Origin of the sequence: uncultured Chitinibacter sp. (assembly GCF_945957625.1) — a bacterium.
GTDB classification, from domain to species: Bacteria; Pseudomonadota; Gammaproteobacteria; order Burkholderiales; family Chitinibacteraceae; genus Chitinibacter; species Chitinibacter tainanensis.
The window spans coordinates 57,672-113,432 of the sequence record NZ_CAMFLP010000012.1; the positions used below are offsets into that span (position 1 = coordinate 57,672).

General features: G+C 56.8%; 55 protein-coding genes and 4 tRNA genes (1 of these 59 cut by a window edge). 34 read left to right on the forward strand and 25 right to left on the reverse strand.

The features are described 5' to 3' along the window. Together aceF and lpdA are read left to right on the forward strand one after the other, a co-directional pair. Positions 1-805, forward strand: partial view of a dihydrolipoyllysine-residue acetyltransferase gene (gene aceF, locus QV747_RS13270; RefSeq protein ID WP_273431604.1) — the final stretch only. Its footprint begins 848 nt before the window's first position; 805 of the gene's 1,653 nt are visible here — the last part of the coding sequence; the start codon falls outside the window, past its left edge; its stop codon occupies positions 803-805. Between the two features lie 90 nt (positions 806-895). Continuing rightward, on the forward strand, positions 896-2,689 hold the full coding sequence (lpdA, locus tag QV747_RS13275) for a dihydrolipoyl dehydrogenase (protein WP_273431606.1): 1,794 nt from the start codon (positions 896-898) through the stop codon (positions 2,687-2,689). Between the two features lie 113 nt (positions 2,690-2,802). Here lpdA and QV747_RS13280 read toward each other — a convergent pair whose 3' ends face one another. After that, positions 2,803-3,792 (reverse strand): M48 family metallopeptidase, encoded by a 990-nt coding sequence (locus QV747_RS13280; protein ID WP_273431607.1) that lies wholly within the window; start codon positions 3,790-3,792, stop codon positions 2,803-2,805. After that, the gene (locus QV747_RS13285; protein ID WP_273431609.1) at positions 3,792-4,862 is read right to left on the reverse strand and encodes a YjgN family protein; all 1,071 of its coding nucleotides are present in this window, start codon (positions 4,860-4,862) and stop codon (positions 3,792-3,794) included. Before QV747_RS13285 ends, QV747_RS13280 begins: the two co-directional genes overlap by 1 nt. A 405-nt stretch (positions 4,863-5,267) precedes the next feature. On the opposite strand from QV747_RS13285, the gene QV747_RS13290 reads away from it, so the two are divergent. Continuing rightward, entirely contained in the window at positions 5,268-5,450 is a 183-nt protein-coding gene (locus QV747_RS13290) for a hypothetical protein (protein ID WP_028449568.1), read from the forward strand. 66 nt (positions 5,451-5,516) lie between these two features. Here QV747_RS13290 and QV747_RS13295 read toward each other — a convergent pair. The 4 genes from QV747_RS13295 to QV747_RS13310 all read right to left on the reverse strand — a co-directional run bounded on the left by QV747_RS13295 (position 5,517) and on the right by QV747_RS13310 (position 6,723). Continuing rightward, positions 5,517-5,591: transfer RNA gene (locus QV747_RS13295), tRNA-Glu, on the reverse strand. A 36-nt stretch (positions 5,592-5,627) separates the two neighbouring features. Beyond that, positions 5,628-5,703 (reverse strand) — tRNA-Glu (locus tag QV747_RS13300). 49 nt (positions 5,704-5,752) lie between these two features. Then, positions 5,753-5,828, reverse strand: a tRNA-Ala gene (locus QV747_RS13305). Between the two features lie 94 nt (positions 5,829-5,922). Then, positions 5,923-6,723: an outer membrane protein assembly factor BamD gene (locus QV747_RS13310; protein WP_081986337.1), complete on the reverse strand. Its 801-nt coding sequence runs from the start codon at positions 6,721-6,723 to the stop codon at positions 5,923-5,925. On the opposite strand from QV747_RS13310, the gene rluD reads away from it, so the two are divergent. Next, positions 6,722-7,777, forward strand: a complete 1,056-nt coding sequence (gene rluD / locus QV747_RS13315) for a 23S rRNA pseudouridine(1911/1915/1917) synthase RluD (RefSeq protein WP_273431613.1) — start codon at positions 6,722-6,724, stop codon at positions 7,775-7,777. The two genes, QV747_RS13310 and rluD, sit on opposite strands and share 2 nt — an antisense overlap. Further along, entirely contained in the window at positions 7,770-8,507 is a 738-nt protein-coding gene (pgeF, locus tag QV747_RS13320) for a peptidoglycan editing factor PgeF (protein WP_273431615.1), read from the forward strand. Before rluD ends, pgeF begins: the two co-directional genes overlap by 8 nt. Before the next feature lie 52 nt (positions 8,508-8,559). On the opposite strand, the gene QV747_RS13325 is transcribed toward pgeF, so the two are convergent. The 3 genes from QV747_RS13325 to QV747_RS13335 form a co-directional block, all read right to left on the reverse strand. Beyond that, positions 8,560-9,312, reverse strand: a complete 753-nt coding sequence (locus tag QV747_RS13325) for a Hint domain-containing protein (RefSeq protein ID WP_273431617.1) — start codon at positions 9,310-9,312, stop codon at positions 8,560-8,562. Positions 9,313-9,401: 89 nt separating this feature from the next. Beyond that, positions 9,402-9,809, reverse strand: coding sequence for a hypothetical protein (locus QV747_RS13330; protein ID WP_273431620.1), 408 nt, complete (start codon positions 9,807-9,809; stop codon positions 9,402-9,404). A gap of 78 nt (positions 9,810-9,887) precedes the next feature. Next, positions 9,888-10,100 (reverse strand): polymorphic toxin-type HINT domain-containing protein, encoded by a 213-nt coding sequence (locus QV747_RS13335; protein WP_273431622.1) that lies wholly within the window; start codon positions 10,098-10,100, stop codon positions 9,888-9,890. A 191-nt stretch (positions 10,101-10,291) separates the two neighbouring features. On the opposite strand from QV747_RS13335, the gene QV747_RS13340 reads away from it, so the two are divergent. Beyond that, a complete protein-coding gene (locus tag QV747_RS13340) occupies positions 10,292-11,230 on the forward strand; it encodes a ZIP family metal transporter (protein ID WP_273431624.1) in 939 nt (312 codons plus the stop codon). Positions 11,231-11,293: 63 nt separating this feature from the next. Here QV747_RS13340 and QV747_RS13345 read toward each other — a convergent pair whose 3' ends face one another. The 11 genes from QV747_RS13345 to QV747_RS13395 all read right to left on the reverse strand — a co-directional run bounded on the left by QV747_RS13345 (position 11,294) and on the right by QV747_RS13395 (position 18,966). After that, on the reverse strand, positions 11,294-11,860 hold the full coding sequence (locus QV747_RS13345; RefSeq protein WP_273431625.1) for a GNAT family N-acetyltransferase: 567 nt from the start codon (positions 11,858-11,860) through the stop codon (positions 11,294-11,296). 1 nt (position 11,861) lies between these two features. After that, positions 11,862-12,122, reverse strand: coding sequence for a hypothetical protein (locus QV747_RS13350; RefSeq protein WP_273431626.1), 261 nt, complete (start codon positions 12,120-12,122; stop codon positions 11,862-11,864). Positions 12,123-12,331: 209 nt separating this feature from the next. Beyond that, positions 12,332-13,120 (reverse strand): GTP cyclohydrolase FolE2, encoded by a 789-nt coding sequence (gene folE2 / locus QV747_RS13355; RefSeq protein ID WP_273431627.1) that lies wholly within the window; start codon positions 13,118-13,120, stop codon positions 12,332-12,334. A gap of 114 nt (positions 13,121-13,234) precedes the next feature. Further along, complete coding sequence (gene fliR, locus QV747_RS13360; RefSeq protein ID WP_047390836.1) at positions 13,235-14,026, reverse strand: flagellar biosynthetic protein FliR; 792 nt, start codon at positions 14,024-14,026, stop codon at positions 13,235-13,237. Continuing rightward, complete coding sequence (gene fliQ, locus QV747_RS13365) at positions 14,027-14,296, reverse strand: flagellar biosynthesis protein FliQ (RefSeq protein WP_028449576.1); 270 nt, start codon at positions 14,294-14,296, stop codon at positions 14,027-14,029. Between the two features lie 3 nt (positions 14,297-14,299). After that, the gene (fliP, locus tag QV747_RS13370) at positions 14,300-15,058 is read right to left on the reverse strand and encodes a flagellar type III secretion system pore protein FliP (protein WP_273431628.1); all 759 of its coding nucleotides are present in this window, start codon (positions 15,056-15,058) and stop codon (positions 14,300-14,302) included. Then, positions 15,048-15,509, reverse strand: coding sequence for a flagellar biosynthetic protein FliO (gene fliO, locus QV747_RS13375; RefSeq protein WP_273431630.1), 462 nt, complete (start codon positions 15,507-15,509; stop codon positions 15,048-15,050). Before fliO ends, fliP begins: the two co-directional genes overlap by 11 nt. 4 nt (positions 15,510-15,513) lie before the next feature. Further along, on the reverse strand, positions 15,514-15,954 hold the full coding sequence (fliN, locus tag QV747_RS13380) for a flagellar motor switch protein FliN (protein WP_273431631.1): 441 nt from the start codon (positions 15,952-15,954) through the stop codon (positions 15,514-15,516). After that, a complete protein-coding gene (gene fliM / locus QV747_RS13385) occupies positions 15,947-16,963 on the reverse strand; it encodes a flagellar motor switch protein FliM (protein ID WP_028449580.1) in 1,017 nt (338 codons plus the stop codon). Before fliM ends, fliN begins: the two co-directional genes overlap by 8 nt. A gap of 45 nt (positions 16,964-17,008) precedes the next feature. Continuing rightward, the gene (locus QV747_RS13390) at positions 17,009-17,581 is read right to left on the reverse strand and encodes a flagellar basal body-associated FliL family protein (RefSeq protein WP_051258836.1); all 573 of its coding nucleotides are present in this window, start codon (positions 17,579-17,581) and stop codon (positions 17,009-17,011) included. A 152-nt stretch (positions 17,582-17,733) separates the two neighbouring features. Continuing rightward, positions 17,734-18,966 carry a flagellar hook-length control protein FliK gene (locus QV747_RS13395; RefSeq protein ID WP_273431633.1) on the reverse strand — a complete coding sequence of 411 codons (1,233 nt, stop codon included), beginning with the start codon at positions 18,964-18,966 and terminating at the stop codon, positions 17,734-17,736. Between the two features lie 86 nt (positions 18,967-19,052). Between QV747_RS13395 and flhB the strand changes: the two genes are divergently transcribed. The 14 genes from flhB (at position 19,053) to rpmG (ending at position 34,038) form a co-directional block, all read left to right on the forward strand. Next, complete coding sequence (flhB, locus tag QV747_RS13400; protein ID WP_047390845.1) at positions 19,053-20,204, forward strand: flagellar biosynthesis protein FlhB; 1,152 nt, start codon at positions 19,053-19,055, stop codon at positions 20,202-20,204. A gap of 49 nt (positions 20,205-20,253) precedes the next feature. Continuing rightward, positions 20,254-22,338, forward strand: coding sequence for a flagellar biosynthesis protein FlhA (gene flhA / locus QV747_RS13405; RefSeq protein ID WP_273431635.1), 2,085 nt, complete (start codon positions 20,254-20,256; stop codon positions 22,336-22,338). Between the two features lie 115 nt (positions 22,339-22,453). Then, the gene (gene flhF / locus QV747_RS13410) at positions 22,454-24,073 is read left to right on the forward strand and encodes a flagellar biosynthesis protein FlhF (RefSeq protein ID WP_273431636.1); all 1,620 of its coding nucleotides are present in this window, start codon (positions 22,454-22,456) and stop codon (positions 24,071-24,073) included. Then, entirely contained in the window at positions 24,066-24,956 is an 891-nt protein-coding gene (locus QV747_RS13415) for an AAA family ATPase (RefSeq protein WP_028449585.1), read from the forward strand. The genes flhF and QV747_RS13415 overlap by 8 nt, the downstream gene beginning before the upstream one ends. Next, on the forward strand, positions 24,949-26,052 hold the full coding sequence (locus tag QV747_RS13420; protein ID WP_273431637.1) for an ABC transporter permease: 1,104 nt from the start codon (positions 24,949-24,951) through the stop codon (positions 26,050-26,052). Before QV747_RS13415 ends, QV747_RS13420 begins: the two co-directional genes overlap by 8 nt. A gap of 2 nt (positions 26,053-26,054) precedes the next feature. Next, entirely contained in the window at positions 26,055-26,825 is a 771-nt protein-coding gene (locus QV747_RS13425) for an ABC transporter ATP-binding protein (protein WP_273431639.1), read from the forward strand. Then, positions 26,822-27,868, forward strand: a complete 1,047-nt coding sequence (locus QV747_RS13430; protein WP_273431642.1) for an MlaD family protein — start codon at positions 26,822-26,824, stop codon at positions 27,866-27,868. The genes QV747_RS13425 and QV747_RS13430 overlap by 4 nt, the downstream gene beginning before the upstream one ends. Beyond that, positions 27,865-28,440: an ABC-type transport auxiliary lipoprotein family protein gene (locus QV747_RS13435; protein ID WP_273431645.1), complete on the forward strand. Its 576-nt coding sequence runs from the start codon at positions 27,865-27,867 to the stop codon at positions 28,438-28,440. The genes QV747_RS13430 and QV747_RS13435 overlap by 4 nt, the downstream gene beginning before the upstream one ends. 38 nt (positions 28,441-28,478) lie before the next feature. Then, entirely contained in the window at positions 28,479-29,219 is a 741-nt protein-coding gene (locus tag QV747_RS13440; protein WP_028449589.1) for an RNA polymerase sigma factor FliA, read from the forward strand. Further along, positions 29,220-29,963 (forward strand): flagellar motor protein, encoded by a 744-nt coding sequence (locus QV747_RS13445; RefSeq protein WP_028449590.1) that lies wholly within the window; start codon positions 29,220-29,222, stop codon positions 29,961-29,963. A 147-nt stretch (positions 29,964-30,110) separates the two neighbouring features. Next, on the forward strand, positions 30,111-30,857 hold the full coding sequence (locus tag QV747_RS13450) for a 1-acyl-sn-glycerol-3-phosphate acyltransferase (RefSeq protein ID WP_273431656.1): 747 nt from the start codon (positions 30,111-30,113) through the stop codon (positions 30,855-30,857). Between the two features lie 124 nt (positions 30,858-30,981). Then, positions 30,982-33,387, forward strand: a complete 2,406-nt coding sequence (locus QV747_RS13455; RefSeq protein ID WP_273431662.1) for a DNA translocase FtsK — start codon at positions 30,982-30,984, stop codon at positions 33,385-33,387. Between the two features lie 244 nt (positions 33,388-33,631). Further along, positions 33,632-33,865, forward strand: coding sequence for a 50S ribosomal protein L28 (rpmB, locus tag QV747_RS13460; protein WP_028449593.1), 234 nt, complete (start codon positions 33,632-33,634; stop codon positions 33,863-33,865). A 17-nt stretch (positions 33,866-33,882) separates the two neighbouring features. Further along, positions 33,883-34,038, forward strand: a complete 156-nt coding sequence (gene rpmG / locus QV747_RS13465; RefSeq protein WP_028449594.1) for a 50S ribosomal protein L33 — start codon at positions 33,883-33,885, stop codon at positions 34,036-34,038. Positions 34,039-34,171: 133 nt separating this feature from the next. Here the strand turns inward: rpmG and QV747_RS13470 are convergent, their stop codons facing one another. Next, entirely contained in the window at positions 34,172-35,107 is a 936-nt protein-coding gene (locus QV747_RS13470) for a LysR family transcriptional regulator (protein WP_273431683.1), read from the reverse strand. A gap of 181 nt (positions 35,108-35,288) precedes the next feature. On the opposite strand from QV747_RS13470, the gene QV747_RS13475 reads away from it, so the two are divergent. The 6 genes from QV747_RS13475 to QV747_RS13500 all read left to right on the forward strand — a co-directional run bounded on the left by QV747_RS13475 (position 35,289) and on the right by QV747_RS13500 (position 42,884). Continuing rightward, on the forward strand, positions 35,289-35,597 hold the full coding sequence (locus tag QV747_RS13475) for a DUF485 domain-containing protein (RefSeq protein ID WP_028449596.1): 309 nt from the start codon (positions 35,289-35,291) through the stop codon (positions 35,595-35,597). Beyond that, positions 35,594-37,399, forward strand: a complete 1,806-nt coding sequence (locus tag QV747_RS13480; RefSeq protein WP_273431692.1) for a cation acetate symporter — start codon at positions 35,594-35,596, stop codon at positions 37,397-37,399. Before QV747_RS13475 ends, QV747_RS13480 begins: the two co-directional genes overlap by 4 nt. Positions 37,400-37,480: 81 nt before the next feature. Then, positions 37,481-39,280, forward strand: coding sequence for a DUF294 nucleotidyltransferase-like domain-containing protein (locus QV747_RS13485; RefSeq protein WP_273431694.1), 1,800 nt, complete (start codon positions 37,481-37,483; stop codon positions 39,278-39,280). Further along, positions 39,277-39,909: a 3'-5' exonuclease gene (locus QV747_RS13490; RefSeq protein ID WP_273431697.1), complete on the forward strand. Its 633-nt coding sequence runs from the start codon at positions 39,277-39,279 to the stop codon at positions 39,907-39,909. The genes QV747_RS13485 and QV747_RS13490 overlap by 4 nt, the downstream gene beginning before the upstream one ends. A gap of 136 nt (positions 39,910-40,045) precedes the next feature. Further along, complete coding sequence (acs, locus tag QV747_RS13495) at positions 40,046-42,016, forward strand: acetate--CoA ligase (RefSeq protein ID WP_047390884.1); 1,971 nt, start codon at positions 40,046-40,048, stop codon at positions 42,014-42,016. Between the two features lie 169 nt (positions 42,017-42,185). Then, positions 42,186-42,884, forward strand: a complete 699-nt coding sequence (locus QV747_RS13500) for a TetR/AcrR family transcriptional regulator (RefSeq protein WP_273431700.1) — start codon at positions 42,186-42,188, stop codon at positions 42,882-42,884. Positions 42,885-42,922: 38 nt separating this feature from the next. Here the strand turns inward: QV747_RS13500 and QV747_RS13505 are convergent, their stop codons facing one another. Beyond that, positions 42,923-44,719: a sulfatase-like hydrolase/transferase gene (locus QV747_RS13505; RefSeq protein WP_273431702.1), complete on the reverse strand. Its 1,797-nt coding sequence runs from the start codon at positions 44,717-44,719 to the stop codon at positions 42,923-42,925. A gap of 341 nt (positions 44,720-45,060) precedes the next feature. On the opposite strand from QV747_RS13505, the gene uvrB reads away from it, so the two are divergent. From uvrB to QV747_RS13545, 8 genes are all read left to right on the forward strand, one after another. Beyond that, entirely contained in the window at positions 45,061-47,079 is a 2,019-nt protein-coding gene (gene uvrB / locus QV747_RS13510; protein WP_273431705.1) for an excinuclease ABC subunit UvrB, read from the forward strand. Between the two features lie 79 nt (positions 47,080-47,158). After that, on the forward strand, positions 47,159-47,722 hold the full coding sequence (locus QV747_RS13515; RefSeq protein ID WP_273431707.1) for a hypothetical protein: 564 nt from the start codon (positions 47,159-47,161) through the stop codon (positions 47,720-47,722). A 298-nt stretch (positions 47,723-48,020) separates the two neighbouring features. Further along, positions 48,021-49,025: a sugar ABC transporter substrate-binding protein gene (locus QV747_RS13520; protein WP_034619272.1), complete on the forward strand. Its 1,005-nt coding sequence runs from the start codon at positions 48,021-48,023 to the stop codon at positions 49,023-49,025. A 95-nt stretch (positions 49,026-49,120) separates the two neighbouring features. Continuing rightward, positions 49,121-50,080, forward strand: a complete 960-nt coding sequence (locus tag QV747_RS13525) for an ABC transporter permease (protein WP_273431710.1) — start codon at positions 49,121-49,123, stop codon at positions 50,078-50,080. Position 50,081: 1 nt separating this feature from the next. After that, positions 50,082-50,918 carry an ATP-binding cassette domain-containing protein gene (locus QV747_RS13530; RefSeq protein ID WP_273431711.1) on the forward strand — a complete coding sequence of 279 codons (837 nt, stop codon included), beginning with the start codon at positions 50,082-50,084 and terminating at the stop codon, positions 50,916-50,918. Between the two features lie 12 nt (positions 50,919-50,930). Further along, entirely contained in the window at positions 50,931-51,386 is a 456-nt protein-coding gene (locus QV747_RS13535; RefSeq protein WP_273431713.1) for an RbsD/FucU family protein, read from the forward strand. Continuing rightward, the gene (locus QV747_RS13540) at positions 51,367-52,602 is read left to right on the forward strand and encodes an ROK family transcriptional regulator (RefSeq protein ID WP_273431715.1); all 1,236 of its coding nucleotides are present in this window, start codon (positions 51,367-51,369) and stop codon (positions 52,600-52,602) included. The genes QV747_RS13535 and QV747_RS13540 overlap by 20 nt, the downstream gene beginning before the upstream one ends. Before the next feature lie 7 nt (positions 52,603-52,609). Then, the gene (locus QV747_RS13545; RefSeq protein ID WP_273431718.1) at positions 52,610-53,521 is read left to right on the forward strand and encodes a carbohydrate kinase; all 912 of its coding nucleotides are present in this window, start codon (positions 52,610-52,612) and stop codon (positions 53,519-53,521) included. Between the two features lie 55 nt (positions 53,522-53,576). Here the strand turns inward: QV747_RS13545 and QV747_RS13550 are convergent, their stop codons facing one another. The 3 genes from QV747_RS13550 to QV747_RS13560 form a co-directional block, all read right to left on the reverse strand. Then, positions 53,577-54,302: a DsbC family protein gene (locus QV747_RS13550; RefSeq protein WP_273431720.1), complete on the reverse strand. Its 726-nt coding sequence runs from the start codon at positions 54,300-54,302 to the stop codon at positions 53,577-53,579. An 8-nt stretch (positions 54,303-54,310) separates the two neighbouring features. Then, positions 54,311-55,483, reverse strand: coding sequence for a UbiH/UbiF family hydroxylase (locus QV747_RS13555; RefSeq protein WP_273431721.1), 1,173 nt, complete (start codon positions 55,481-55,483; stop codon positions 54,311-54,313). A 132-nt stretch (positions 55,484-55,615) separates the two neighbouring features. Continuing rightward, a tRNA-Glu gene (locus tag QV747_RS13560) sits at positions 55,616-55,690 on the reverse strand. Between the last annotated feature and the right edge of the window lie 71 nt (positions 55,691-55,761).

Consider the following 55,761-nt stretch of genomic DNA (forward strand, 5'->3'; position numbering starts at 1 on the left):
GGTGATGACCAGCGCAGTGGCTTCTTCCTTCGCAGCAGGTTCTGCACCAGCAGCTGCCTCACTGGGCGGTGGCCTGGATCTGTTGCCATGGCCAAAAGTCGATTTCGCCAAATTTGGCCCGATCGAAACCAAGCCATTGTCACGCATCAAGAAAATTTCTGGCGCGAACTTGCACCGCAACTGGGTGGTTATCCCGCACGTTACATTCAACGACGAGTGCGATATCACCGAGCTGGAAGAATTCCGCAAGCAAGTGGGCAAAGAGTGGGAAAAATCAGGCCTGAAGATCAGCCCATTGGCCTTCATCATCAAGGCTGCGGCTGAAGCGCTGAAAGCCTTCCCAGAAATGAATTCATCGCTCGATGGCGACAATCTGGTGCTGAAACAGTACTACCACATCGGCTTTGCGGCCGACACGCCAAATGGCTTGGTGGTTCCGGTGATCAAAGACGCCGACAAGAAAGGCCTGAAAGAGATTTGCAAAGAGTTGACCGAATTGTCGCTCGCAGCACGCGAAGGCAAACTCAAGCCAACCGATATGCAAGGCGCGACGTTCACGATTTCAAGCTTGGGCGGCATCGGCGGCACCAGCTTCACCCCAATCGTGAATGCACCAGAAGTCGCGATCTTGGGCGTGTGCAAATCGCAAATCAAACCAGTGTGGAACGGCAAAGAGTTTGCACCACGGCTGATGTGCCCACTGTCGCTGTCGTTCGATCACCGCGTGATCGATGGCGCGCAAGCGGGTCGCTTCACCGTGTATCTGGGCAAATTGCTCAGCGACGTTCGCCGCTTGATTCTCTAATTCTGCGAGGCGTGAGAGCCGGGGTATTGCTCTACAGAGCAATACCCACAATTGCTCCCACCTCATACCCTTGACCTCACAGGACAAAAAATGAGCAATACAATCGAACTGAAAGTACCCGATATCGGCGGCCATAGCGATGTGGCCATCATCGAGGTCTTTGTGAAAGCCGGCGATACCATCGCCGTTGAAGAAAGTCTGATCACCCTGGAAACCGACAAGGCGACCATGGAAGTGCCCGCCACTCACGCCGGCGTGATCAAAGAAATGAAAGTCGCCGTCGGCGACAAAGTGTCAGAAGGCAGCGTGATCGCCATCGTGGAAGTGGCCGCGAGCGCCGCTGCGCCAGCCCCTGCCGCTGCTGCCCCAGCTCCGGCGGCCGCACCTGCCGCTGCGCCTGCAGTTGCCCCAACTGTTGCACCCGCGGCCGGCCAATACGCTGGCGCGGTGGACATGGAAGTGGATATGATGGTCTTGGGCGCAGGCCCTGGCGGCTATTCTGCAGCTTTCCGCTCGGCTGACTTGGGCATGAAAACCGTGATCGTTGAACGTTATGGCTCACTCGGTGGCGTGTGCTTGAACGTGGGTTGTATTCCATCGAAAGCCTTGCTGCACAATGCAGCGGTGATCGATGAAGTAGCCCACTTGGCCTCCAACGGGATCAAATTTGGCAAACCAGAAGTCGATATCGATGGTCTGCGTGGCTACAAAGAAAAAGTCATCAACAAGCTCACTGGCGGTTTGGCGGGTATGGCCAAAATGCGTAAAGTTGAGCACGTGCGCGGTATCGGTACTTTCCTTGATGCCAACCACATCGAAGTGCAACTGACTTCGGGCACGGGCAAAGATCTGACTGGCGAGAAGAAAGTCATCAAGTTTGCCAAAGCGATTATCGCGGCCGGTTCGCAAGCGGTGAAATTGCCGTTCATTCCGAACGATCCACGCATCGTTGATTCAACGGGCGCGCTGGAACTCAAATCTGTTCCAAAACGCATGTTGATCATCGGCGGCGGTATTATCGGTCTGGAAATGGGTACGGTGTATTCAACACTGGGCGCGCGTCTAGACGTGGTTGAATTGTCGGATGGCCTGATGCAAGGCGCGGATCGTGACTTGGTGAAAGTATGGCAAGACTGGAATAAACACCGTTTTGACAACATCATGTTGCAATCGAAAACCACCAGCATTGAGCCAAAAGCAGACGGCATCTGGGTGACGTTTGAAGGCCCGAAAGCCCCTGCCGAAGCACAATGCTACGACTTGGTATTGTATTCAACTGGTCGCTCTCCAAACGGCAAGAAAATCGGCGCCGAAAACGCTGGCGTGATCGTTGACGAGCGTGGCTTTATCGCCGTAGACAAGCAAATGCGCACCAACGTGCCGCACATCTTCGCGATTGGCGATTTGGTGGGCCAACCTATGCTGGCGCACAAAGCCGTACACGAAGCGCACGTGGCAGCGGAAAACGCCGCGGATCACAAAGCGTACTTCGACGCGCGCGTGATTCCAGGCGTAGCCTACACCGATCCAGAAGTGGCTTGGGTGGGTTTGACCGAAGATCAAGCGAAGAAAGAAGGCATCAAGATCACCAAGGGCGTATTCCCATGGGCCGCTTCGGGCCGTGCGATTGCCAATGGTCGTGATGAAGGCTTTACCAAGCTGATTTTCGACGCTGAAAACGGCCAAATCCTCGGCGGCGCGATTGTGGGCCCGCACGCTGGCGACATGATCGGTGAAGTGTGTTTGGGCATCGAAATGGGCGCGGATGCAGTCGACATCGGCAAAACCATTCACCCGCACCCCACCATGGGCGAGTCGATTGGTATGGCCGCCGAAGTGGCCAAAGGCGTGTGTACCGACCTGCCACCACAACGCAAGAAATAAGCGCAGACACTGCGTAAATAAAAAAGCCACGGCATGCCGTGGCTTTTTTGTGGCTGACTTAATTGCAACGATTGAGGCCGCCGCAGTTAGCTCATCGCAGCCTACGCCGAGACTCAAGGCTGCCGCAATGTGCGCAAGCGTTCTGCCGTTGCCGGATGCGTGGCCAGTAGCTCGGGCACTTCAGTATGCGCAGGCTGGCTGCCGACGAGTTTTTCCAGCGCATCGGCCAGCAAAGCTGGCGATTTCCCTTGCGCGCGCAGGCGCTGGGCGGCGAACTCATCCGCTTCGCGTTCAAATTGGCGGGTATAACCCAGTTGCACCACCAGCGCAGCCATGGCCGCAACATTACTCACCGCACTGGGCGCATCCCCCAGCACCACCGCGGCAATCAGGCCCAAACCGGCCGCCTGATAGACATTCCGTAGCCCATGTTGGCGCTCAACATGCCCCATTTCATGCAGCAAGACCGCGATAATTTCATCGTCGCTCAAGAGCGTGGCTAGCTGATCCGTGACCACCACTTGCCCACCCGGCAAGGCAAAGGCATTGGCGCCTACGCTGGACAAATCATAAAAATGCAGCTGATACGGAAAATGGCTCGCTTGCGTTTGTGCCTGCCAGCGCTGCTGCAAAGCCTGCTGGCGTGCCGGCGGCAGCTGGCTGCGTTGCAATCCAATCCCGAACTTAGGCAGCGAAGCCAGGGTGGCCTCACCCAGCATGGCTTCGAGCTTCACTGGGGTGAGCTTGGCCGCCAGATGCGCGGCCAGCGGCATACCTTGCCAATAAAGCAGCACCGCCGCCAGCACAATCCCCAACACCGCCAGTACACTGTAGCGCCAACGCGCCTCCAGTTGCGCCAGTGGCTGCTGACCTTGGCCGAGTAATTCGGCCAAGGCCTGTGCCGCCGGGCACTCCAGCACCGCCCCATCAGGCAGGTTTAGCCGAGCTGGCAGATTGCCCAAGATGGGCTCTAGGGCGCAGGCCGCCAATGGCACTTGCCGTTCCCAACCTTCGCCAAGGATTAGCAGGTGCTCATCCACGCGGCTTAATTGCACCGTAAACAGGTGGCTGCTATGCCCATCCAGATAGCTGGCGCTCAGCATTAGATCGCTAAATCCACATCAAAAAGATCAGTGGCTTCGGCGCCTACCGCCGAGCCGGCATTTTGCACTACGGCATTAAATTGATTGAGCCCTTCTGGCGCTTGCAGGCTCATGCCATTCAGGCGCATGCGACTTTGCGCCACTTTTAACCATGGCAAGGCAAGGCCGAACGTGAGCACCACCAAAGGCAAGCGCCACGCCATCATGCCGCCATATGCCCAGGGGCTGGCCTGACTATCAAAGCTCACCGCCCCCAGTGCGGTTTGCCGCCAGCCAAAATTGGCCTGCGCCAAACGTACGGCTGCTGCGACCACACTAAAACCGACCAGCATCACGATATAGCCAATCACCAACGGCAAAATCGCAGCGATCAGCAGCGCCGGATTGCTTTTATTCAGCTCGCTCAAATTCACGCCCGCGCCAAAAATCGTCGCGCCGGCAGTAAAGGCAAAACCCAGCCCCACCACCAGCATCACGCCCAAGCCGGCCAAGGCCGCGCGATAGTAGCCCCCCACCGCCGAACCCAGCTGGCTAAAGCGCTGATCGCCAAAGCTGGCATGATCCACCACAAAACGGAACTGCTGATGCTGCACATAAGGCAAGGCCAGCCCTAGGGAAGGAATCAGCAACAGCGGTAGCAGCAGGTAATTTTTGACCGCGCCCCACACCGTGCCATGAAAATCAAAAGGCACATTGCGATAACGGGTTTGGCGCAGATTAAACCGGATACTGCGCACGATCATCCATGGCAACACCAGCAGGAATAACAGCCCAAACAGCCCGCCCAGTAACGGATGCAGATTCGAGCCAACGGCATACAAGGCAAAGAAGGCAAAGGCAATCAGGCGACCAATCAAAATCTTCACCGGCTGCGCGGTGTAATCAAAGCGTGAGCCAGCCAGCTCGGTATTGCCATAAAAGTACTTCAAACGCCGCACTTTGGCCCAGGCCGAATATATGCCCAGGGTGAGGACGCTGAGTAACAGATTCACAATCCAGATCCGGAAATACTCGCCACCTTGTCCATGAAACTGGATCGCCCAGCGATTGCTCTGCATCTGCTCGTCCATCCCCTGCCCCTTAATTATGCAAAAACCATCATATTATTTTCACGTAAGGCACTACACAAGCTGGATGACAGGCATGTTGCTTTGCCGGCGGCGCAAAGCTAGGCGGCAAAACTTGCCTGTGCGCGCCAGCATCTGCTCCGCCCGGTTAGCCAGCATGTTGCAAAGCCGCAGCAACACAGCGGCGCAGTAGATTTAGCAATCAGCAGGTATAGCCATCAAAATCAATAGAATAGATAGGCACATAGATATACCCATACCCTGTATGAAATAACCTAAGCCGAAATGACCGACGGCAGCAGCAAGAAATCGTGCAGTGCAATAAATTGGGAAAACGGTTAGCAGTAATCCGTCGATGGCACGTTTTATGCTCTGTAGTGCGCGTCGAACCCGCAAGAGGTAGGCATCATGGCAAGTAGCGACAACAGCAACAGCACCAAACAGCTCACGCATCAGCGTTTGAGCCACGAAATCACGCATGAGTTGGAGCAGTGTTTATCACTCTGCCAGCAATTGCAGATCGATTTCTATGCCTGTTTGGCCCACGCCCGCATCGAATTCGATAAACATCAGCGCGAACCAAGCGCCTGAGGCCGTAGCAGTAGATAAAATCAACGCAGAAATGAAAAAAGACACCCACAGGTGTCTTTTTTATTGTGGCGTCCCCACGGGGAATCGAACCCCGGCCGCCGCCGTGAAAGGGCAGTGTTCTAACCGCTAAACTATGGGGACTTAACTGGTAAGTCAATGTGTGCTGGCCGCCTAAACTGGCGTCCCCACGGGGATTCGAACCCCGGTTATCGCCGTGAAAGGGCGGTGTCCTAGGCCTCTAGACGATGGGGACTGCGTACAACTAACTTCGTCAGGCTGTCACACACTCACTTTGTATTCTTTGGTGGAGGTAAGCGGGATCGAACCGCTGACCTCTTGCATGCCATGCAAGCGCTCTCCCAACTGAGCTATACCCCCAAAAGAGATGCACATAATAGTTACGCATCTCAGTCGCGTCAAGCTTTTGCTGCAATATTTTTGATCTAATTGCACAAAAGCTTGATTCAGCAACTTAAATTGGCGCCCACCAGTAAGCGTCGCTCGCTACTTCCTGCTCATGCGCTTTGCTATTTGGGAAGTTCTTCAGCAGCACGCGTTTAGCATCATCACGATAATCGGTCATGCCCAGCTTATCGTAAGCCTGATACATCAGCCCCAGCGCGCCTTCCACTTGCTTGGTATTGCTGTAGTTATCAATCAACGCTTTGCCGCGATTGGCTGCGGCAAGATACGCGCCGCGCTTGAAATAGTAGCGGCCGACGTGCAATTCGTAATTGGCCAGCGCGCCGATCAGATACCCCATCCGCAGCTGGGCATCGCGGGCATATTTACTTTCAGGAAAGCGGGTGACCAATTCACGGAATGCATTGAATGACTCTTTGGCCGCTTTGGGATCGCGCTCGGACATATCTTGCTTAGACAGTACCGACAAGAAGCCTTGCGACTCATTAAACGTCACCAGCCCTTTCAGGTACATCGCGTAATCCAGGCTTGGATGAGTTGGGTTTTGCTTCATAAAGCGATCAATTGCCGCCAGCGCCAGCGCGGGCTCCTGATCTTTGTAATAGTTGTAGGCGGTTTCCAGCTGGGCTTGCTGGGCATATTTACCATATGGGAAACGCGCTTCCAACCGCTCGAATAATTGATTCGATTTAGTGAAATTGCGGCTGGCCTGCTCGGATTTAGCTTCATTGAACAGCTTGTCCGCCGACCAGTTTTTCGTTTCATCGTTGGTGCTGCCGGTGCTGGCACAACCTGCCACTAAACCGATCAGCAAGGCAGAAACGAGGATTCGAGGTAGAATCTTATTCATGATGCAATCCGATATTGAACTCGACGATTATAACGACTTCGCAGACACCCGTGTGCTGACTGTGCCCGCCGACCTAGCTGGCACCCGGCTCGACGCGGCGCTGGCGAAGATTTTGCCTGATTTCTCCCGCTCACGCATGGCCGGCTGGATTAAAGACGGACAGGTTTTGCTCGATGGCGCCCCCGCCACCACCAAAACCAAGCTCTGGGGCGGTGAAACGCTCACCGTCTCCATTCAGCCCGATCCCAATGAAGTGGCGTATGTGGCCGAAGATCTGCCACTGGAAGTGCTATATGAAGATGCAGCGCTGCTGATCATCAACAAGCCAGCCGGCTTGGTGGTGCACCCCGGCAACGGCAACTGGGAAGGCACACTATTAAATGCCCTGCTGTTTCACTACCCCGAAGTGCGCAGCATTCCACGCGCTGGCATTGTGCACCGGCTGGATAAGGACACCAGCGGCTTGATGGTGGTGGCGCGCACGCTGCAAGCGCAAAACCATCTGGTGAAGCAACTGCAAGAGCGCACGGTAAAACGCCACTATCTGGCGGTGGCCAGTGGCGAAATTCGCCGCGATGGCACTGTGGATGCGCCCATTGGCCGCCACCCGAAAGATCGCACCAAAATGGCCGTGATTCACAGCGGCAAAGAATCGATCACCCATTATCTGGTGCTGGAAAAATTTGCTGGCTACACCCTGATTGAATGCCGCCTGGAAACCGGCCGCACGCACCAGATTCGCGTGCATATGGCGCACCTGAAACACGCCCTAGCGGCCGACCCGGTTTATGGCACCCCGCCACGGCTGGATATCTCGCCCGAGGTGCGACTGGCGCTGGAAGAACTCAATCGGCAAGCCCTGCATGCGCGCAAACTCTCGCTCGTGCATCCGGTGACTGGCAAAACCATGGAATGGAAAGCGCCAACGCCATTCGATCTGGAACAGCTGATCGGCACTTTGCGCGCCGAATTGGCCATGGCCAATGATGCCGACGAAGATGATGATGACGAAGATGACGACCACGACTGCGAAGTGATCTACACCCGTGAATAATCCCACGCCTGCCTTCTACACCCCCAACTGGCCAGCCCCGGCCCGTGTGCGCGCCCTGCAAACCACGCGGCTGGGCGGCCACAGCCTGCCGCCCTATGCCAGCCTGAATTTAGGCCAGCACGTGGGCGATGATCCGCAGCAGGTTGCGGCCAATCGTGCCATCGTGGCCGCCGCCTGCGGCAGCCAGCCCCGCTGGCTCAATCAGGTACACGGGGTGGCGGTAGTCGATGCGGCCGCCATCACCCAGCCGGTGGATGCGGATGCCAGCTACAGCCGCACGCCGGGCGTGGTGAGCGTGGTGATGACCGCCGATTGTCTGCCACTACTGTTTTGCGACCGTGCCGGCACCGTGGTCGCCGCAGCGCACGCGGGTTGGCGCGGTTTGTGTCATGGAGTGATTGAAGCCACAGTCGCCAAAATGGATTGCCCCGCCAGCGAGATCCTCGTCTGGCTCGGCCCCGCCATCGGCCCGAGCGCCTTTGAAGTCGGCGACGAAGTGCGCGCGGCTTTTATGGCCATCGATGCACAAGCCGAGCAAGCTTTTGTGACACAAGGTGGGGGTAAATGGCTGGCGGATATCTATCTATTGGCGCGCCAGCGATTACATACCCTGGGTATTACTGCGATTTATGGTGGTGACCAATGTACGGTGACGCAAGCTGAAACCTACTTCAGCTATCGCCGCGATGGGCAAACAGGGCGTTTGGCAAGTTTGATTTGGCTGGAATAATTCATTCTTACCGAAAAACCAAGGGCACTGATGCGCCCTTTTTCATTACAAACTAGCTCGCCACTTTCACGTATTGCCCCGCCCAAACCCCAGCTTCACCGACACAATAGCCCTGCCCATCTGCAAGCTCCAGATGATAGACCGGCTGTCTCAAGGTACGGTCTAGGCTTCTGTGAATTTCCCACATACCTTCATGATCAAAAATGGATGTATCTTCATTACCAAATCCCGAAAATGGCACTACAGCCTCCCATTGTCGAAACAATGGATAAGACCAAAGATTACATCCATCGCGAAAATCAACGATATGTGCCTCGGTGGCATCGGGCATGCCCAGAATATCCGTTCTGACCCAGCCTAAACCCGCCACAGGCGTGCGCCACACCGGCCAGACTTGTTGCACCGTCCCGATGCCGCCAGTGGGCAATAGCAGATCCAGATCGGCGCTTAACTCAGCCGCTTCCATCCATCCGCGGCCATTGACCCAGAAAGAGTGCTTGGCCGTAACATACAGATGATGAATCGGTTTGTCTTTCTTCAAATGATCTTCGGCCGCCAGCGTGTACTTCACCACCCAGATTGCCTGTGCATCAGTCACAGAAACGGTCTTGACGGGCTGATACGACGGCGCTTGGCTCTGCTCGCTCAACACCAGTACTAACTCACCAACCTGAATCTCGTCGATGTGCTTTAAGCCCTGCGCGGTATGCACCACAGTACCTGCAATTAATCCGCAAGGTTGCAGCGGATCATCTCTGCGCTCGCCCATTCGGGCCTCGATCTCGTTTTCCAAAAGAAACGGCATATGAATTCCTGTACTCGAATCAAATAGCGCGACAAGCCATGCGATACACAACCACCAGGCTTGCCCACCTCAGATCTATGACCGACTGATCAATTTGCACTCACCACCCAAACACCCATCTCGCCGACGTAGTAGCTGTGAAAGTCTTCGACCTCGATGTTGTACGCCGTCGTACGGTACACCGGAAACTCGAATTCGTCGCCCTTACCTTCCAGTGCTTCGTTGTACACCAACTCTGGGAATATCCGCATATCGGTCGTTGGTCCTGCTGGGCCAAACTCAACCAAGCGGCCATCCAGATCATATTGCCAAGCCTCGGGAGCTCCATTTCCTTGGATAAAGCCCACTTGTTCCTTTTCGGTCTGCGCCAGATAAAGCGATTTGGTCACCACAACCAAATCACCATTGGCCAACTCAAGCACCATGCCGGGTTCGAGCAGGTCGGCGCGGCGCCACACATCATGTGGCGTGTATTCATCGAATACAAGCAGCTCCAAACCACCTGCTTGTTGCTCGCAGCGCCCACGAACCCAGAAGGGGTGATTTCGGGTGCAAGTCAGAAAACCTTTCCATGCCTATGGCTGTGGTTTATCGCATGATCGCATCCAGCCAAATTGAAGATACCAAATTTCCTTGTCTTCAAAACGAAGCGTTTTCAGTACCCGCTTATAGGCCGTATCACCCTGACCGGATTCATCCTTCGCCAATACCCAGTCCCCGACTTGCAACGACTCGATCGCTCGCAAACCGTCCTTGGTATGCACCAAGGTGCCCATCACAAAACCCATCTTGCACCCCCGTGCTATCAAACACTGAGGATTAAATATGCCGAGCTAGCTTGTCAAAGCCTAGCGCCCGCATGTCGCTCAAATGCGTAGCCTCGCCCGCATGCAAAGCAAACCTAGCGAAGATGAGAACCTTTCTCATGCCGAGCACAAGCTTTTTATGATACAGTGTTGCATCTGCAGGATTTTTACCGATGTCGACATTAAGCTGGATCATTACCATGAGCCTGCTGGGCAGCGTGCTCAGCGTATTGGCCGCCGCGGCGATGGCGTATTTAGCCAAGCCACACTGGATTCCCAAACTGGTTTCTTTCGCCGTGGGCGCTCTGCTGGCGGCGGTATTTCTAGAGATTTTGCCGCACGCCTTCGGGGCGCATGGCGGACATGAGGGTCACGCGCATGGCGCGAGCGAGCTGTCATTGTTGACTGACGTGCAGCATGCGGCCTCCCAAACCGTACAGGCAGCGGTTGAACATGCGCCACACGCCAGCCCGGAAGCAATTTCGGTCACGATTTTGCTCGGGATTTTTATCTTTTTCATCATGGAAAAGCTGGTGATTTGGCGGCATTGCCATCACGAGGCGTGTGAAGAATTAGCGGGTAGCGCGCACGAACACCAACATAGCGAACATCACGGTCATTCGCACGGGCACGGGCACGGGCACAGCCATGGCAGCGAGCATGGCCGCGCCGGCATGATGATTATGGTCGGCGATACGCTGCATAATTTCTTGGATGGCGCGGTGATTGCGGCGGCGTTTATGGCCGATACCTCGGTTGGCATTGCCACCGCCGTGGCGATTATTGCCCACGAAATCCCGCAAGAAGTCGGCGATTTTATCGTGCTGCTGCATTCGGGCTATAGCAAGGCCAAGGCGCTGCTGTTTAATTTGCTCTCATCGCTGGCGGCGCTGGCTGGTGGTTTGCTGGCGTATTTCTCGCTCAGCGTGGTGGAAACTGCGCAGCCCTATTTGCTGGCGCTCGGTGCGGCTAGCCTGATTTATGTGGCGATTGCCGATTTAATCCCGACCTTGCACAAACGTCCGCACATCAAAGACACCCTACACCAGGTACTGCTGATGGTAGCCGGGGCGATGCCGATTGCGCTGGTGCATCACTTTATGCCGCACTAAGCGCGCGTCGCCGGATACATCGGCAGGTATCAGCATAAAGGCCAATCATTGATTGGCCTTTGTTTATATACCCCTGATAAATTGTTCTTTCTGCAAGCGATACAAGCAATGCCGCCGCAGTGGATGATCGGCCGCTAAGACCGGATGGTCGAACTCGCCCGCCGCATCGAGCTGCATACCAAGGCGCTGCATCAAGGCTTGCGAGCGCTGATTACTCAGCGCGGTAAACGACACGATTTCATCCAGATTCAATTGCGTAAAGCCAAACTCCAGCGCGGCGGTCGCGGCCTCACACGCCAGCCCTTGCCCCCAGTACGGCTTTGCCAGTCGCCAGCCGATTTCCACGCAGGGCATAAACGGCAGCGCTACACGCGGGATATTTAGCCCCGTCATACCGATAAATTCACCGCTGTCGCGCAACTCCAGCGCCCAAAAGCCCCAGCCATGTTCATGCAAACGTTCGCGAAATAATGAGATATAGGCTTCACTTTCACTAGGGCTCAGCAATGCTGGAAAATAACGCATCACGTCTGGATCGGCACTCATGGCCGCAAAGGCCGGCAAATCTCTAGCGCGCCAATCGCGCAAAATCAGCCGCTCGGTCATGAGCGTCACCACGGGCTGGCTCATCTCAAGCCCCTGCGGATTTGTCGCTTGGGGGATTGTCGCTGGCGGCGCCGGTCTCAAGCGCAGCTTGGCGAGCGGCCTCACGCGCGGCGAGGTCGGCCGCGCGGGCCGCTTTGCCTCGTTGCACACTGCGGCGCAAAGCCAAAATACCCCAGGTAGGTAATACCGCCAAGAATATGAAATAAAAGAGCCCGACGGTAATACTCCCCGCCCCGAGCGACATCATAATCACAACAAACAAATACCCAATCAAAATGATATACATATCGCCCACTCCAAAACAAAAGGCTCCTAAGGAGCCTTTGAAGATGTTGATGATACTTCACAATGAATACCAAGCTAAGCTCAATGGGCTAGCGAGCCAGCGCAGTTTGGGATTCACACGGAGTGCAGACACCGGAATGGGCATGACGTCCATGAGGATGTCGAGCACCGGCTGAATCCAAAATGCAATGGCGCAGCAGCCCAGTGAATTTAGCGGCGTTTGTCGTGTTCGATCAGGGCATACGCCGAATGATTGTGAATCGACTCAAAGTTTTCCGCCTCCAGCACATAGGCCACAATCCGCGGCTCGGCATTCAGGCTGGCGGCCACGTCGCGCACCATGTCTTCGACAAACTTCGGATTATCATACGCGCGCTCGGTCACGTATTTTTCATCGGTGCGCTTAAGCAAGCTAAACAGCTCGCACGAGGCTTGCTGCTCAACCAAGGTCACGATTTCTTCGATCCAGATATGCTCGCCCAGCACCGCATCCACGGTGACATGTGAGCGCTGATTGTGCGCGCCATAGGCCGAGATTTTTTTCGAACATGGGCACAGGCTGGTTACCGGCACCAGCACTTTCAGGCGCTGGGTAAAGACGTCATTTTTCAGCTCGCCAATCAGGGCGACTTCATAATCCATCAGGCTTTGCACGCCAGACACCGGCGCGGTTTTGTTGATGAAGAATGGGAAACGCATTTCCAGATAGCCTGAATCGGCCTCTAACTTGTCGCACATCTCGCGCACCATGTCTTCCAGCGCTTCCACCGAGATTTCTTTTTCGCGGCTATTGAGGATTTCCAGAAAGCGCGACATGTGGGTGCCTTTGAAATGCTGCGGCAGGTACACATACATATCAAAGGTGGCCACCGTGTGCTGGACGCCATCGGCCCGGTCTGCGACCTTGATCGGGTGACGGATCGATTTCACGCCCACTTTATTGATGGCGATGTTGCGCACATCGGGGCTGCTTTGCACGTCGGCAATCGTTGCGCTCATGAGGATCTCTCAATGTGTATTCAGGGTGAAATTATATCAGAGGCCAATACCCGATTAAACCACTCGGGTATTGCATTTTTCAATGGGCCTGATTGCCAGAGGATATGAGCGGGTTTATTTGGGCTGACCAAAGGCCTGCAAAATCTGGGCAATCACCTTGCTGCTGGTGGCGAGCAAGGTCTCGATTTGCGGCCCCAACAGGGGCAAAGAATAATATAAGGCCGCAAAGCCAATTCCCAAGGTGAGCGGGAAACCAATCGCAAAAACGTTCAGTTGCGGCGCGGCCTTGGTCATTACCCCGATGGCCAGGTTGGTGATCAGCAAGACTGCCAGCACCGGCAAAGACAGCAAGACTCCGGTGCGAAAAATCACCCCGCCATACAGCGCCAACAGCTCAAAACCCCGCGCATTCAATTGCACCTGCCCCACCGGCAGCTGGATCAGACTTTCCAGCAAGATGCGTAGCATCAGCAAATGGCCGTTTACTGCCAGAAACATCAACAGCATTAATAGACTTAAGAGCTGCGCCACCGCCAGCGTATTGCTGGCATTTTGCGGATCGTAAAATGAGGCAAAACCCAACCCCATCTGCAAACCAGCCAGATGCCCGGCCATTTCCACCGCGGTAAAGGTCAGCCGCATTACAAAGCCCATCGCTACCCCAACCAGCAGCTCGCGCATGGCAATCAGCATGCCATCGGGCGACACCACCGGCACACTGGGCATAGGCGGCAGCGCTGGCGCCACCACAATGGCCAGTGCAATCGCCAAAGGCACCCGCACGCGGATAGGAATACGGCGGCTAGAGAAAAACGGATCGGCCAGCATCAGGCCGAGAATGCGCAGAAATGGCCACCAGAATAGCGCCAGCCAGAGCTCGATTTGCGCCTGTGTAACAACCCACATTTAGCCAATCACTTGCGGAATGCTCTGATACAGGCGAATGGTGTAATCCATGATCAGCTCCAGCATCCATGGCCCGGCCAGCACCAGCACCACAAAGGCCACCAGTAGCTTAGGGATAAACGACAGTGTGGCCTCATTGATCTGGGTGGCGGCCTGAAAAATACTCACCAACAAACCCAGCACCAGCGTGGCCAGCAACACCGGTCCACACAACAGCACCATCACTTCCATGGCTTTTTGCAGCAGGGTGACGACCATTTCCGGGCTCATGCGCTAGCCTCCCACGTAAAAGCTTTGCACCAGCGAGCCCATCAGCAGTGTCCAGCCATCAACCAGCACAAACAACATCAGCTTGAAGGGCAAGGAAATCATCACGGGCGAAACCATCATCATCCCCATCCCCATCAAGATACTGGCCACCACCAGATCAATAATCAGGAAAGGAATAATCACCATAAACCCAATCTGAAACGCGGTTTTCAGCTCGCTAGTCACAAAAGCCGGCACCAACACCCGCAAGCTCACATCTTCCGGCCCTTGCGGCGCTTTGGCCCCCGACACCTCGAGAAAGAAGGCCAGATCTTTTTGCCGGGTTTGCTTGAGCATAAAGTCTTTGAGCGGCACCGCGCCTTTATCCAGCGCTTCGTTAAAGCTGATCTGGTTGGCGCTATAGGGCTGATAAGCCGTGGTGTAGATTTTGTCGAACACCGGCGACATCACAAAAAAAGTCAGGAATAAAGACAGCCCCACAATCACCTGATTGGGCGGGCTTTGCATGGTACCCAGCGCTTGGCGCAGCAGCGATAACACAATCACAATGCGGGTAAAGGCGGTCATCATCAGCAAGATGGCCGGAATAAACCCCAGCGCGGTCATAAACAGCAGGGTTTGAATCGGCAGCGAATAGGCCGTCCCTCCCGCGGTTTGCGTTGAAGTCATAAAGGGTATACCTGCCGGCTCGTTCGCCAACAAGGCGGGGGACAATATACCCAGCAGTAGTATTAGCAATAAGCGAGCACGATCAGCGCGCATCAGAGCCTCCATCCGGCTTGGTATTCAGGCCGCGCTTGGCCAGTGCCGCCTGCAGCCACTGGGCAAAAGCCGGCGCCACCGGCGTTGCGGCGGGCAATTCTGGTGGCTCACTCAGCGTGTGCAGTAGGTTGATTTGCTGGCTAGTCACACCCAGCACCAGCCATTGGCCACCCACCTGCACTACTACTACCCGCTCACGCGGGCCCACCATCACCCCAGACACGACTTTCAATGGCCCCTGCAAACCTTGCGGCAAGAGCGAGAATCGGCGCACCAGCCACGCCGCCCCCACAATCAGCAACAGAATAAAGCCCAGCGCCAGCATCACCTGCAGCAAAGAGCCAACGCCACTCGGCGAGCTGCTGGCTAAGGCAGGGCCGCTGGCGGCGGCCCAAACGGACAACGGCAGCCCGCTAAGGCTGCCGCTCACTAAAATTGGCAAAATACGCATCGGTTTATTTATGCAGGCGGCGAATCCGCTCGGCTGGAGTAATGATATCGGTGAGGCGGATACCGAATTTTTCATTCACCACCACCACCTCGCCCTGGGCAATCAGACAGCCATTCACCAACACATCCATCGGCTCACCCGCCAAGCCATCAAGCTCAACCACCGAGCCCTGTGCCAGCTGCAATAGATTGCGGATCGCGATTTTAGTGCGGCCCAGCTCAACCGTCAGCGCCACCGGAATATCGAGAATCATATCGATATTATTCGGAGCCCCGGCCGGAACGGCGTTAGCGTCAAACGATTGGAAAATATTAGCCGGCTGGGCATCGCTGCCGCCTCCGGTGGCGCCGCTGCTATCGGCAACTTCTTGCTCTGCCAGCGCTGCCGCCCAGTCATCCATGATGTCTTCTGGATTTTCTTCTGCTGGATTGTTTTCGTCAGCCATGGCCTTCCTCGTGCGATTCGTCTTCCTGCCCGCTCAGTGATTCGGCTGTACTCATCAGCTTTTGCACTTTCAGGGCGTATTGCTTGTGAAGAATACCATAGGTGCACTCCAGCACGGGCACACTGTCCACGGTGGCGGTAATGATTTCGGGGATATCCAACGGAATCACATCGCCGGTTTTTAAACTCAGGATGTCGCCGAGGGTGATTTTGGTTTCCCCCAGCGTGGCCACCAGATCGACCTCAGCATGCTGCACCTGCTTGCGCATCAGATTGGTCCAGCGATTGTCAGCCTCGATCCGGTCGGCCTGCATACTGCTGTAGAGCAAATCGCGAATCGGCTCCAACATCGAATACGGGAAGCAAACGTGGAAGTCACCACCGCCCGCACCCAGCTCGATCTTGAAGGTATATGCCACCACCACCTCAGTGGGGGTCGCAATATTGGCAAACTGGGTATTCATCTCCGAGCGCACATAGGCAAACTCGCACTCGAACACCGGCTGCCAGGCCTTCTGGAATTCTTCAAACACCACATCCAACAGTCGCTGAATAATGCGCTGCTCAGTTGGCGTAAAATCACGCCCTTCTACCCGCACATGGTAGCGACCATCCGAGCCGAACAGATTGTCGACCACCAGAAACACGAAATCAGGATCAAAAATAAACAGACCCGTGCCGCGCAGCGGCTTCATGTGGATCATGTTCAGATTGGTGGGCACCACCAGATTGCGGATAAATTCGCTGTATTTCTGTACCCGCACTGGGCCGACGCTAATCTCGGCATTGCGGCGCATGAAATTAAACAAGGCAATGCGCAAATTACGGGCAAAACGCTCGTTGATAATCTCGAGCGTCGGCATCCGGCCACGAACGATCCGTTCCTGCCGGCCAATGTCGTAGTCACGGACCGCATGCGGGTCGATTTCCTCTTCGACCTCGTCCTGCTCGCCCGTTACCCCCCGCAGCAGCGCGTCGACTTCTTCCTGGGAAAGAATATCGTCAGCCATGTTTTCGCTCTATCTGCCTTTGCTTAACTACTTATCGAGCTCTTATCAATTTTCTTGATAAAAGAACTGCGTGAAGTTCACGCTCAACACCCCTTCATCCTTGGCTTCCGCCTCCAGAATGACGTTTAGTTGCTCGCGAATTTCGCGGGCGAGGTCTTCCTGCCCCTTCGCGGTTTTGATTTCTTCCAAGTTTTTCGAGCGCAGCAAACGGCCCACGGCATCGAGCACCTTGGGCTGGAAATCTTTCAGGCGCTGCTTGTCGGCCTCTTCGGCCAGCTCAACCATGATTTGCACTTGCAGTACGGCGCCCGTATCACCCGCCAGATTGACGGTAAAGGGCTGATCTTGCAGCTTGTCAAATACAGGAGCGTGATGACCTTCTTTTTCCTTCTCTTTTTTCTTTTTCTCTTTTTCTTTCTTTTCTGCCTCAGCGGCCGCATTGGCTTCGGCCACCGCTTCATCGGCATGCCCTTCGGCCGGGGTGCGCAGGATGAAGAAGGCCAGCAATCCACCCACGACCAGAATCAACACCAACAGGGCGATCACGATAATCAGCAGGATGTTTTTCTTGGGCTTTGGCGCGGCATCCGCAGGCGCTGCTGCTTTGGCGTCAGACATAGATTACTGCCTCATGAAGCAAAAGGATGAAACTGGTCGTTTGGTCGAATGCAAAAATACCCCAGCGATGCTGAGGCATTTTCGACCACTACTGCAAAAGATACTATAAAACAAGCGCTAAGCAAGCATTTTTCAGGTAACACATTGCAAAACTAGACAAATAGACTCACTCGCGTACTACCGCCAGGTACCCGCACATCGCTTAAATTAATCACCCGATCAAGTACTTGAGTGCCATTCGCGGCGTCCAACTGACCATAAGGCAGCGCAGGCTGTCCGGATGACTGCCGTTGCTGGCTTTGCTGCTGGGCAAAAGCGTTTTGCTGTTGCTGCTGTAAAGATTCCGATGCCACCTGCACATTATTGAGCACAATCCCCTGATCGGCGAGCAGCGCCGTCAGCTTCGGTGTGGCCGCCGCCAAAGCCTCACGCACGGCGGCTTGCTGCGAAGTAAACACCACGCTCGCCTGCTCGCCCCCCAGATTCAGCTGCACTTCCATCGGCCCCAGATTAGGCGGATTAAGCTGCATTTGAATCTGCTGTTCTTGCTTGCCCAGCATCAGACTCACCCGCTGCGCCACCGCATCGCCCCAGCGCGGATCATTCACCGGCGTAGCCACATAATGGCTAGGCACTGGCGTAGCGGTGTTATGGCTCGCCGCTTGTAGATGCTGCGGATTGGCATTCACCGGCGCGGGCGCGGCCTGCAGCGCGGTTTGTAATTGCTGGCTAAACTCGCCCAAACCGGCTTGCTCCCCTTTTGCCGCAGCCCCGTTTAGCGGCAATCCATTGCCCGCCTCAACGGCAATCTTTGCCGCTGCATCACCTTGCTGCGGGCGTTGATTTTGGCCATTGAGTAAGCCATTGACTGCCGCATTCAGGCTAGGTTCCTCAGTCTGCGCGGCTTCAGGGTTGGCGGGCAAACCATTTGCGCCCAGCAGATTCAAAGCGCCGGCTTCGCCAGCCAAATCGTTTGCAGCCTCAGTTTGAGTCGCCGGATTGAGCTGTGGTAGGTTTTTATTCAGCGCTTGCAAATTGGCCGCGGCCAGCAAGGCGGCTACATTCGGATCTACCACCGTATTAGCTGCTGCAACCGCTTGCTCAGCCGGGCTTGACTCATTGGCGGCGACTTGGTTGGCGGCTTTATCCGCCGGCTTGGCCGCCTGGTTTTCTGCCGGTTTTGGCTCGGCTTTAGTTGCGGCCTCGGCCGCTGGCTTTTCACGGCTTTCGCTGGCTTGCGGCTCGCGCTGCTTGCCCAGCTCATTACGTAATTGCGCGCCAAATTCCACCGCGCCGGCTTTGCCGTTATCGCGTGTGGTTTTGCCACCGGTATTGCTCGGTGTAGCGGTGAGCGCTGAAATGGTGTTTGAGGTATTTGCCGCCATGATCGGACACCACAAAAAAGAGTCAGCCCCCTTCAAGCAAAGTTGATGCCAAGCTCGAAATCAGCCCCCAGTGATACACTTCCGGCATGGCAGAAGATTCAGATCTCGAACGCACCGAACCGGCGTCCCAGCGGCGGCTGGATGAAGCCCGCAAAAAGGGCCAGGTGCCGCGCTCGCACGAACTCACCACCTTTGCCACCTTGCTGGTGGGCTTGGTGGCGATCATCTTTACCGGGCCGGATCTTTATGCGGCCATGAAAGAAATCATGGTCACCGCGCTGAGTTTTCAGCGCCAGCAGCTGATTAGCACCGCGGCGATGGGAGAAATGCTGTTTGCCCTGGGCAAAATCGCCATCATCGCCTTGCTACCGATTTTTGGCGCAGTGGTACTGGTCACCATTCTGACCCCCATGCTGATCGGGGGCTGGCTATTTAGCGGCGAGGCGCTCACGCCCAATTTTGGCCGCCTCAACCCGATGAGCGGAATTGGCAGGATGTTTTCGCCGCGCACCATCGTCGAAACCATCAAAACCATCCTTAAATCCGCGCTGATCGGTGGCGTTGCCGCGTGGTTGATGTGGCAAGAGCGCGCCGATTTTATCCAGCTCTTGGTCATGCCCGCCGACTCGGGCTTTGGCATGCTCTGGCAGATGACCCGCCACACGCTTCTGCTGGTGATCGCGGCCATGGCCGTGATTGTGTTGATTGATGTGCCTTATCAGCTGTGGGATTACTACAAAGGCCTGCGCATGACCAAAGAAGAAGTGCGGCAGGAACACAAAGAAGCCGAAGGTGATCCACACGTGAAAGCGCGGATTCGCCAGTTGCAGCGTGAAGCCGCGCGCAAACGGATGATGGCCGAGATTCCGAAAGCCAATGTGGTGGTCACCAACCCCACCCACTATGCCGTGGCCATCCGCTACGACAGCAAAATGCGTGCGCCCATCGTGGTGGCCAAAGGCGCTTTTCTGCTCGCTGAACGCATTATCGAAATTGCCAAAGACAATAAAGTGGCCGTATTGCGTACGCCACCTTTTGCACGCGCGCTGTATCATCATGCCGACTTGGGCGAAGAAATTCCCAGCGCGCTGTATACTGCCACCGCAGAGGTGCTGGCCTACATTTACCAGCTGGATCTCTACCGGCGCGAGGGCGGCTTTGAGCCGGTACTGAATACCGACTTGCCCGTACCACCCGAGCTAGACCCCGAAAACGAAAACCAGGGTATATCGCCCTAAGCTATATTCAATAAGGCGCAGCAAGCCATACAGGTAGCCCGTATTAGAAATGCAGTCCATTAACCTGACTCGTTTGGCCGCACCCGCGCTGGTGCTCATGGTGCTCGGCATGATGATTCTGCCGCTGCCGCCGCTGCTGCTCGATTTCTTTTTCACCTTCAATATTGCGCTGTCGGTCATTGTGCTGATGGTGAGCATGTACACGCACAAGCCGCTGGAATTCTCCAGCTTTCCCACCGTGCTGCTGGTCACCACGCTGCTACGGCTATCGCTGAATGTGGCCTCAACCAAGCTGGTGCTCACCGAGGGCCACGCTGGCGGCGACGCGGCCGGTAAAGTCATCGAAGCCTTTGGCCATGTGCTGATTGGCGATAATGTCGCAGTCGGGATCGTGGCTTTTATTATTCTGACCATCATTAACTTTGTGGTGATCACTAAAGGCGCTGGCCGGATCGCCGAAGTGTCGGCCCGCTTTACGCTGGATGCGATGCCCGGCAAGCAGATGGCGATCGACGCCGATCTGAATGCCGGCCTGATTGGCGAAGAAGAAGCCCGCCGCCGCCGTACCGAGATTTCCGATGAAGCGAATTTCTTCGGCTCAATGGATGGTGCGAGTAAATTCGTCCGCGGCGATGCGATCGCCGGCATTTTGGTGATGGTGATCAATCTGGTGGGAGGGATGCTGGTGGGCATGCTGCAACACGATCTGCCTTTTGCTGAAGCCGCCCGTACCTACACCATGCTGACCATTGGTGATGGCTTGGTGGCGCAAGTGCCTGCACTGGTGATTTCCGTCGCCGCCGGTATCGTGGTGTCACGGGTGGGCACCGAGCAAGATCTGTCGCAACAGATGCTCAACCAGCTGTTTGCCCGCTCGCAGGTACTGTATGTCACGGCGGGTGTGCTGGCGGTATTGGGCATTATTCCTGGCATGCCCCATTTCGCCTTTCTGCTGATGGCCGTCCTGGCCGGTAGCCTCGCCTGGTGGGCCGACCAGCAAAAACAGAAAGACCTCCTCGCGGCCAGTGGCGGCGGCGCGGGTGGCGCGCCTGCGCCTGGCGCTGCCCCCACCTCACCGGCCGAAGCGCCGCTACAGGAAGTCAGCTGGGCCGATGTGCAAGCCGTTGACCCGGTTGGGCTGGAAGTAGGCTACCGGCTTATTCCGCTGGTGGATCGCAATCAGGATGGCGAATTGCTGCGCCGTATTCGCGGCATCCGCAAAAAAATTGCCCAAGAGCTGGGCTTTTTGGTGCCGGCCGTCCATATCCGCGACAACCTTGAGCTGCGCCCCAATCAATACCGCATTCAGCTCAAAGGCGTCGACGTAGGCTTGGGCGAAGCCTTTGTTGGCCAGTGGCTGGCCATCAATCCGGGTAATGCCGCCGGCAATTTGCCCGGCACCGCCACCACCGATCCAACCTTTGGCCTACCCGCCATCTGGGTAGATAGCAGTTATCGCGATCAGGCCCAAGCCATGGGCTACACCGTGGTCGATGCCTCCACCGTGGTTGGCACGCATATCTCGAATATTCTGCAATCACACGCCGCCGAGCTACTGGGACGCGAAGAAGTGCAAGCCCTACTCGATCATTTCAGCAAAGAATCGCCCAAGCTGGTGGAAGAGCTGGTACCCAAAGTGGTGGCAATTGGTACGTTGCAAAAAGTGCTGCAAAACCTGCTGGAAGATGGGCTGCATATCCGCGATATGCGCACCATTCTGGAAACACTGGGCGAGTCGGTCGCCCGCACCCAAGATCTGGACGAGCTTACCTCAATGGTTCGGGTGGCGCTGGGCCGCGCCATCGTGCATCAGCTATTCCCGGGTGAAAACGAGCTGCAGGTGGTGGCGCTGGAGCCGCAGCTAGAAAATATCCTGCTCTCGGCTGCCAGCGGCCGCTCGCCAGGGGGGCTGGAGCCGGGCCTGGCCGAGCGCCTACTGCAACAAGCGGCGCAGCTCTCCGAGCAGCTGGAAATGCAGGGCATTAACCCGGTGATCATCACGCCGGCCCAGTTGCGGCCGATGCTGTCACGCTTTTTAAAGCGCTCAATCCCGAATTTACGGGTGATCGCGCACACCGAAATCCCCGAATCGAAGACCTTGCGCATCATTGGCGTGCTGGGTGCCAATGGCTAAGCGCCGGCTAAGACGCTGTTTTACTGCTGAATTCTTGCAACATTCAGCAGTAAAACTGACGCAGCCACCGCAGATCAATTGTGCAGTTGCGCGGCAACAGCGATAATCTGCCGCTATGGTCGTCAAAAAATTCTTCGGTGCCACCACCCGCGAAGCCCTACGCCAAGTTCGTGATGAACTGGGCCCGGACGCGCTTATCCTGTCCAACCGGCAAGTGGCCGGCGGTGGGATCGAAATCATGGCCGTCGCCGATGCCGATGTCGCCGCGCTCACCAATGTGCAAACGGTCAGCGCGCCGCCTAAGCCCAGCCCGCGTGCGGCGCAAAATGGCGCCCGCCTGATGAGTAGCGCGCAAACCGAAGCGCCACGCCCGGGCATTGCCAAAGCGCTGGCACGCTCGTATGCCATTCCTGACGACGAAACGCCGGAAGAACTGGACGACAGCCCGTACGAGCCGCCCTCGGTACTGCGCAGCAATCGCCAACCGCGCCTTGACCCGGTCGAGTCGCGGCCAGAACCACATCTCAGCCCCCGCAGCGAGGCCCAACTGAGCTCGCGCACTGAGCCAGCGGCGCGGCAGGAAGTGCCCTTTACCGAATTTGCCAGCCAGCGCAGTGAACGCGTGGTGCCACCGCCGCCAGAACGCCCTGCCGGCACCACAGCGCGCCCAGCCCCACCGCCACGGCGCCCGGCGGCCGAGCCAAGCAAACCGCTACCCGTATTTAGTTTTGAAGACGAACCGGCTGCGCCCCAAAATAACATCGACCAAGAAGCCATGCAGGATATCGCGCGCGAAATCCGCATGTTGCGTGGCCTACTGGAAAGCCAGATGGCCGGCATGGCCTGGGGCGAGCTGAGCAAGCATGCGCCGGAAAAACTCGAAATTCTGCGCCTCTTACTCGGCGCGGGCTTTTGTGCCGCTCTCTCGCGGCAATTGATCGACAAAATGCCGGCCGGCATGAGCCTGGATACCGGCATCAAATGGGTGAAAGCCGCGCTGGCGCATAATCTGCCAGCCACCGGGCCAAACGACGATCTGGTTGCGCGCGGCGGGGTGTATGCCCTGATTGGCCCGACCGGTGTGGGCAAAACCACCACGGTCGCCAAACTGGCCGCACGCGCGGCGCTCACCTACGGGCCGCAAGCCGTGGCCCTGCTCACCACCGATAGCTACCGGATCGGCGCGCATGATCAGCTGCGCATTTATGGCCGGATTCTGGGCGTGCCAGTACATGAGGTAAAAGACGAAACCGATCTGCAACTGACCTTGGGCGAGCTTTCCGAGCGCCACTTGGTGCTGATTGATACAGTCGGGATGGGCCAGCGCGACCAGCGCATTGGCGAGCAATTGGCCATGCTGGGGCACGACAATGTCGGCACCATCTTGCTCTTGGCGGCCAATGCCCATGCTGGCACGCTGGATGATGTTGCGCGGCGCTATCGCAACCATCATTTGCTGGGCTGCATTCTGACCAAGCTCGATGAAACCGTGGCGCTGGGTGGCAGCCTGGATGTGGCGATTCGCCATCGCCTGCCGCTGCAGTTTGTGACCAATGGCCAGCGTGTACCGGAAGATCTGCACCGCGCCAATCTCAGCTACCTGCTCGACCGGGCTTTTAAAACCCAGCAGGACAATAGCGTGTTTCAGCTGCAACGGGATGAATACCCGCTCTTTATGAGCACGCAAGATACCCCCACCGATTTCACCCTGAATCTGGGAGCGGGCCGTGCCTAAACGCTGGCAAGATCAGGCCGCCGGGCTCCGGCAACTGGTCAACCCGGTGAGCTGCCGTAGCATCAGCCTGTGTGGCGGCCGCGGCGATGCCGGTACCACCACGCTGGTCATCCATCTGGCCGCCGCACTGGCCGAGCGCCAGCGTGAAGTGATGATTCTGGATGAATTTAGCGGCGCACAAAACGTGGCCAATCGCCTGCACCTGCAGCAGGGTTTTACTCTTGAACATGTCTTGCGCCGTGAAGCCACACTGGCCGATTGCCTGATCGATACGCCGCTGAATGCCCAGCTTTTACCGCTGGCCAGCCGCCCGCACAGCATGAGCCAGCTCAACGAAGCCGAGCAAAGCTGGCTGGCGGCCGAGTTTGAAGCGCTGACCGAGCATGTGGATTATCTGCTGCTCGATACCCGCCCGGCCGGGGGCAGCGGTATCCCTAGTCTGAGCCTGGCGGCCGACGATGTGGTGATTGTGCTCTCGGATCGCGCCGAATCTCTCACCGACGCCTATGCCGCCATCAAACAGCTGGCGCTCGATTATGCGCGGCGCGATTTTCGGGTGCTGGTGAATCGGGTGGATAACCTCACCGAAGCCATGGCGCTGTTTGAGCGCTTGCGCAGCGTATGCCAGCAGTTTCTGGGCAGCCTGCAGCTCAAACTGATCGGCTTTGTGCCGGAAGACGCCAAACTGAACCGCGCCATGCGTTTAGGCCGTAGCGTGCTGGAGGCCTATCCCGATACCGAGGCTAGTATTGCCCTGCGGCAATTGGCAGATGTGATCTTGCGCTGGATACCCCCCACTACCATCAATGCCAGCCCGGGGCATTTTGTGCACCGGCTGGTGGAATCATCGCGCTTGCTCAGCGAAAGGCTGCAACATGGCTAAGCCCAGCGCAGCCGCCACGACTATTGCCGAGTCATTGCAGCTGCGCGCCGGGGGCTATGCCATCAGCGGCGAACTCACTTTACACAGCACCAGCCAGCTCTGGCCTGCCTGCCGCGCGATCGATTGGCAAGGACAAACCCTCGATTTAGCCGCCGTCACTCGCGTGGATGGCGCCGGCGCGGCCTTGCTGTTTGAATTAAGCCAAGCGGGCGCCCAACTGCAACATCTCTCGGCCGATGGCCAGCGCCTCTTGCAGGCGCTCAACCCCAGTCAGCCATTACACATCCCCGCCCCAACCGGTGAACTACCACTGATCAGCCGCCTTGGCCGTGCCATTAGCCTCTGGCTCAATGATTTGGCCGAGCAAATCAGTTTTATTGGCGAAGCGGCTGCCGCTTTCGCCCTCACTTTGCGCCGCCCGCAGCTATTGCGCAGGGCCGAGCTGTGGCGCCAGTGCGAGCAGGTGGGTGCCAATGCCCTGCCCATCATCAGCCTGATTGCGTTTTTGCTCGGGATTATTCTGGCGTTTCAATCAGCGATACCGATGCGGCAATTCGGGGCGGAAGTCTTTGTGGCTAATTTGCTCGGCTTGTCCGTGCTGCGCGAATTGGGGCCGCTAATGACCGCGATTGTGCTCGCCGGGCGCACTGGCGCGGCGTTTGCCGCCGAAATCGGCACCATGAAGGTCAATGAAGAAATCAACGCTTTGGTCACCTTTGGCTACCGGCCCATGAATTTTCTGGTACTGCCACGACTGCTGGCCGGCGCCCTGATGCTACCGTTGCTGGCAATTTGGGCCTCGGTGATTGCCCTCTTGGGGGGGGCCATCGTCTTGCAAGGGTTTGGAATTCCCTTGGCCACCTTCTGGACGCAGCTCAGCGGCCAAGTGGCGCCGCTGGATATCCTTACCGGGCTGATCAAAGCCGTGGCCTTTGGGCTGGTAGTGGCCTCGGTGGGTTGCTTGCGCGGGCTGAGCACCGGCAATGGCGCCAGCGCCGTCGGCGCCTCGACCACCCGCGCAGTGGTGCAGATTCTGGTCTTGCTGGTGGTGACCGACGGCCTCTTTGCGGTGGTGTTCTACCACCTGGGATGGTAAGCATGCAGCCAGCGATTCAGGTGCGCGGATTAAGTTGTGGCTGGGGCGAGCGCCTGATTTTGCGCGAGCTGGATTTTGATATTCAAGTCGGCGAAGTGGTGACCATTCTGGGCGGCTCGGGCTGCGGCAAATCCACCCTGCTTAAACACCTGATCGGCCTCTACCCTCCGCTGGCCGGCAGCATACTCATCCAGGGTAATGAGCTGGTGGGCGCAGATAATCAGGCTCGCGAGCAGATACTGCGCATGATTGGCGTCATGTATCAATCCGGCGCGCTGTTTGGTTCGCTATCGATTTTGGATAATATCAAGCTCCCACTCGGCAGTTTCAGCCCGCTGGATCCAGCCGCCATCGATACCTTGGCGCGCCTGAAACTGCGGCTGGTGGGGCTGGAAGAATTTGCCGATTTTTACCCGGCGGAGCTTTCGGGCGGGATGCAAAAACGCGCGGCCATCGCCCGGGCGATGGCGCTGGACCCGCAGATTTTATTTCTGGATGAGCCCTCCGCTGGCCTTGACCCGGTCACGTCAGCCGAGCTGGATCAGCTGATCCGCCGGCTGGCCGAAACGCAAGGCGTGACCATCGTGGTAGTCACCCACGAGCTGGCCAGCATTGCGGCGATTGCCGATCGGGCCATCATGCTGGATAAATCCATCCAAGGTATTCTGGCCATCGACACCCCGGCTGCGCTGGCGGCAGCTAGCGATCCACGGGTGGCCCACTTTTTCCACGCTGCGCGCCCCGCCCGCGCCGGCACAGCGAGTGTGTTATGAAGCAACCGTCTTACTTTCGCTTAGGATTATTCATCATTTTCGCCATTTTGCTGGGCGCAGCCCTGCTGATTGGCGTGGGCAGCGGCCGCTGGTGGCAACCGCGCAGCACACTGGAAACCTACTTCAATGAATCGGTAAAAGGCCTCGATATTGGCTCGAAAGTGCGTTACCGCGGGGTGGCGATTGGCGAGGTCACCGCCATTACTTTTACCTACAGCCGTTATCAAGGCGAGCTGCCCGCGGCCCAGCGCCAGCAATATGTCCTGGTGGAAGCCCAGCTTGATCATGCCATTCTGGGCGAACCGGCGGCGGGCGAGAGCGCACAAGCGCAGTTAAATCGCGAAATCAGCAAAGGCTTGCGGGTTAAACTTTCACCGCAGGGCCTTACCGGCACCAGCTATCTGGAAATCGATTACGAAAACCCGCGTGATAATCCGCCCCTACCCATTCAGTGGAAACCCGAAAATCTGTATATCCCCTCGGCCAATAGCACGGTGAATCAGCTGGTGAGCAGTGCCCAAGATCTGATGGCCAAAATGCAGCGACTGGATCTGAATGAATCCATCGGGCTCTTTAACCAGACCTTACGCACCCTCAACACCAAACTCGATCAGCTCGATACCGCTAATCTCAGCCGGCAAAGCACCCAGCTCTTGCGCACCGTCAATGGCCTGCCCCTGGCGCAAATTGCCAGTGAAAGCTCTGCCCTGATTCAGGAAGTGCGCACCAGCAATCAGCAGTTGGGCACGATGCTGGCGGATCCGTCTTTGCAACAGGCCGCGCGACATCTGGCCAGTGCCGCCCAATCGGCAGATCGCCTGCTATCGGGGCCGGAGCTAAGCCAAACCGTGGCGCGGCTTGATTCCATTACCGCTAGGCTAGATCGCCTAAGCGGCCAGCGCGAAGGTGATGTGCAGCAAATCATCGATAATCTCAATGCCACCAGTAGCAATCTGAAAGCCCTGAGCGAACAGGCCAAACAACGCCCCAGCTCGCTACTGTTTGATCAATATCCACCGCGTTACACGCCGCCTAAGCCATGAAAAAACTGCTTTGTTTGTTGCTGCTGTGCTGCACCGCCTGCAGCTCTACCCCACCAGCGCGGCAGGATTTTCTGCTGCAAGCCAGTCGCACGGGCAGCGCCCAAAGCGTCCGTTTTGGCGCGCTGCAAGTGCAAGAGCTGCGCGCGGCGCCGCCTTTTCGCGATAGCGCACTGGTTTATCGCGAAACAGCGCAGCGCTTTGTGGCCGACCCCTACCATGGTTTTCTTGCCCCACCGCCAGTACAACTGAGCCAAAATCTGCGCCAATGGCTGCGCAGCAGCGGTTTATTTGCCCAAGTACTGCCCAGCGCCGGCAGCGCTGCCAGCAGCTGGCTGTTGGAGGGTGAATTACTCGCGCTGTATATCGATGTGAGCGATCCGGCCCAGCCCGCTGCGGTGCTGGAGCTGCAATTGCAGCTGCATCGCGGCACGCAAAGCTTTAGCTACCCGCTGGCGATCCGTGAAGCACTGGCCAGCGCCGAGCCTGAGGCCGCCGCCGCCGGTCTGCAGCGGGCGCTGAGCCGCGCACTGACGCAATTAGAGCAACAACTGACTTCGTCAAAAGCGGATTAGTCAGCTACACTAAAAGCCGATTTGAATTCACCCGTCTTATGTCAGCTCACCGCGCCCTCTCCCTTTATCGCAGCACCCAAAGCAGCAGCGAAGAAGATCGCGTGCAGCAGCACGCGCCCTTGGTGCGCAAAATTGCCTATCACATGATGAGCAAGCTGCCGGCTAGCGTGGAAGTAGATGATTTGATTCAAGTTGGCCTGATGGGGCTGATGGAAGCGGCGCGCAATTTTGATCCGGAAGCCGGCGTGCTGTTTGAAACCTTTGCCAGCCAGCGCATTCGGGGCGCCATGCTCGATGAGCTGCGCAACGCCGACTGGCTCCCGCGGCAAGCGCGCAAAAACATGCGCGAGATCGAAAAAGCGATTGTCGCGCTGGAACAACAGCAAGGCCGCGCGCCCACCGAGGGCGAAGTGGCACGCCAGCTGGGCATTGAGCTGGCCGATTATCAAGCCATGCTGGGCGAAGCCCGTGGCCATCAGCTGGTGCATTACGAAGATTTCGAAGAAGATGGCGATAATGATCAGCTCGATCAGTATGCTGCCGATCACAAAGCCAACCCCATCGATATTCTGAGCGACGGCCGTTTTCGCGGTCAGTTGATCGAAGCCATTGGCCTTTTGCCCGAGCGCGAAAAACTGCTGATGGCGCTGTATTACGACGAAGAGCTGAATCTGAAAGAAATCGGCGCCGTACTGGGCGTTTCCGAATCAAGGGTGTGCCAACTGCATGCGCAAGCGGTGGCCCGTTTGCGCAGCAAACTCAAAGACTGGCTGAGTTAAATGGATAAAATCAGTGTATTTGGCATCATCCTCGGCCTGACGGCCATTGTGCTTGGCCACTGGCTGGAAGGCGGGCACATTGGCTCGCTGGTGCAATTTACCGCCTTTCTGATCGTGATCGGTGGCACCACCGGGGCGGTGATGCTGCAAACCGAAATGCGCCATTTCGTCGCCGGCATCAAAATGCTGCGCTGGATTTTTATCCCCCCGAATATGGATTTTCGCAAAATCCTCGCCACCCTGATGAATTGGGGCCAGCAGGCTCGCCGGGGTGGTTTGCTCGCGCTAGAAGCCTACGTCAATAGCGAAAAAGATCCGTTTGTGAAACGCGGCCTCACCATGGTGGTGGATGGCGCCGAGCCCGATACCGTGCGCCGCGCGCTGGAGCTGGATATCGATGCCTACGAAGACCAAGCCCGCGCCGCGATCAAAATCTGGGAGTCTGCCGGCGGCTACAGCCCCACCTTCGGGATTTTGGGCGCGGTATTGGGGCTGATTCATGTGATGGAAAACCTCACCGACCCATCCAAACTGGGCGCCGGGATTGCCGTGGCTTTTGTGGCCACCATCTACGGCGTGGGTGCGGCCAACTTATTGCTGCTACCGATCGCCAATAAGCTCAAGCATTATGTGATGCTGGAAGTGCGCCGACGTGAAATGGTGGCCGAGGGGCTGGTAACCATCGCCAATGGCGAAAATCCGCGCCTGCTCGAAAACAAGCTGGCAGGTTTCCTGCACCACTAATACCCGGGCAGGTATTGATCTAAAAGCATTATCTATCAAGACTTTTAGCGCAATACCCCAACCGATCCTCCCCATCCCCACTGCCTCGCGGCAAAGCGGCCTGCCAGCCGCTATAGTCAGCTTATCCCACCCATCTCGGGGCAAGCCATGCAGACTTTGCTGCTCCTCAGCTGGCGCTTACTCGGCTGGCTTGATCTACTATTCTTTACCCTGCTGATGGTATTGCTCGCAATGCTGCCCCAGCGCTGGCTTAGCCACCTATACCCCGCACTATTTCATCGCTGGTGTCGCTGTTTTGTGCGCGCGCTGGGGGTGCAATTACGTTTGCATCAGCACTACCCCGGGCCACTGCCGGCGCAATTTATCCTGATCGCCAATCACCCCTCCGCATTGGAAGACGTCGGAATTCCGGCACTGTTTCCAGTGCGCAGCTTGGCCAAACACGAGGTGCGCGATTGGTGGCTAGTCGGACGAATTGCCGCCGCGGCCGGCACGTTGTTTGTGGAGCGGGAAAGCAAAGCTTCGCGCCAAGCGGCACAGCAGGCACTGATCGCTGCGGTGCAAGCTGGACACAATATTGCGCTCTACCCAGAAGGCGGCTGCAAAGGCCGCTGGCTGGCGCCGCGCTTTCTACACGGCGCGTTTGTCACCGCACAAGCCACTGGCGTGCCGCTGCTACCCGTATTTTTGCATCACGAGGCGCAGGCCGATTTTGAATGGGGGCCGGGCGAAACCCTGCTGCAAAAAATCTGGCGCATTAGCACTAGTCGCAACCGGGTGGTGCATTATCATGTGTTCCCCCCGATCGATCCGGCCAGCCAGCCGGATAAAGAGCAGCTCAATGCGCAGGTTTACGCGCAATACCAAGCCTGGCAAGCGCGTTTTTTGCAATAAAGCCCCTCGCCGCCGCAGCTGACACGCCCACGACAGATAAATATGCCGCATTAGTCGCTTTTCTGCTGCAGTGCGCAGCCCAGCCGTTATAATCGCGAAAGCGTTTGTCCATCAGCCCCACACCATGCCCCTGTTTCGCAAGAAAAACGTCCCCAATGTCTCGACCCGGCCGGCCCTGCCTGCGCCCGTGGCCAATTTACTGCGCGAGTCTTGGTGGCTGCTGCTGGTGGTACTGCTGGGCTTTGTCTTGCTCGCCCTCACCAGCTACCACCGCTCGGATCCGGGCTGGTCACACAGCGCAACGGAGGCCATGATCCACAATCGCGGCGGCGCGTTTGGCGCCTGGCTGGCCGATGTGTTGCTCTATACCTTTGGCGTCTCAGCCTGGTGGTGGACGCTCTTTCTGGTGGCGGCGATCTTATGGGGCTACCGGCGGATTGACCGAGTCACCGAGTCATCGCGCCCTGTGGTCTTGCTGGCCTGCATTGGCTTTGTGTTTATTCTGCTCTCCAGCAGCAGTCTGGAAGCGCTGCGCCTGCATAGCCTCACACTGGAGCTACCGCACAAGCCGGGCGGTATTCTGGGGCTTAGCTTGGGCGGCTGGCTAATGGCGAATTTTGGCTTTAGTGGCGCCACCATGCTGCTGTTCGCCAGCTTCGGGCTGGGCGTATCGCTGTTTACCGGGCTCTCATGGCTCAATCTCATGGAAAACCTCGGTGCAGCCATCGAATGGGCTGCGCTGAAAGTGGCCGATGGCATCCAGGCCGCCCACGACCGCCGGATCGGTCGCATGACCAAGCGCGCCCGTGAAGAGCAAGTACAAGCCGCGAAAAAGAAACAAGATGACAAAGCCCCGCTGATTATTGCCCAAGCCCCGGCCGAGGTGCCGGTGGCGAAAAAACTCGAACGCGAAAAGAAAGAACAGGAAAAACTGCAGGCCGAACAAGCCCGGCAGGCGGCGCAGCCAATGCTCTTTGCTGAAGATGAGCTGCCTCCACCGCCACCACCCGCCCCACGCAAAGTCGTGCAACCCATCGTCAGCGAAGGTGATTTACCCGCTTTAAGCCTACTCACCCCAGCGCCCCAAGCACAGGAAACCATTAGCAAGGAAACGCTGGAATTCACCTCCCAGCTGATCGAGCGCAAGCTGGCGGACTTCAATGTCGAAGTCAAAGTCGTCGCGGCCTACCCGGGCCCGGTGATTACCCGCTATGAAATCGAGCCGGCAGTGGGGGTGAAAGGCGCGCAGATTGTGAATCTGATGAAAGACCTAGCCCGTGCATTGGGGTTGGTGTCGATCCGCGTGGTAGAGACCATTCCGGGCAAAACCTATATGGGCCTGGAATTACCCAACCCGACCCGGCAAATGATCCGGCTAGCCGAAATAATGTCCAGCGAGCCTTATCAGGCCTCCAATAGCAAATTGACTTTGGTACTGGGTAAAGACATCACCGGCAAACCGATTGTTACGGATCTGGCCAAAGCCCCGCATATGCTGGTGGCCGGTACCACTGGTTCGGGTAAATCGGTGGGCGTGAATGCGATGATTCTGTCGCTGGTGTACAAAGCCACGCCCGAAGATGTGCGCTTTATCATGATCGACCCGAAAATGCTGGAGCTGTCGATTTACGACGGCATTCCGCATTTACTGGCGCCGGTAGTGACCGATATGAAGTTGGCGGCCAACGCTTTGAATTGGTGCGTGGCCGAGATGGAAAAACGCTACCGGCTGATGAGCGCGCTGGGCGTGCGCAATATTTCCGGTTACAACCAGAAAGTGCGCGACGCCGCCAAGGCCGGCCAGAAACTCACCAATCCGTTCACGCTTACGCCAGATAATCCCGAGCCGCTGGAGCACCTGCCCTTTATCGTGGTGGTGGTTGATGAATTCGCCGACTTGATGATGGTAGCGGGCAAGAAAATCGAAGAACTGATCGCGCGGCTGGCGCAAAAAGCCCGCGCCGCCGGTATTCACCTGATCTTGGCCACCCAGCGCCCGTCGGTGGATGTGATTACCGGCCTGATCAAGGCCAATATCCCGACCCGACTGGCGTTTCAGGTCTCGAGTAAAGTCGACAGCCGTACGATTCTCGACCAGATGGGCGCCGAGGCGCTGCTGGGGCAAGGGGATATGCTGTTTCTGCCACCGGGTAGCGGTTACCCCTTGCGGGTACATGGCGCCTTTGTGGCCGATGATGAAGTGCATCGCGTGGTGGATGCCCTCAAAGCGCTGGGCGAGCCTGACTATATCGAAGGCATTTTGAATGGCGGTTTTGAGGCTGAAGCCGCGGGCAATGCGCCGTGGGCGACCGACGGCGGCAGTGCTGGCGATGAGAGCGATCCGCTGTATGACGAAGCCGTCGCCTTTGTGCTGAAAAGTCGCCGTGCGTCGATTTCCTTGGTGCAAAGACAACTCAGAATCGGGTATAATCGCGCCGCGCGTCTGATCGAACAGATGGAAAGCGCCGGCCTGGTTAGCGCGATGGAAAGTAACGGCAACCGGACTGTACTGGCGCCAGCCAGTGAATAACAAATCATTGAAAAGACTGATCTTCCTTGATTTGTCAGCCCTCCAATGACAGGCGGCTACACCTTTCGGGATGGGCAAAACGGCCAGCTGTACCACACGACCCCCGCCGCAGGCGTGGCTGGAATGTGGCAATCTGGCACACTTATTCCGACTAACCCAGCAAATCGCAATTCGGGCTTGAGCTCGAGGTGCTTTTTGTGATATAAACGTGGACTTTTCCAGTTCCGACGTTAGGACAAGAATCATGGCACGAGTATGCAAAGTCACCGGCAAAGGCCCGATGACCGGGAATAACGTTTCCCACGCCAACAACAAAACTAAACGCCGCTTCCTCCCGAACCTGCAATCTCGCCGTTTCTGGGTTGAAAGCGAAAACCGCTTCATCCGTCTGCGTGTTTCTAACGCTGCACTGCGCCTGATCGACAAGAACGGCATCGATGCAGTTTTGGCTGACCTGCGCGCGCGCGGCGAACTCTAATTCTGAGGTAATTGAACATGCGCGATAAGATCAAGCTCGAATCTTCTGCTGGTACCGGTCACTTCTACACGACCACTAAAAACAAACGTACCATGCCAGAAAAGATGGAAATCAAAAAATTCGATCCAGTTGCTCGCAAGCACGTGATCTACAAGGAAACCAAACTGAAATAATTTCAGTGCTGGTGACCATACTCGAAACCCTGCCTCGGCAGGGTTTTAGTTTTTGTAGCGCTGCTTTTGCTCAGCAAAATAAAAGGGGTATTGCCTTGCAGGCCATACCCCTTTTTGCTTTCCAAGCTATACCCTAGACCTCAAGCTGCCAGATGGTTTTGAGTGTAGCGCATAATTTATGCATCATCGGGTCGGTCGCCCGATCACCGGAATAAATAAACTGCAGCGGCGCCCGCGTAACAATCTCGCCACCGCGCCACAACACAATCGAGCCATCGGCCGCATAGCGCTGGGCGGTTCGCTCGGCCAAAATCGCCACCCCCACCCCGGCTTTGATTAATTCCAGCAAGGTCGCTTCTTCATCAAACTCGCCGACGACTTTAGGCGCGATGTTCTGACTACGCCACAGTTCCTGCGAAATATCCGCCAGACTCGTAAATTGCGACAGCCCCAACCACGGAGCAGCCGCGAGTGCTGGCCAGTCGGCTTCCTGCAATTGGCTGGCCATGCTAGGCGGAATCGCGATACAAAAACCGATTTCGCTCAGCGGCAGCGTCATCACATTTTGATAAGGATTGCGCCCAAGATAAAACCCCGCATCGAGGGTTTTTTTGCGCACTTCATTCAGCACACTCACCGAAATCCCATGCGTGGTTTGCACCGTAATCAGCGGATAAGTTTCCCGCAACAGCGATAGCCATTTCCCTAGGCGCAAGCGTGCTGGTACACCAATGGTGCCAATCCGTACCTTGCCTTTGGGCTCGCCTTGCAAGGCCTTGGCCTGATGCAAGAGATCGCGGGCCTGCGCCAGAATTTGCTCGGCTTCCGGCAGCAATAATTTACCGGCTTCAGTGAGCTGCACCCCGCCCGGATAGCGCTCAAACAGCGCCAAACCGAACTGCTCCTCCAGCGCTTTGATCTGGGCAGTCACCGCTGGCTGGGATAAATGCAGCAATTCAGCGGCTTGGGTTAAGTGCCCCTGTTGCGCCACGGTCACAAAAGTACGTAATTGATAGAGTTCCATAGCTGCGATTATCACCCAAAGCTTGCCGCTTGTGGCGTTCAGCATGCCTTTTTCGTAGTCGAAAAACCTTGATTACAAACAACAAAGTAAGCCTCGTGCAACACTACATAACTTTCGGTGATTCTATGTATCAGAAAAAGCGATTGGCGGCCGATCGGGGCAAGGGATTAGAGTGCGTGCAGGAATGGCTCACTCGATAGCCTGGACTACACACAGGAGGCAGCGTATGCATGATTCAATGATTGAACGCGTACAGAATAATCCGAAATTTCACGCCCTAGTGGCCACACGCTCGCGCTTTTCATGGGCGCTCACCGTGGCCATGCTGGTGATTTATTACGGCTTTATTCTGCTCATCGCATTTTCGCCCGCAACACTGGGAACCCCACTCGGCAATGGCGTCACCACGCTGGGTATTCCGCTGGGGATTTTTGTCATCGTTTCGGCTTTCGTGCTGACCGGCATTTATGTGCGCCGCGCCAACTCGGAGTTCGATCAACTGACCCGTGAAGTCGTCGAGGAAGCCAAACAATGAAAACACTACAAAAACTGGGGCTAGCCGGCTTTGCCGCGCTGGCCAGCATGCCAAGCTGGGCCGCAGGGGCGATTGAAGGCGCAGTGCAAAAACGCGAGTTGAATATGCACGCCATCGTGATGTTCCTCGCCTTTGTTGCGTTCACTTTGGGTATCACTTACTGGGCGGCGCGCCGGACGCGTTCGGCCAAAGATTTTTACGCTGCCGGCGGCGGCATTACTGGCTTTCAAAATGGTTTGGCGATTGCCGGTGACTATATGTCGGCTGCGTCTTTCCTGGGTATTTCGGCCATGGTGTTTACCACTGGCTACGACGGCCTGATTTACTCGATTGGTTTTCTGGTCGGCTGGCCAGTGATCACCTTCCTGGTGGCCGAGCGCCTGCGCAATCTGGGTAAATACACCTTTGCCGATGTGGCCTCTTACCGCCTGGCACAAACACCGGTGCGCGTATTTGCCGCAACTGGCACGCTGGTGGTGGTGGCGCTGTATCTGATCGCGCAGATGGTGGGCGCGGGTAAGCTGATTCAACTGCTATTCGGTCTGGATTACACCTACGCCGTCGTGCTGGTGGGGATCTTGATGGTACTGTATGTGATGTTCGGCGGGATGCTGGCCACCACCTGGGTACAGATTATCAAGGCGATCTTGCTGCTTTCAGGCGCCACTTTCATGGCCTTTATGGTGATGAAACACGCCGGTTTCAGCTTTGAAACCATGTTCCAGCAAGCCGTGGCGGTGAAACACGCCGGCGCCGAAGCGCTAGCCCACAAAGCCGCGGTGGCATCCGAAGTAGCAGCCAAAGCCGTAGCCGCCAATGCCTCCGACGCGTCTGCTGCCGTCGCTTCCGCCACGGAAGCCGCCGAGAAAGCCGCTAAAGCCGCGAAAACCAATATCATGGCGCCGGGCGGTCTGGTATCCAACCCGATCGATGCCATTTCACTGGGCTTGGCGCTGATGTTTGGTACCGCCGGTCTGCCACACATTCTGATGCGCTTCTTTACCGTGGCCGATGCCAAAGAAGCCCGTAAATCGGTGTTCTACGCCACCGGCTTTATCGGTTACTTCTATATCCTGACCTTCATCATCGGGTTTGGCGCGATTGTGTTGGTATCCACTAATCCAACCTTTAAAGACGCCACCGGCGCGCTGATTGGCGGCTCGAATATGGCGGCGATTCACCTGGCCGACGCCGTGGGCGGTGATCTGTTCCTCGGCTTTATCTCGGCCGTGGCCTTCGCCACGATTCTGGCGGTGGTCGCGGGTCTGACCCTGTCCGGCGCTTCGGCGGTGTCGCATGATCTGTATGCCTCAGTCATCAAGAAAGGCAAAGCCAACGAAGCCGATGAAATCCGCGTGTCGAAAATGACCACGCTGGCCTTGGGTGTTGTGGCCATGCTGCTGGGGATTCTGTTCGAGAAACAAAACATCGCCTTTATGGTGGGCCTGGCGTTCTCGATCGCCGCGTCAGCTAACTTCCCGGTGCTGTTCCTGTCGATGTTCTGGAAAGGCCTGACCACCCGTGGCGCTGTCATTGGCGGGGCAATTGGTCTGATATCGGCGGTAGTGCTGATTATCCTCGGCCCAGCGGTATGGGTAGATGTACTGGGCCATCCAAAAGGCTCTGAGCTGTTTGCCTACAAAAACCCGGCCATCTTCTCGATGACTGCGGCGTTCTTCTTCACCTGGCTGTTCTCGGTGCTGGATAACAGCGAGCAAGCTCGCAGCGAACAAGGCAAATTCAATGCGCAGTTCATCCGCTCTATGACGGGTATCGGCGCAGAAGGCGCAAGCAAACACTAATTGCAACACATACCCTAGCGGGTATCTGGCAGCGCCCCGTCATCACCATGGCGGGGCGTTGTCGCTCAATGGGGCAGCACCATGACCACCGCGTTTCAATTCAATCAGCCGCCGTTTGATACGCTCAGCGTGCAAGAGCAGCGCGAGCTGGCCAGCCAGCTCAATCTGGAATATCACCCAGCCGGACAAACACTGATTGCCGCAAACACGCCGGTCGATTCGCTGTATGTGGTGATGAAAGGTCTGGTCGCCGGTGGCGACGAGCAAGACAGCCTGTATGGCGAACACGAATTATTTGACGGCAAGGCCGTACTCGAAGGCCTGAGTAGCCACCCGTTTGTAGCGCTGGAAGACACCCTCGTCTGGCAACTTCCCCGCGCCGCAGTGCTCGCGCTGTGCCAGCGCAATAGCCAGTTTGCAGCGTTTTTCTACCAAGATGTGGCCCGCCGCATTGGTGAGCTTTCCCCCAGCCCGCAAGCGCTGAGCCAGGCCATGCAAATGCTCAGCCGCGTGGGCGAGGTGACGCTAACGCCGCTGCATACCCTGCCGGCTAATGCCAGCGTGCTCGAGGCCACGCAATGCATGGATAGGCACGGCCTGAGTGCCGTCCTGCTCAACGACAGCGCCGGGCCGCGCATGTTTAGCCAGAGCGATCTGCGTCGTGCGATTTGCGCCGGGGCAATTCCCGCCAGCACGCCGGCTAGCGCCTACGCCAGCACGGCGCTGTTTACGATTAGCCCGGATGCCACCTTGCATGAGGCTATGCTGCTGATGATCCGGCACAGCATTCACCGTCTGGTGGTGAGTCGCGATGGCGAGCTAGTCGGCATTCTGGAGCAGCTTGATCTGTTATCCAGCCTTGCCAATAACCCGCACAGCATCGGCGTGCAAATTGAGCGCGCCAACTCGCCCCACGAGCTCAAACTCGCAGCCGAGCGCATGCACAGCTTGATTCAGCTGCTACAGCACAGCGGTATGAAAGTTACCCTGATCGCGGAAATGATCGGCGAGCTGCGCCAAAAACTCCTGGCGCGGCTCTGGCAGCTACTGGTCCCGCCCGAACTCACCGGCCAGATTTGCCTGCTGGCACTGGGCTCGGAAGGCCGGGGCGAGCAAATCTTGCGCACCGATCAGGATAACGCGCTGATCTATGCCGACGGCGTCGATCAGGGCGTGTTAGCCGGTGTCGCCGAGCAATTTACCGCCACCCTGATCGCATTGGGCTATCCGCCCTGCCCCGGTGGCGTGATGATCAGCAACCCGGCCTGGCGGCGTAGTGAGGCCGAATTTCGCCAGCAGATCAGCGCCTGGACCAGCTCGCCCAGTGGCGAGCATGTAATGAACCTGGCCATCTGGCTAGATGCCAGCCCGATCATTGGCGATACCACCCTACTGTATCGCCTGCAAGATCATTTAGATCAATGCCTAGATGACAATACCCTCCTTATGGGGCATTTTGCGCTGCCGATTGAGCGCTTTGCCAGCAGCCATGGCCTGCGCCCCAGCTGGCTACCCGGCGCGGCCAGTAGCCAAATCGATCTGAAAAAAGCCGCGATTTTCCCACTGGTACACGGCCTGCGTAGCTTGGCACTCGCCGCCGGCAACCGATGCACCAATAGCTACCAGCGGCTGGCCGCCCTACGCGGGGGGACAGTGATTAGCGAAGCGCTGGGCAACGATCTGGCCGCCAGCCTGAGCTTTTTGCAGGGCTTGCAGCTGAAATATGGCCTGCAGGCGCAGCAAGCGGGTCGCCCGGCTGAGCCGCAATTGGCGCTCGCGCAACTGAGCAGTCTGGAGCGCGAACTACTCAAAGACGCACTTGGGGTGGTAAAGCAGTTTCGCGCCTTGCTGCGGCATCATTTCAAGCTGGATGCACTATGAGCTGGCTTGCGCATCTTCGCCCTAGTGTGTGGCTACGCCAGCAGCAACGCCGCCGCCTGCTCCGACCGGAATACGCCTTTTTATTCGCGCCGCCACCGGCGCAAGAATGGGTGAGTCTCGATTGCGAGACGACTAGCCTAGATCCGAAAACCGCAGAAATCATTAGCATTGCCGCGGTGCGCATTCAGGGCCCGCGGATTGCGCTGGCCGAGCATTTTTCGGTGCTGATACGCCCCAGCGGTGCACTCGACCCGAAAAGCATTCCGATTCATGGCTTGCGCGCACAGGATGTGGCGCAAGGGCTGGCATTGCCTGATGCGCTAGCGCAGCTACTGGCTTTTATCGGCTCGCGCCCACTGGTGGGTTACTACCTCGAATTTGATCTGGCCGTGCTCAATCGCCAGCTCAAGCCGTGGCTGGGGATTAACCTGCCCAATCCGGCGATTGAGGTATCGGGACTGTATTACGACAAGATGGTGAGCGCCTACAACCCGGAGGTGGATCTACGCCTGGCTAGCATTCTGACGCAATTACAGCTCCCGACACTGCCGCGCCACGATCCATTAAACGACGCGCTGATGGCGGCGATGATCTTCCAGAAACTAAGAAAAAACCCTAATAGCAATTGATTTACAAGCACTTACAGCCTTCATCAGCGAGATTGATTTCGCGCATCAGAAAAGACAATTAGCTTTGCCCGCTGGCCAGCTTTACAGTCAGCCTATCCCTTTTGACCAACCGATTTGGCTTGTAGGAGTACACAGCATGAGCGGTATCGATTCAGTTCTGAAAGAAACACGGATGTTCCCACCTACCGACGATTTCCGCGTGAATGCGACTGTGTCGGGGATGGAAGGCTATAACGCCCTGTGCGAAAAAGCGAATAACGATTACGAAGGTTTCTGGGGCGACCTGGGCAAATCCATGCTGGATTGGAAAAAACCATTTACCAGCGTGCTAAACCAAGACAATGCGCCGTTCTACAAATGGTTTGAAGATGGCGTGCTGAACGTCTCTTACAACTGTCTGGATCGCCATCTGGAAACCAAAGCCAATAAAGTTGCGATCATTTTTGAAGCCGACGATGGCTCGGTCACCCGCGTCACCTACCGCGAGCTGTATCACCGCGTGTGTCAGTTTGCCAATGGTCTGAAATCACTGGGCGTTGCCAAAGGCGACCGCGTGGTGATCTATATGCCACATACCATCGAAGCCGTAGTGGCCATGCAAGCGTGTGCGCGGATCGGCGCGATCCACTCCGTGGTATTTGGCGGCTTCTCGGCCGGCGCACTGCGTGACCGGATTCAAGATGCGCAAGCCAAACTGGTGATTACCGCCAACGAAACCGTACGCGGCGGCAAAACCACCCCACTGAAATCGATCACCGATGAAGCGCTGGGCCTGGGCGGCTGCGAATCAGTGAGCAAAGTGGTGGTGTTCCAACGCACCAGCAACAAGCCAGAACACTGGAGCGAAGAGCGCAATATTTGGTGGCACAAACTGGTCAAAGACCAACCCGATACTTGCGAGCCAGAGTGGGTAGAAGCCGAGCATCCGCTGTTTATTCTGTACACCTCAGGTTCAACCGGTAAACCCAAAGGCATCCAGCATTCTTCAGCCGGCTACCTGCTGGGTACCCAAGTCACCATGAAATGGGTATTCGATTACAAAGAGTCGGATGTGTATTGGTGCACGGCCGATGTGGGTTGGATCACTGGCCACTCTTACATCGCCTACGGCCCACTGGGCATTGGCGCGACGCAAGTGGTGTTTGAAGGCGTACCAACGTATCCAGATGCTTCACGCTTCTGGCAAATGATCGAAAAACACGAAGTCACCACGTTCTACACCGCACCAACCGCGATTCGCTCGCTGATCAAGCTGGGCGGCGATCTGCCAAAACAATACGATCTGTCGTCACTACGCCTCTTGGGCACCGTGGGCGAGCCGATCAACCCAGAAGCGTGGATGTGGTACTACGAAGTGGTTGGCGGCAGCCGTTGCCCAATCGTGGACACCTGGTGGCAAACTGAAACTGGCGCGAACATGATTGCCCCACTGCCAGGCGCAGTGGCGACCAAACCGGGCTCTTGCACCTTGCCTATCCCCGGCATTATGGCCGACATCGTGGATGAATCGGGCGCGCAAGTTGAGCTGGGCAAAGGCGGCTTCCTGGTGATTAACAAACCATGGCCATCTATGGTGCGCACCATCTGGGGTGATCCAGATCGCTTTAAGAAAACCTACTTCCCGGACGATTTTAACGGCAAGCTGTATTTGGCCGGCGATTCAGCGCACCGCGATGAAAATGGCTACATCTGGATCATGGGCCGGATTGATGATGTACTGAACGTATCAGGTCACCGTTTGGGCACCATGGAAATCGAATCGGCCCTAGTGGCCAACCCACTGGTGGCCGAAGCCGCTGTGGTAGGCAAGCCGCACGAGGTGAAAGGCGAAGCCGTTGTTGCCTACGTGGTACTGAAAGGCCAGCGCCCAGAAGGCGATGATGCCAAACGCATCGCGAAAGAGCTGCGCGAGTGGGTGGCCCATGAGATCGGCAAGATCGCCCAGCCGGATGAAATCCGCTTCGGTGACAACCTGCCAAAAACCCGTTCCGGCAAGATCATGCGCCGCCTGCTGCGCGATATTGCCAAAGGTATTGAAATTACTGCGGATACCTCAACGCTAGAAAACCCTGCGATCCTGGAGCAACTGCGTCAGTCGGCAATCTAAGCAGATCGCCCTACTGGCAGTAACAAAGCAATACGCTTGACTGTAAACCACAGTACTTCACCCACCCGAGCCTCGCGCCGGGTGGGTTTTTTTTGCCCATCGTGCGCTGTCATAACGGACTTTGTAGCGCATAATTTAATCCCTCTGCGCTACAGACCACCTGCTTGCAATGACCATCACCGATCCACCCACTCTTGTTACCCCTCCAAGCGATCATCGCCAGCGGGTGGCCGCCCAACGCCGCCTGCGTACTCGTGAGCGCCTCTTGTGTGAAGCTGTGCAGGTGTTTGCCCGCCAGGGGCTCGGGCAGGCAGTCATCGGGCAAATTATTCAACAGGCCGGCGTTGCGCGCGGCACTTTTTACAACCACTTTGCCACCGATGAGGCGCTGTATATTGCCGTAGCGAGTGAAGTCAGCGATGCGATCTTGCAGCTGGTTGATCCACTAGTGCTGCAGCACACACATCCGGCGGCGCGCGTGGCCTGTGGCATCAATACCGTGCTGTCGCTCGTGCGGGCGCAACCGAAACTTGCCCGTTTTCTCGACCGCGGTGGGGTAATGGCATTGCGTCATGGCACACTGGTCAACCAAGTCGTGCCGCGCGATTTGCTGGCGGGCATGCAAGCAGGCTGCTTTAGCGCGCAACCACTGCCATTGGCGGTTGATCTGCTGCTGGGGCCGCTGCAAATGGCTTTTCATCTGCACGCGCATGAAGACCCCGGCCCTGCCTATGGGCCACTGATGACGGCGGGGATTTTACGGGCCTTGGGGCTAGCCGCTGTCGAAGCCAGCGCGCTTGCCAATACACCGGTGCACTGCCCAGCTATTGCGCCCGACAGTATTTTGCACTGGCTACAAAATGAATAAGGCCACCGAGCGGTGGCCTTATGCTTGAGCGCAAATAATCAGAGATCAATCCGATCAATTTGCCAATCAATGCCATTGAAATCGGGCATTTCACGGCCATCATCGGCGCCAAACTCAGCCTGAATCACGGCATTCAGTTTGGCATTCATCTGCAGCACCAGCTGAGCTTGCTGGCCTTTTTTCGCTGCGAGATTGTGCATTTCCTGCGGGTCTTGCTGCAGATCGTACAGCTCGACATCATTCCACTGATAAATCTCATCGAGCGTTTGCGGCGTATTGCGCTCTAGCGGTGAGAAATAGCGGGTAAATTTATAACGGCCATCAAACACCGTGCGCACGCTGCCGCGCTTTTTGAAATTGGGCTGATAGCCTTCGGCCTTCAGCGCCGCCATCGGGTCAGTCTTTTTGGCCAGCGCGGCAGAAATTCGCCGGATTAGCTCGCTATCGTTGGTGGCCAAGCCGCTGTAGGTAAATAGCACCGACTCGCGCACCGCATGCAAACCGGCTTTGCCCGGGTTGGCAAATAAGGTGGAAAGATCTTTGCCCGGCAAAGTGCGGCCCGCATATTCAGAAGCCTTCGTGGCATTCACGCCCGCCATGCTCAGCAAGCTGGGTACCAAATCAATATGCGCAGTCAGGGCTTTACAGTGCTGGCCGCCTTTCACCTGTGGATGCACGATATAGAGCGGTAGGTGAATGACTTCTTGGTATGGCATCGGGCCTTTGCCGCGCAAGCCGTGCGCGCCGCCCATTTCACCATGATCCGAGGTGAACACGATGATGGTGTTGTCATCCAGATTCAGCGCCGCCAGCTCGTTGAGCAGCGTTTGCAGTTGCTGATCCACCAGTTTGAGTGAATTAAAGTAAAAATCGTTAAACCGCTGCCAGCGCTGGGGCTCAGCGGGTACCCGCCCCAGGGTATAGCCCCAGCAGCGATCAAATTCGCCGTGCGCAGCCGGACGCCCCGGTGCATCAAAGGGCTGCTGCCAATTGGCAGGTAGTGGATGATGCCATTGCGTTTGATAAGCCGCATGCTCAGGCGCGCGCGCCGCTTGCATCATCAGCTCACCGGTATCCTGCACCTGCTCGCCCGGTAAATCGGTATTGAAATACATAATGTCATGTGGATTTACCAAGCTCACAAACAGCGCCCATGGTTTTTGCTCGGCATTCAGGCTTTGCCCTTTGTCGCGCAACCATGCCACCGCACTGCCGGCGATCATCTGGTCATGTTTATAGCCGCCCAGCGTATGCGCCAACACATCACCCGGCCAAACGAAATCGGCAAAACCATACTCGTCCATTTCTTTGGTAAAGAGTTTTTCCGGGGTTTCCTGATCGAACTCGGCATTCAAATGCCATTTACCTTTGTAGGCGGTGTAGTAGCCTGCTTTACGCAGCATATGCCCCACCGTCGGCACTTCGGTCGACAGCGGCTTCACATATTTCATGTCGGCGTTTTCAAACATTTTGTTGTCGGCGGTTTGCAGGCCCGTCATCAACACCGAGCGCGAGCTGGTACACATCACCGCGGGGCAATAATGATTGTGAAAGGTGATGCCGGCCTTTTGCAGTCGCTCATGCCCGGGCAAGCGATAACCGCGCGGCAGCTTGCTCATGTAACGCTCTTGGTCGGTAAATACAAACAAAATATTCGGCTGTTGGTCACTCGCGGCTTTTTTCTTCAGTGGCGCGGCTTGTGCTTGCTGGGCAGGGGCCAAGCCGGGTACCGCATCGACTGCCGTGGCCGCCGCCACGGCGCCGGTTAGCGTTAGAAAATCACGCCGGGTCACACTGGGCGCAGTAGGAGGTGTAGTGGGCTGGTGATCGGACATGTGCTTCTCCAGAGTTATCCCGCGCAGCAAGGCTGCGGTGTATCCTATGTGGTTGAATTTATGCATTTATATGCATTTATCATTTTGTGCCGTCGCCTTAGCGGGCTGGTTTTCATAATGACACTTTGTTTATTTACAAACAATCATTCGTGCTGCAAAACTCAATTCAAGCATCTGGCTGTCGCAAATCCACCCCAATCCGCCACACGCCCGATTAAAACCCGTACCTAAGCCACGCCCAAATGCTGCACTGCGGCGTTTATAGTACAAACGTTCAACAGGCTTGAACCGCAGCCCGCTTGCGCCGACAATAGCCGCTTAGCTCACCGACTGATGCCGCCATGTTTGTTGACTTCCCCAACTCCCCCTATCAGCTATTTCAACCCTTTCCGCCCGCAGGCGATCAGCCCGCGGCAATCGCCCAGCTGATTGAAGGACTTGATGATGGTTTGAAATACCAGACGTTGCTGGGGGTCACGGGCTCGGGAAAAACCTACACGATGGCCAATGTGATTGCGCGCACCGGGCGGCCTGCCATCATCATGGCGCCAAATAAAACGCTGGCCGCGCAGCTGTATGCCGAGATGCGCGAGTTTTTCCCGAACAACGCGGTTGAGTATTTCGTCAGCTACTACGATTACTACCAGCCCGAAGCCTATGTGCCGAGCCGCGATTTATTTATTGAAAAAGATTCGGCGATTAATGAGCACATTGAGCAAATGCGTCTGTCTGCCACCAAGGCCATGCTCGAGCGGCGCGATTGCATTATCGTTGCCACCGTATCGGCGATTTACGGTATTGGCGACCCGAGCTCCTATCACGCCATGATTTTGCATCTGACCGAAGGTGAAGCTATTGGTCAGCGCGACATCATCAAACGCCTCACCACCATGCAGTACGATCGCAATGAGCTCGATTTCTCCCGCGGTACCTTCCGTGTGCGCGGGGATGTGATTGATATTTTCCCGGCCGAATCGGCCGAGCTGGCGCTGCGGGTTTCGATGTTTGATGATGAAATCGAAAAACTTAGCCTGTTTGACCCACTCACCGGTCAAATCAAACAGCGGGTTGGCCGCTACACCGTGTTTCCTAGCAGCCATTACGTCACCCCGCGCGATACCGTGCTCAAAGCCATCGAAACCATTAAAGATGAGCTGCGCGAGCGGCTGTCGTTTTTTCACCGCGAACAAAAATTGGTCGAGGCGCAGCGGCTCGAGCAACGCACCCGCTTTGATCTGGAAATGCTCAATGAAATGGGCTTTTGCAAAGGCATTGAAAACTACTCGCGGCATTTTTCCGGCAAACCGGCGGGCGAAGCGCCACCCACGTTGCTAGATTACATCCCCAAAGACGCGCTGATGATTCTGGACGAAAGTCACGTGATGATCGGCCAAGTGGGGGCGATGTATAAAGGCGACCGCTCGCGCAAGGAAAACCTCGTCGATTATGGCTTTCGCCTGCCCTCGGCACTGGACAACCGCCCACTGAAATTTGAAGAATTCGAGCGGTTGATGCCGCAAACCATCTTTGTCTCTGCCACGCCTGCCGCCTACGAAGCCGAGCATCAGGGGCAAGTGGTTGAGCAAGTGGTGCGCCCGACAGGGCTGGTTGATCCGATTATCGAAGTGCGCCCGGTGGGCACGCAGGTGGACGATCTGCTGTCGGAAATCCGCAAACGTACCATCGATGGCGAGCGTGTGCTGGTCACCACACTCACCAAGAAAATGTCCGAGCAACTCACCGATTATCTGGCCGAGCATGGCGTGAAAGTGCGCTATTTGCACTCGGACATTGATACGGTAGAGCGGGTAGAGATTATTCGCGATCTGCGCTTAGGTGTGTTTGATGTGCTGATCGGGATTAACTTATTGCGCGAAGGCTTGGATATTCCCGAGGTCTCGCTGGTGGCGATTCTGGATGCCGATAAGGAAGGCTTCCTGCGCAGCGAACGCAGCTTGATTCAGACCATCGGCCGCGCCGCGCGTAATCTGAACGGCACCGCGATTTTGTATGCCGACCGCATCACCGATTCGATGAAAAAAGCCATCGATGAAACCGAACGCCGCCGCACTAAGCAAATCGCCTTTAACGAAGCCAATGGCATTACCCCACGCGGGGTGATCAAGCGGATTAAAGACATCATCGACGGTGTCTACAACGCCGAAGAAGCCGTAGCCGCTCGGCTGGAAGAAAAGAAACAGCAGCTGGTCGCCGAAATGGACGAAAAACAGCTGGCCAAAGAGCTCAAACGGCTGGAAAAAGAGATGCTCACCGCCGCGCAAAATCTGGAATTCGAACGCGCCGCCCAGCTGCGCGACGAGCTCAAACAACTGCGCAATCGCGCTTTTGGGCACGATTAAGCTGCCCAGCGGCAACCCCATTGGCTTTAAACATCACCGACCGAAACACCACTTGCCAGCAAACACCGAGGGTATCTGCATGAAGTCATTCATTCATAAGCTCTGCACCATCATACTCGCCACCAGTATCTGTAGCGGCAGCACTATCGCGGCTGAAGCAGGCAATCAGGCCTTTGGCGAGATCACGCCAAGCTGGCTGGATTGGATGGATGGCCCGCAACCATGGCGCACCTGGCTGGTCGCACCGGTGGCCACCCGGCATTTTGATCGGCAAGCGGTGATTGATGACAATCTGAATGAAAACAACCCGGGGATTGGCCTCGAGCGTAGCAATGGTCGCTGGCACTGGATGCTGGGCGGCTACCGCAATTCTTTGCGCGACACCTCGGTGTATCTACAGCTGGGCTGGACGCCGCTGCAAATCCCGCTAGGTAGCTCAGCCCACATCGCCTTGGGCGCCGCAGCTGGCCTGGTCAGTGGTTATCAAAATACCGATAAAGGCTATCCGATTGTGCCGGCGGGCGGCTTTCTGGTGTCACTGGAAACGGATTATCACGTGGGCCTGAATCTGTTTATTGTGCCCACGCTGCAGGCGGTGGATGTGGAAGGCTTTGTTGCCGCCCAGATCAAGCTTAATTTTTAAGCGGCCACCCGCGCTGTCACACCAGCGCCACAGTCGCCCGAACATCAGCCACCCTTGCGGTGGCTTTTTTATGTCCTACACAACTGGGCATAGCCAACACCCACGCCCCGCCAAAGCGCATTCCCGCGTACAAATCCAGTTTGAAACGCTTGTTTTATAAGGGTATTTATATAGATAAACGCAGTTGATTTATTAATTTTAGCGGCATACTCTTTTGATAAATCAAATTGATTTATTTATCACAACAAACAATTTGATCACGACACCCACACACAGGAAGCACTTCAGGAGAACGATCATGCTGCAAGTTAACCGCATTCAACTCGCCATCGCCGCCTTGGCCACCAGCCTAAGCCTGCCCGCGCTGGCCGCCGAACCCGTGATTGGCCTGATCACTAAAACCGAAACCAATCCCTTCTTTGTAAAAATGAAAGAAGGCGCCGCCGCGGAAGCCAAGGCCAAAGGTGCCAAACTGCTTACCGCCGCGGGGAAAGCCGACGGTGATAATGCCGGCCAAGTCACTGCGATTGAAAACATGATCGCCGCCGGAGCAAAAACAATTCTGATCACCCCGAGCGATTCGAAAGCCATTGTGCCCACCATCAAAAAAGCCCGCGACAAAGGCGTGCTGGTGATTGCGCTGGATAGCCCTACCGACCCAATGAACGCCACCGATGCGCTGTTTGCTACCGATAATTACAAAGCCGGGGTGCTGATTGGTAATTACGCCAAAGCCGGCATGGCCGGTAAGCCGGTCAAAATCGCCACGCTGGATCTCTTTCCCGGCCACCCCGTGGGCGCCCAACGCCACAATGGCTTTCTGCAAGGGTTTGGGCTGAAATCGCTGGACGCCAAGAGCAACGAGCTGGCCAAACCAGCCGAAGTAGTGTGTATGGCCGATAGTTTTGGCGATCAGGCCAAAGGCCAGACCGCGATGGAAAACTGTCTGCAAAAAAACCCTGACATCAATCTGGTTTACACCATCAATGAGCCGGCGGCAGCAGGCGCCTATAACGCGCTGAAAAAAGCCGGCAAAGAGAAAAACGTGATGATCGTGTCGGTGGACGGTGGCTGCCAGGGGATTAAAGACGTTGCCGCCGGCAAAATCGCCGCAACCTCGCAGCAATATCCGCTGAAGATGGCCGCCATGGGGGTCGCCGCAGGGGTGGAATACGCGAAAACCGGCAAAAAACCGAGTGGCTACACCGATACCGGCGTTACGCTGATTGCCGCGAAAAGCGTCAGTGGTGTGGATAGCAAAGACACCAAAGTTGGCCTTGATCTGTGCTGGGGCACTAAATAAGCCCAGCGGGCGCAGCCCCGTGCTGCGCCCTGCCCCACCGGGGCTTTCTCATCTCAGTTCTGAATTTCTAGACCTACGCAGCAAGGAGCGGTGTGATGCCGAGCTGGAAAGACCAAATGCCGTCATTAGGAACACTAGGGCCGCTGATTGCCTTAGTGCTGGCCTGCGGCTTCTTTGCCCTACAGAGTGAGCAGTTTCTCACCGGGGCGAATTTTTCTCTGATTTTGCAGCAAGTGATGGTGGTAGGGCTGATCGCCATCGGCCAAACCCTGATTATCCTCACCGCCGGGATCGACCTTTCCTGCGGAATGGTGATGGCACTGGGCGGAGTGGTAATGACGAAAATGGCCCACGATCATGGCTTGCACCCGATCGTAGCAATCAGTATTGGCTTTGCCGTTACCGCTGGCTTTGGGCTGATTAACGGCCTGCTGGTCACACGGATTAAACTGCCCTCGTTTATCGTCACGCTGGGCACGATGAATATTGCCTTTGCCCTTACCCAGCTGTATTCCCAGTCGCAAACGATTACTGATCTGCCAGCCGGCATGACCTTGCTGGGCAATACCTTTGCCATCGGTCAAACCCAAGTAGCCTACGGCACGGTGGTGATGCTGGCCATGTATGCTCTGAGCTGGCTGTGGCTGCGTGATACCGCCACCGGCCGGCATATTTATGCCGTGGGTAACAATCCCGAAGCCACTCGCCTCACTGGGATTGCCACCCACAAAGTCCTGCTGCTGGTGTATGTGCTGGCGGGCTTGTGCTACGGCCTAGCCGCCCTACTCTCGGTAGCGCGCACTGGCGTGGGTGACCCGAATGCCGGGCAAACCGAAAACCTAGATGCCATTACCGCAGTGGTCTTGGGGGGTACCAGCCTGTTTGGCGGGCGGGGGATCATCATTGGCTCGCTGATTGGCGCCCTGATTGTGGGGGTATTTCGCAACGGGCTAACACTGATGGGGGTTTCATCGGTATACCAGATACTCATTACCGGGATTTTGGTCATTCTTGCCGTAGCCACCGACCAACTCTCACGCAAAGGGGGCCGCTAAGATGAGCGCGTTCACCGAACTCGAACCCAGCACGCACAGCCTGAATATCGACCCGCGGCCACTGGTACTCCAAGCCAAAGGGCTGGTTAAACGCTACGGCCAGGTCACCGCGCTGGATGGCGCCGATTTTGAACTACGCGCAGGCGAAATCATGGCCGTAATCGGCGATAACGGAGCCGGTAAATCATCACTGATCAAAGCCCTCTCGGGCGCGATTAGCCCGGATAGCGGCGAAATCTTGCTCGATGGCCAGCCGGTGGTATTTAAAAGCCCGATCGATGCCCGCCGCGCCGGGATCGAAACGGTGTACCAAGATCTGGCCGTTGCGCCGGCGATGACCATTGCCGAAAACCTGTTTCTGGGGCGCGAAATTCGCCGCAACAATGTGCTGGGGCAATGGTTTGGCGCACTGGATAAACGCAAGATGCTGGAAGACAGCATTGCCTATATGCAGGAACTAAAGATCGGCATCCGCTCGATGAGCCAGGCGGTAGAGACACTGTCCGGTGGTCAACGCCAAGGCGTAGCCGTGGCCCGAGCGGCCGCCTTTGCCCGCCATGTGGTGATCATGGATGAACCCACCGCGGCGCTGGGGGTTAAAGAAGGCAATATGGTGCTGGAATTAATCCGCAATGTGCGTGATCGCGGGCTACCGGTGGTGCTGATCAGCCATAACATGCCGCATGTTTTTGAGATTGCCGACCGGATTCATGTCGCCCGCTTGGGGCGGCGTGCAGCGATCTTGAACCCGAAAGCCATCACCATGAGCGATGCGGTGGCCGTCATGACCGGAGCGATGAAACCGGCCGATATTCCGCCGCACTGGCTAGCCCAGTAACAGGAGCCCACGATGCTAAAAGGAATTGATCCACTGCTTACGCCTGAGCTACTCAAAGTGCTGGCGGAAATGGGGCACGGCGATGAAATCGTCCTCGCCGATGCCAATTTCACCGCCGCGACGCTGGCCAAAGGCAAGCCATTGCTGCATCTGGCCGGCGCGGGCATGGCCCGTACGGTGGAAGCCATTATCAGCCTACTGCCGCTTGATCAGGATGTGGCCGAGCCGGTGGCCTATATGCAGGTGAGCCACCAGCCTGAGGGTTGGCGCAGCGCACTGCAGCGCCATGTGATTCACCAGCTCGTTGAGCAGGGCCACGTGCAGGCTCAGCAAGTTGAGGCGATTGAGCGGTTTGCTTTTTACGAGCGGGTCAAGCAAGCTTACGCGATTGTGCTCACGGGCGAGTTGCAGCCCTATGGCAACTTTATCCTGAAAAAAGGAGTGATTTGTGAACCGCTCGCCGGATAATGCGGCGCTGGAAAGCTCGGCCGCCAAGCTCAAGCCGCGTGGCTCATCGCAAGATGGGCTGCGGCAATATAATGAGCGGGTGATTTTGCAGGCCGTACGGCTGCACGGCCCGCTGCCGGGCGCCGAAATTGCCCGCCTTACTGGCCTGACCGCGCAATCCATTTCCCAAATCACCAAGCGGCTGCTGGATGAAGAGCTGCTGCGCAAGGAAACCCCACAACGGGGCAAAGTGGGGCAGCCATCGGTGCCGCTGGCCCTAAACCCAGATGGGGCTTTGGCCATTGGGATCAAAATCGGTCGCCGTAGTCTGGATGTGCTACTGGTCGATTTTACTGGCCAGGTGCGCGGCCGCTGGGAGCTGCAATATGCGCTGGCCAAGCCCGCGCAGGTGCTGGCCCACATTGCCGCCAGCCTGGAGCAAATCCGCGCCAGCCTGCCCGCGGCGCTGTGGCCACGGATTCAAGGCATTGGCCTAGCCGCACCGCTGAATATGGGTGGCTGGCAAGAGCTACTCGGACAAGACCCCAGCGTCGCCGCGCAATGGCGCGCGCTGGCGCTGGACGAAGAAGTCAGCAAACTGACCGGCCTGCCCGTGCAATCGATCAAAGACACCTCCGCCGCCTGTGTTGCCGAGCTGGTGGCCGGGCGCGGGCGGGATGTGCGCAACTTTGTGTATGTGTTTGTCGATACCTTTATTGGTGGCAGCTTGGTGCTCGATAGTCATCTGCACCTTGGCCGCAATGGCAATGCCGGCGCAATGGGCTCGCTGCCGCTAGGACAAGTAACGCGAGGGGCGCAAACCCAGCTGCTGAATGTGGCCTCACTTTACCAACTGGAAAACCGCTACGTGGCCGCTGGGCTGGATGGCACCGCCACCAGCGATGGCCGCAGCATGTCGGCGACCTACTGGCCACATACCAGTCTGTGGCTTGACGAATGCGCCCCTGCCATCGCGCTGGCGCTACTGAATGCAGCCTGTTTGCTTGATCTGGAAGCCGTGATTGTGGATGGCTGCTTTTGCCGCGAGCTGCAGCAAGCATTGCTGCAAGCCATTCAAAAAGCCATGCACAAAATGAACTGGGAAGGCGTCACCCCGCCCGATTTACTCGCTGGGGCCATTGGGCCGGATGCGCGTGCACTGGGTGGTGCGCTGTTGCCGCTGTATGCCAATTTTGCCCCTGATCGGGATTTATTCCTGAAACTGAATGAAGGATAAAGCAAGCATGAGCCACGCCGCCCTCCCTCGCTGCATTGCCGCTGGCGAAGCCCTCACCGATTTGATCCGCACCAATGGGGAGCAATGGGTGAGTAAGGTCGGCGGTTCAACCTGGAATGTCGCCCGCGTGATGGCAAGCCTCGGGCTACCCACAGCCTTTGCCGGCGCGATTAGCACCGATTGCTTTGGCCAAGATTTACAAGCCGCCAGCGTGGCAGCGGGACTAGATTTACGCTATCTGCAAACTGTGGCCCAACCACCACTGCTGGCCATCGTGCATCAGCAGCATCCGCCGCAGTATTTCTTTATCGGTGAAAACAGTGCCGATCTGGCCTTTAACTGGCAAGCCCTGCCCCAAGGCTGGGAAAGCGCGACCGACTGGCTGCATTTCGGCGGCATTAGCCTCGCTCGCGAACCACTGGCCAGCCATCTCGTGGAGATGGCGCGACACGCCAAGCTGCGCGGCGTGCGCATTAGTTATGACCCCAATTACCGGGTTTTAATGGGGCCCAGCTATCAGGCCACCTTGGCCAGCATGAGCGCCCTAGCGGATGTGATTAAGGTATCGGATGAAGACTTGGCCGGGCTGTTTCCGGGGCTCGAGATGGCGGCAGCCTTGGCCGCCTTACGCGAGCTCAATCCACAGGCCATGGTGTTGTTCACCCGGGGCGCAGCTGGCGCCAGCCTAATCAGCGGCGAACAAACCGTCAGCGCGCCCGCAATTCCGGTGGCCGTGGTAGACACCGTGGGTGCCGGTGATGCCGCGATGGGTGGGCTGATCTACAGCCTACTCACCCAGCCCGAGCAACCTCTCGCGCAGCATTTACACTTCAGCCTCGCCTGTGGCGCCGCCGCCTGTGCCCAACAAGGCGCCACCCCACCAACGCTGGCTCAGGTACAAAAGCTCTTAACTAGCTAAATAAAGGCCAAAAACAAAAAAAGCCACCCGCAGGTGGCTTTTTGCGTATCGAAGCTTACTTGCTTTTCGCCAGCATCGCTTCGATCTGTTCTTGTGGCACCGCGCCAGAAACAATCTGGCCATTGGCAAATACCAGCGCGGGGGTGCCGCTAATGCCCAATGACGCCCCCAGCTGCATATTGCGCTCGATCGGGTTGTCACACTCCGGGCCGTTTTCAGGCAATTTGCCATCAAAGAACCAATTGCGCCACGCCGCCTGCTGATCTGCACTACACCAGATCATGCCTGATTTACGCGCAGCATCAGGGTGCAAGCCTGGCAGTGGCATCAGGAAATTATAAATGGTGACGTTGTCTAAACCATTGAGGCTGACTTGCTCCAAGCGCTTGCAAAATGGGCAATCCGGATCGGTAAAGACCGCCATTTTGCGGCTTCCATCACCCCGCACGATTTTTACCGCATCTGCAAATGGCAGTTTGTTAAAGTCGGTTTTGGACAGCTCAGCGATGCGTTTTTCGGTCAGGCTCTCTTTTTTGGTGACATCCACCAGCTCACCAACAAACATATACTGACCTTTGGCATCGGAATAAACGATGTTGTTCTTGCCGATCACGATCTCGTACACGCCCTTCACAGGGGTGGAATTCACCGCATCAACAGGGCGGCCCAGCTTTTTACTGATGGTTTCTTTCAGGTTTTTCGGCGGTGTATCCGCCTGCGCCGAGCAAGCCACCATAGTCAGTACGCCAGCCGCAACCAGCAATCGGGTCAGATGTTTCATAGTTTTCCTTAGGAATCCATCGCGTGACGGATCAGTTGACGCTTCAACCATGGCAGCTGGTCGGTTGCAGCCAGACCAAAGTTGCGCATGGCCTTCACCAATGGATGAGGCGTATCGAATAATCGTTGCAGCCCATCGCACACGGTCTGCATTAATAACACCGGCTCACGCCGAGCACGTTCGTAACGGCGTAGGACTAGCACATCGCCCAGACGTTCCGCGGGTGTTTGCTGTAAGAGTTGCGCTAATTCTTGCACATCACCAAAGCCAAGGTTCACGCCCTGCCCAGCCAAAGGGTGCACCGTGTGGGCAGCATCACCAATCAAGGCCACCCGTGCGCGCACAATACTATCGGGCTGATTAAGCCGTAATGGAAAAGCCGCCGCGGGGGTAATCAGTTGCAGCGCACCAAGGCTCATATTTCCCGCTTGGGCCACGCGAGCCGCCAGCGCAGCGGGGTCTAATTGCAGTAGCTCATCCCGCAGCGCATCAGCACAGGACCAAACCATCGACATTTGCTGATCGGGCAAGGGCAAAAAGGCCAGAATGCCATCGGGGCGAAACCATTGCTGAGCTACACCGTAATGCGGCTTTTCACAAGCAAAGTTGGCTACAACCCCAGCTTGACCGTAAGGGCGGGTTTTAACTTCAATACCGGCTTGCTGGCGCAGCCAAGAGTTAGCCCCATCAGCCCCAACTATTAGGCGCGCGGACAGCTGTTGGCCATCACTCAGGGTCAAGGTCGCCGCAGAAGGGCTGATCTCTAGTTGCTGGGCTTGCACCCCGCTAATGATGCGGACATTGGGGGCTTCGCCAAGGGCCAGCCAGAGCGCACGCTGCAGTTCACGGTTTTCCAGAATGGTGGCCAGTGCATCCACACCACTATCGAGCGCGGAAAAATCCAGCTGGCTTTGGCCATCGCCGCGAATCTTCATCGCGCTCACCGGGCATAAACGCGCCGGCCGTAACTGCTCCCAGGCGCCAATCTCGGCCAATAATTGCTGACTAGCTCGGCTAATGGCGTAAACCCGCTGGTCCCAGCTCTCGACGGGCCAATCCAGCTGCGGCTCGCGGCCCTCAATCAGGATGACTTCATGAGCAGAATGGCGCAGCGCCAAGGCCAGTGCCGAGCCGACTAAACCACCACCCAATACAATTACATCTGCGTCATATGCTTTCATGCGCAAGAGTTTAACATCGTTAACGCACAGGCAACATCATGCAAAGTGCTAGTGGCCAAAGCTGAATGTGAGCAGAGCTGGAATATTTATACGAACTAGGGATTTGCTACAGAGATTACTACTAGGAGGAAGTGGCGTCCCCACGGGGAATCGAACCCCGGCCGCCGCCGTGAAAGGGCAGTGTTCTAACCGCTAAACTATGGGGACATTGCAGAATTTAAATTGGCGCGCCCGGAGCGATTCGAACGCCCGACCCTTTGGTTCGTAGCCAAATACTC

What these genes read in the sequence shown, in the direction of transcription:
- lpdA (WP_273431606.1), top strand. Translation starts at nt 896, where the DNA reads ATGAGCAATACAATCGAACTGAAAGTACCCGATATCGGCGGCCATAGC.
- QV747_RS13280 (WP_273431607.1), bottom strand. Translation starts at nt 3,792, where the DNA reads ATGCTGAGCGCCAGCTATCTGGATGGGCATAGCAGCCACCTGTTTACG.
- QV747_RS13285 (WP_273431609.1), bottom strand. Translation starts at nt 4,862, where the DNA reads ATGGACGAGCAGATGCAGAGCAATCGCTGGGCGATCCAGTTTCATGGA.
- QV747_RS13290 (WP_028449568.1), top strand. Translation starts at nt 5,268, where the DNA reads ATGGCAAGTAGCGACAACAGCAACAGCACCAAACAGCTCACGCATCAG.
- rluD (WP_273431613.1), top strand. Translation starts at nt 6,722, where the DNA reads ATGATGCAATCCGATATTGAACTCGACGATTATAACGACTTCGCAGAC.
- QV747_RS13310 (WP_081986337.1), bottom strand. Translation starts at nt 6,723, where the DNA reads ATGAATAAGATTCTACCTCGAATCCTCGTTTCTGCCTTGCTGATCGGT.
- QV747_RS13325 (WP_273431617.1), bottom strand. Translation starts at nt 9,312, where the DNA reads ATGCCGTTTCTTTTGGAAAACGAGATCGAGGCCCGAATGGGCGAGCGC.
- QV747_RS13335 (WP_273431622.1), bottom strand. Translation starts at nt 10,100, where the DNA reads ATGGGTTTTGTGATGGGCACCTTGGTGCATACCAAGGACGGTTTGCGA.
- QV747_RS13340 (WP_273431624.1), top strand. Translation starts at nt 10,292, where the DNA reads ATGTCGACATTAAGCTGGATCATTACCATGAGCCTGCTGGGCAGCGTG.
- QV747_RS13345 (WP_273431625.1), bottom strand. Translation starts at nt 11,860, where the DNA reads ATGAGCCAGCCCGTGGTGACGCTCATGACCGAGCGGCTGATTTTGCGC.
- QV747_RS13350 (WP_273431626.1), bottom strand. Translation starts at nt 12,122, where the DNA reads ATGTATATCATTTTGATTGGGTATTTGTTTGTTGTGATTATGATGTCG.
- folE2 (WP_273431627.1), bottom strand. Translation starts at nt 13,120, where the DNA reads ATGAGCGCAACGATTGCCGACGTGCAAAGCAGCCCCGATGTGCGCAAC.
- fliR (WP_047390836.1), bottom strand. Translation starts at nt 14,026, where the DNA reads ATGTGGGTTGTTACACAGGCGCAAATCGAGCTCTGGCTGGCGCTATTC.
- fliQ (WP_028449576.1), bottom strand. Translation starts at nt 14,296, where the DNA reads ATGAGCCCGGAAATGGTCGTCACCCTGCTGCAAAAAGCCATGGAAGTG.
- fliP (WP_273431628.1), bottom strand. Translation starts at nt 15,058, where the DNA reads ATGCGCGCTGATCGTGCTCGCTTATTGCTAATACTACTGCTGGGTATA.
- fliO (WP_273431630.1), bottom strand. Translation starts at nt 15,509, where the DNA reads ATGCGTATTTTGCCAATTTTAGTGAGCGGCAGCCTTAGCGGGCTGCCG.
- fliN (WP_273431631.1), bottom strand. Translation starts at nt 15,954, where the DNA reads ATGGCTGACGAAAACAATCCAGCAGAAGAAAATCCAGAAGACATCATG.
- fliM (WP_028449580.1), bottom strand. Translation starts at nt 16,963, where the DNA reads ATGGCTGACGATATTCTTTCCCAGGAAGAAGTCGACGCGCTGCTGCGG.
- QV747_RS13390 (WP_051258836.1), bottom strand. Translation starts at nt 17,581, where the DNA reads ATGTCTGACGCCAAAGCAGCAGCGCCTGCGGATGCCGCGCCAAAGCCC.
- QV747_RS13395 (WP_273431633.1), bottom strand. Translation starts at nt 18,966, where the DNA reads ATGGCGGCAAATACCTCAAACACCATTTCAGCGCTCACCGCTACACCG.
- flhB (WP_047390845.1), top strand. Translation starts at nt 19,053, where the DNA reads ATGGCAGAAGATTCAGATCTCGAACGCACCGAACCGGCGTCCCAGCGG.
- flhA (WP_273431635.1), top strand. Translation starts at nt 20,254, where the DNA reads ATGCAGTCCATTAACCTGACTCGTTTGGCCGCACCCGCGCTGGTGCTC.
- flhF (WP_273431636.1), top strand. Translation starts at nt 22,454, where the DNA reads ATGGTCGTCAAAAAATTCTTCGGTGCCACCACCCGCGAAGCCCTACGC.
- QV747_RS13420 (WP_273431637.1), top strand. Translation starts at nt 24,949, where the DNA reads ATGGCTAAGCCCAGCGCAGCCGCCACGACTATTGCCGAGTCATTGCAG.
- QV747_RS13425 (WP_273431639.1), top strand. Translation starts at nt 26,055, where the DNA reads ATGCAGCCAGCGATTCAGGTGCGCGGATTAAGTTGTGGCTGGGGCGAG.
- QV747_RS13430 (WP_273431642.1), top strand. Translation starts at nt 26,822, where the DNA reads ATGAAGCAACCGTCTTACTTTCGCTTAGGATTATTCATCATTTTCGCC.
- QV747_RS13435 (WP_273431645.1), top strand. Translation starts at nt 27,865, where the DNA reads ATGAAAAAACTGCTTTGTTTGTTGCTGCTGTGCTGCACCGCCTGCAGC.
- QV747_RS13440 (WP_028449589.1), top strand. Translation starts at nt 28,479, where the DNA reads ATGTCAGCTCACCGCGCCCTCTCCCTTTATCGCAGCACCCAAAGCAGC.
- QV747_RS13445 (WP_028449590.1), top strand. Translation starts at nt 29,220, where the DNA reads ATGGATAAAATCAGTGTATTTGGCATCATCCTCGGCCTGACGGCCATT.
- QV747_RS13450 (WP_273431656.1), top strand. Translation starts at nt 30,111, where the DNA reads ATGCAGACTTTGCTGCTCCTCAGCTGGCGCTTACTCGGCTGGCTTGAT.
- QV747_RS13455 (WP_273431662.1), top strand. Translation starts at nt 30,982, where the DNA reads ATGCCCCTGTTTCGCAAGAAAAACGTCCCCAATGTCTCGACCCGGCCG.
- rpmB (WP_028449593.1), top strand. Translation starts at nt 33,632, where the DNA reads ATGGCACGAGTATGCAAAGTCACCGGCAAAGGCCCGATGACCGGGAAT.
- rpmG (WP_028449594.1), top strand. Translation starts at nt 33,883, where the DNA reads ATGCGCGATAAGATCAAGCTCGAATCTTCTGCTGGTACCGGTCACTTC.
- QV747_RS13470 (WP_273431683.1), bottom strand. Translation starts at nt 35,107, where the DNA reads ATGCTGAACGCCACAAGCGGCAAGCTTTGGGTGATAATCGCAGCTATG.
- QV747_RS13475 (WP_028449596.1), top strand. Translation starts at nt 35,289, where the DNA reads ATGCATGATTCAATGATTGAACGCGTACAGAATAATCCGAAATTTCAC.
- QV747_RS13480 (WP_273431692.1), top strand. Translation starts at nt 35,594, where the DNA reads ATGAAAACACTACAAAAACTGGGGCTAGCCGGCTTTGCCGCGCTGGCC.
- QV747_RS13485 (WP_273431694.1), top strand. Translation starts at nt 37,481, where the DNA reads ATGACCACCGCGTTTCAATTCAATCAGCCGCCGTTTGATACGCTCAGC.
- QV747_RS13490 (WP_273431697.1), top strand. Translation starts at nt 39,277, where the DNA reads ATGAGCTGGCTTGCGCATCTTCGCCCTAGTGTGTGGCTACGCCAGCAG.
- acs (WP_047390884.1), top strand. Translation starts at nt 40,046, where the DNA reads ATGAGCGGTATCGATTCAGTTCTGAAAGAAACACGGATGTTCCCACCT.
- QV747_RS13500 (WP_273431700.1), top strand. Translation starts at nt 42,186, where the DNA reads ATGACCATCACCGATCCACCCACTCTTGTTACCCCTCCAAGCGATCAT.
- QV747_RS13505 (WP_273431702.1), bottom strand. Translation starts at nt 44,719, where the DNA reads ATGTCCGATCACCAGCCCACTACACCTCCTACTGCGCCCAGTGTGACC.
- uvrB (WP_273431705.1), top strand. Translation starts at nt 45,061, where the DNA reads ATGTTTGTTGACTTCCCCAACTCCCCCTATCAGCTATTTCAACCCTTT.
- QV747_RS13515 (WP_273431707.1), top strand. Translation starts at nt 47,159, where the DNA reads ATGAAGTCATTCATTCATAAGCTCTGCACCATCATACTCGCCACCAGT.
- QV747_RS13520 (WP_034619272.1), top strand. Translation starts at nt 48,021, where the DNA reads ATGCTGCAAGTTAACCGCATTCAACTCGCCATCGCCGCCTTGGCCACC.
- QV747_RS13525 (WP_273431710.1), top strand. Translation starts at nt 49,121, where the DNA reads ATGCCGAGCTGGAAAGACCAAATGCCGTCATTAGGAACACTAGGGCCG.
- QV747_RS13530 (WP_273431711.1), top strand. Translation starts at nt 50,082, where the DNA reads ATGAGCGCGTTCACCGAACTCGAACCCAGCACGCACAGCCTGAATATC.
- QV747_RS13535 (WP_273431713.1), top strand. Translation starts at nt 50,931, where the DNA reads ATGCTAAAAGGAATTGATCCACTGCTTACGCCTGAGCTACTCAAAGTG.
- QV747_RS13545 (WP_273431718.1), top strand. Translation starts at nt 52,610, where the DNA reads ATGAGCCACGCCGCCCTCCCTCGCTGCATTGCCGCTGGCGAAGCCCTC.
- QV747_RS13550 (WP_273431720.1), bottom strand. Translation starts at nt 54,302, where the DNA reads ATGAAACATCTGACCCGATTGCTGGTTGCGGCTGGCGTACTGACTATG.
- QV747_RS13555 (WP_273431721.1), bottom strand. Translation starts at nt 55,483, where the DNA reads ATGAAAGCATATGACGCAGATGTAATTGTATTGGGTGGTGGTTTAGTC.